This is a genomic window from Actinotalea alkalitolerans, assembly GCF_023369855.1.
Taxonomy (GTDB): domain Bacteria; phylum Actinomycetota; class Actinomycetes; order Actinomycetales; family Cellulomonadaceae; genus Actinotalea.
Map to the genome: position 1 here is coordinate 339,386 of NZ_JAMBPP010000001.1, position 45,380 is coordinate 384,765.

The 45,380-nt window shown below is 72.9% G+C and carries 38 protein-coding genes and 1 tRNA gene (1 of these 39 cut by a window edge); 12 read left to right on the forward strand and 27 right to left on the reverse strand.

Annotated elements, in window-relative coordinates; genetic code table 11:
- Positions 1-549, reverse strand: the 5' end (the start) of a protein-coding gene (locus M1R94_RS20635; protein WP_249379913.1) for a cytochrome P450. It extends 837 nt beyond the left edge of the window; 549 of the gene's 1,386 nt are visible here — the first part of the coding sequence; the start codon lies at positions 547-549; its stop codon lies beyond the left edge, outside the window.
- A gap of 126 nt (positions 550-675) precedes the next feature.
- On the opposite strand from M1R94_RS20635, the gene M1R94_RS01625 reads away from it, so the two are divergent.
- Positions 676-1,215 (forward strand): pyridoxamine 5'-phosphate oxidase family protein, encoded by a 540-nt coding sequence (locus M1R94_RS01625; protein ID WP_249379914.1) that lies wholly within the window; start codon positions 676-678, stop codon positions 1,213-1,215.
- On the opposite strand, the gene M1R94_RS01630 is transcribed toward M1R94_RS01625, so the two are convergent.
- The gene (locus M1R94_RS01630) at positions 1,178-1,789 is read right to left on the reverse strand and encodes a DinB family protein (protein WP_249379915.1); all 612 of its coding nucleotides are present in this window, start codon (positions 1,787-1,789) and stop codon (positions 1,178-1,180) included. The genes M1R94_RS01625 and M1R94_RS01630 overlap by 38 nt on opposite strands.
- Positions 1,790-1,864: 75 nt before the next feature.
- Here M1R94_RS01630 and M1R94_RS01635 point away from each other — a divergent pair, with 75 nt between their 5' ends.
- Positions 1,865-2,695: an aldo/keto reductase gene (locus M1R94_RS01635; RefSeq protein ID WP_249379916.1), complete on the forward strand. Its 831-nt coding sequence runs from the start codon at positions 1,865-1,867 to the stop codon at positions 2,693-2,695.
- Between the two features lie 24 nt (positions 2,696-2,719).
- Here the strand turns inward: M1R94_RS01635 and M1R94_RS01640 are convergent, their stop codons facing one another.
- From M1R94_RS01640 to M1R94_RS01690, 11 genes are all read right to left on the reverse strand, one after another.
- Positions 2,720-3,211 carry a YbjN domain-containing protein gene (locus M1R94_RS01640; RefSeq protein WP_249379917.1) on the reverse strand — a complete coding sequence of 164 codons (492 nt, stop codon included), beginning with the start codon at positions 3,209-3,211 and terminating at the stop codon, positions 2,720-2,722.
- A complete protein-coding gene (locus M1R94_RS01645) occupies positions 3,208-6,357 on the reverse strand; it encodes an eCIS core domain-containing protein (RefSeq protein WP_249379918.1) in 3,150 nt (1,049 codons plus the stop codon). The genes M1R94_RS01640 and M1R94_RS01645 overlap by 4 nt, the downstream gene beginning before the upstream one ends.
- A gap of 92 nt (positions 6,358-6,449) precedes the next feature.
- The gene (locus M1R94_RS01650; RefSeq protein WP_249379919.1) at positions 6,450-8,381 is read right to left on the reverse strand and encodes an ATP-binding protein; all 1,932 of its coding nucleotides are present in this window, start codon (positions 8,379-8,381) and stop codon (positions 6,450-6,452) included.
- 133 nt (positions 8,382-8,514) lie between these two features.
- A complete protein-coding gene (locus M1R94_RS01655; RefSeq protein WP_249379920.1) occupies positions 8,515-9,219 on the reverse strand; it encodes a response regulator in 705 nt (234 codons plus the stop codon).
- Positions 9,216-10,622, reverse strand: coding sequence for a sensor histidine kinase (locus M1R94_RS20640; protein WP_249379921.1), 1,407 nt, complete (start codon positions 10,620-10,622; stop codon positions 9,216-9,218). The genes M1R94_RS01655 and M1R94_RS20640 overlap by 4 nt, the downstream gene beginning before the upstream one ends.
- Before the next feature lie 82 nt (positions 10,623-10,704).
- Positions 10,705-11,547: a hypothetical protein gene (locus tag M1R94_RS01665; protein WP_249379922.1), complete on the reverse strand. Its 843-nt coding sequence runs from the start codon at positions 11,545-11,547 to the stop codon at positions 10,705-10,707.
- Complete coding sequence (locus M1R94_RS01670; RefSeq protein WP_249379923.1) at positions 11,544-12,431, reverse strand: hypothetical protein; 888 nt, start codon at positions 12,429-12,431, stop codon at positions 11,544-11,546. Before M1R94_RS01670 ends, M1R94_RS01665 begins: the two co-directional genes overlap by 4 nt.
- Positions 12,428-13,354 carry an ABC transporter ATP-binding protein gene (locus tag M1R94_RS01675; protein ID WP_249379924.1) on the reverse strand — a complete coding sequence of 309 codons (927 nt, stop codon included), beginning with the start codon at positions 13,352-13,354 and terminating at the stop codon, positions 12,428-12,430. Before M1R94_RS01675 ends, M1R94_RS01670 begins: the two co-directional genes overlap by 4 nt.
- A 253-nt stretch (positions 13,355-13,607) precedes the next feature.
- A tRNA-Ser gene (locus M1R94_RS01680) sits at positions 13,608-13,697 on the reverse strand.
- Positions 13,693-14,124: a DUF4345 domain-containing protein gene (locus M1R94_RS01685; RefSeq protein ID WP_249379925.1), complete on the reverse strand. Its 432-nt coding sequence runs from the start codon at positions 14,122-14,124 to the stop codon at positions 13,693-13,695. The genes M1R94_RS01680 and M1R94_RS01685 overlap by 5 nt, the downstream gene beginning before the upstream one ends.
- On the reverse strand, positions 14,115-14,975 hold the full coding sequence (locus tag M1R94_RS01690) for an NmrA family NAD(P)-binding protein (RefSeq protein ID WP_249379926.1): 861 nt from the start codon (positions 14,973-14,975) through the stop codon (positions 14,115-14,117). The genes M1R94_RS01685 and M1R94_RS01690 overlap by 10 nt, the downstream gene beginning before the upstream one ends.
- Positions 14,976-15,111: 136 nt before the next feature.
- Between M1R94_RS01690 and M1R94_RS01695 the strand changes: the two genes are divergently transcribed.
- Positions 15,112-16,161 carry an AraC family transcriptional regulator gene (locus M1R94_RS01695; RefSeq protein WP_249379927.1) on the forward strand — a complete coding sequence of 350 codons (1,050 nt, stop codon included), beginning with the start codon at positions 15,112-15,114 and terminating at the stop codon, positions 16,159-16,161.
- Positions 16,162-16,255: 94 nt separating this feature from the next.
- Positions 16,256-17,065 carry an NAD-dependent protein deacetylase gene (locus M1R94_RS01700; RefSeq protein WP_374109418.1) on the forward strand — a complete coding sequence of 270 codons (810 nt, stop codon included), beginning with the start codon at positions 16,256-16,258 and terminating at the stop codon, positions 17,063-17,065.
- On the opposite strand, the gene tadA is transcribed toward M1R94_RS01700, so the two are convergent.
- On the reverse strand, positions 17,021-17,548 hold the full coding sequence (gene tadA, locus M1R94_RS01705) for a tRNA adenosine(34) deaminase TadA (RefSeq protein ID WP_249379928.1): 528 nt from the start codon (positions 17,546-17,548) through the stop codon (positions 17,021-17,023). The two genes, M1R94_RS01700 and tadA, sit on opposite strands and share 45 nt — an antisense overlap.
- Positions 17,549-17,668: 120 nt before the next feature.
- On the opposite strand from tadA, the gene upp reads away from it, so the two are divergent.
- The 5 genes from upp (at position 17,669) to ddaH (ending at position 24,438) form a co-directional block, all read left to right on the forward strand.
- Entirely contained in the window at positions 17,669-18,304 is a 636-nt protein-coding gene (upp, locus tag M1R94_RS01710) for a uracil phosphoribosyltransferase (protein ID WP_249379929.1), read from the forward strand.
- Positions 18,305-18,546: 242 nt separating this feature from the next.
- Positions 18,547-19,173: a winged helix-turn-helix domain-containing protein gene (locus tag M1R94_RS01715; RefSeq protein ID WP_249379930.1), complete on the forward strand. Its 627-nt coding sequence runs from the start codon at positions 18,547-18,549 to the stop codon at positions 19,171-19,173.
- A 496-nt stretch (positions 19,174-19,669) separates the two neighbouring features.
- Positions 19,670-22,630 carry a ribonucleoside-diphosphate reductase subunit alpha gene (locus M1R94_RS01720; protein ID WP_374109419.1) on the forward strand — a complete coding sequence of 987 codons (2,961 nt, stop codon included), beginning with the start codon at positions 19,670-19,672 and terminating at the stop codon, positions 22,628-22,630.
- Positions 22,631-22,678: 48 nt separating this feature from the next.
- Complete coding sequence (locus M1R94_RS01725; RefSeq protein WP_249379931.1) at positions 22,679-23,674, forward strand: ribonucleotide-diphosphate reductase subunit beta; 996 nt, start codon at positions 22,679-22,681, stop codon at positions 23,672-23,674.
- On the forward strand, positions 23,674-24,438 hold the full coding sequence (gene ddaH, locus M1R94_RS01730; protein ID WP_249379932.1) for a dimethylargininase: 765 nt from the start codon (positions 23,674-23,676) through the stop codon (positions 24,436-24,438). Before M1R94_RS01725 ends, ddaH begins: the two co-directional genes overlap by 1 nt.
- A gap of 60 nt (positions 24,439-24,498) precedes the next feature.
- Here the strand turns inward: ddaH and M1R94_RS01735 are convergent, their stop codons facing one another.
- From M1R94_RS01735 to idi, 7 genes are all read right to left on the reverse strand, one after another.
- A complete protein-coding gene (locus tag M1R94_RS01735) occupies positions 24,499-25,380 on the reverse strand; it encodes a prenyltransferase (RefSeq protein WP_249379933.1) in 882 nt (293 codons plus the stop codon).
- Positions 25,377-25,751 (reverse strand): lycopene cyclase domain-containing protein, encoded by a 375-nt coding sequence (locus tag M1R94_RS01740; protein ID WP_249379934.1) that lies wholly within the window; start codon positions 25,749-25,751, stop codon positions 25,377-25,379. Before M1R94_RS01740 ends, M1R94_RS01735 begins: the two co-directional genes overlap by 4 nt.
- A complete protein-coding gene (locus M1R94_RS01745) occupies positions 25,748-26,074 on the reverse strand; it encodes a lycopene cyclase domain-containing protein (RefSeq protein ID WP_249379935.1) in 327 nt (108 codons plus the stop codon). Before M1R94_RS01745 ends, M1R94_RS01740 begins: the two co-directional genes overlap by 4 nt.
- Complete coding sequence (crtI, locus tag M1R94_RS01750; RefSeq protein ID WP_249379936.1) at positions 26,071-27,729, reverse strand: phytoene desaturase family protein; 1,659 nt, start codon at positions 27,727-27,729, stop codon at positions 26,071-26,073. Before crtI ends, M1R94_RS01745 begins: the two co-directional genes overlap by 4 nt.
- 83 nt (positions 27,730-27,812) lie before the next feature.
- Complete coding sequence (locus tag M1R94_RS01755; RefSeq protein WP_249379937.1) at positions 27,813-28,703, reverse strand: phytoene/squalene synthase family protein; 891 nt, start codon at positions 28,701-28,703, stop codon at positions 27,813-27,815.
- Entirely contained in the window at positions 28,688-29,815 is a 1,128-nt protein-coding gene (locus M1R94_RS01760) for a polyprenyl synthetase family protein (RefSeq protein WP_249379938.1), read from the reverse strand. Before M1R94_RS01760 ends, M1R94_RS01755 begins: the two co-directional genes overlap by 16 nt.
- Entirely contained in the window at positions 29,812-30,366 is a 555-nt protein-coding gene (idi, locus tag M1R94_RS01765) for an isopentenyl-diphosphate Delta-isomerase (RefSeq protein ID WP_249379939.1), read from the reverse strand. The genes M1R94_RS01760 and idi overlap by 4 nt, the downstream gene beginning before the upstream one ends.
- Before the next feature lie 154 nt (positions 30,367-30,520).
- Between idi and M1R94_RS01770 the strand changes: the two genes are divergently transcribed.
- Positions 30,521-31,288 (forward strand): glycosyltransferase family A protein, encoded by a 768-nt coding sequence (locus M1R94_RS01770; protein WP_249379940.1) that lies wholly within the window; start codon positions 30,521-30,523, stop codon positions 31,286-31,288.
- A complete protein-coding gene (locus tag M1R94_RS01775; protein WP_249379941.1) occupies positions 31,288-31,983 on the forward strand; it encodes an SDR family oxidoreductase in 696 nt (231 codons plus the stop codon). Before M1R94_RS01770 ends, M1R94_RS01775 begins: the two co-directional genes overlap by 1 nt.
- Before the next feature lie 46 nt (positions 31,984-32,029).
- Here the strand turns inward: M1R94_RS01775 and M1R94_RS20230 are convergent, their stop codons facing one another.
- Positions 32,030-38,479, reverse strand: coding sequence for a sigma-70 family RNA polymerase sigma factor (locus tag M1R94_RS20230; protein WP_308199857.1), 6,450 nt, complete (start codon positions 38,477-38,479; stop codon positions 32,030-32,032).
- A gap of 247 nt (positions 38,480-38,726) precedes the next feature.
- Between M1R94_RS20230 and M1R94_RS01790 the strand changes: the two genes are divergently transcribed.
- Complete coding sequence (locus M1R94_RS01790; protein ID WP_249379942.1) at positions 38,727-39,494, forward strand: hypothetical protein; 768 nt, start codon at positions 38,727-38,729, stop codon at positions 39,492-39,494.
- Positions 39,495-39,658: 164 nt separating this feature from the next.
- Here M1R94_RS01790 and M1R94_RS01795 read toward each other — a convergent pair whose 3' ends face one another.
- The 5 genes from M1R94_RS01795 to M1R94_RS01815 form a co-directional block, all read right to left on the reverse strand.
- Entirely contained in the window at positions 39,659-40,066 is a 408-nt protein-coding gene (locus M1R94_RS01795; protein ID WP_249379943.1) for a heat shock protein transcriptional repressor HspR, read from the reverse strand.
- A gap of 1 nt (position 40,067) precedes the next feature.
- Positions 40,068-41,096, reverse strand: coding sequence for a DnaJ C-terminal domain-containing protein (locus M1R94_RS01800; RefSeq protein ID WP_249379944.1), 1,029 nt, complete (start codon positions 41,094-41,096; stop codon positions 40,068-40,070).
- Between the two features lie 110 nt (positions 41,097-41,206).
- Positions 41,207-41,815: a nucleotide exchange factor GrpE gene (gene grpE / locus M1R94_RS01805; RefSeq protein ID WP_249379945.1), complete on the reverse strand. Its 609-nt coding sequence runs from the start codon at positions 41,813-41,815 to the stop codon at positions 41,207-41,209.
- Complete coding sequence (dnaK, locus tag M1R94_RS01810) at positions 41,812-43,686, reverse strand: molecular chaperone DnaK (protein WP_249379946.1); 1,875 nt, start codon at positions 43,684-43,686, stop codon at positions 41,812-41,814. Before dnaK ends, grpE begins: the two co-directional genes overlap by 4 nt.
- Positions 43,687-43,997: 311 nt before the next feature.
- Positions 43,998-45,020: a protein kinase family protein gene (locus tag M1R94_RS01815; protein WP_249379947.1), complete on the reverse strand. Its 1,023-nt coding sequence runs from the start codon at positions 45,018-45,020 to the stop codon at positions 43,998-44,000.
- Positions 45,021-45,380 lie beyond the last annotated feature (360 nt).

Sequence of the window (45,380 nt, forward strand, 5' to 3'; positions counted from 1 at the left end):
GGTCAGCAGGTGGCGGGTGGACGCCGTGGTGAGGAGGTCCTGCAGCTCCTGACTGATCGCCCCGACCATGACGTCGGCGCTGCGGTGCACCGCGTGCGGCGAGTCGAGCACCTCCTCGTTGAACCGGCGCCGGTCGGCGCGCTCGGCCCCCTGGGAGATGAGCACGCCGTGCGGCTGGAAGTGCGAGAGCGCCGCGACCTTCTCCTGGGTCGCCGGGGTGAACGGGTCAGGGGACTCGGCGAGCACCCGGTGCACGTGGTCCGGGTCGAGGAGCACGACCATCCTGCGTACCGGCAGGCGCAACCGCAGGGGCCCGTGCCCGTACTTGATCCGCATGCGCTGCAGCAGCTTCACCGCCCGCTTGTCGGCGTCGACGACCTCGGCCAGCCGGGTCATCGGCGGGCGGCGGACGATCACGCCGCGCGCGAGCATCGGCGCGATGACCCAACCGGCGATGCGCACCGTGTCCAGGAGGTTGGCCTGCGGCAGCTCGGTGGTCGGTGCGAGGGCTGCGGTGGGGCTCTGGGCCGGGGGGCCTGTGGTGCGCACGGGCGTCCTCCTGCGTCGGGGTGCGGCGGGCGTCCCTCCCAGCATGCGGCCCCGGTGTGGCCGGCGCATCTGCGCAGACCCGGCCCTCCCCGATGACTTGTTCCCCTCGCACAGGTCACCACCTGCATGACCACGACCACTGAGCCTGCCGAACCGTCGACCGAGCTGGACCCGCAGTACTCCTCGCCCGGCGCGACCGCCACACCCTGGGCGACGGCGCGCGACCGGCTGCGGTCCGCCGGGACCTACGTGCTGGGCACGGTGCGCCCGGACGGCCGACCGCACGCGACGACGGTCATCGCGGTCTGGCACGACGACGCCCTGTGGTTCTGCACCGGCCCGCACGAGCGCAAGGCCCGCAACCTCGCGGACAACCCGCACTGCGTGCTGAGCACCGGGACCGGCAACGACCTGCACGAGGGGCTGGACCTGGTCGTCGAAGGTGGTGCCGAGCAGGTGCGGGACGGGTCGGTGCTGCGACACGTGGTCGACGCGTACGTCGAGAAGTACGGCGAGCAGTGGCGTTTCGTCGTCGACGACGGCGAGCTCCGGCACGGTGAGGGGCATCGCGGCCTCGTGTTCCGCGTCGCACCCCGCACGGTGTTCGGCTTCGCCAAGGGCGAGCCGTTCAGCCAGACCCGCTGGAGGTTCCCGGCCGGACGGTGAGCCCGGCGGCCCGGCGTGCCTCGGCGTCGATCCGCGCGCAGTGCGCGGCCCACTCCTGCTCGGTCCGGGACGTCAGGTTCGCGTCGTCCGCGCCGTTGCCCGCGGACCGGTCGATGAGCTCCCTCACGATGTCCGCGTGACCCGCGTGCCGGGCCGTCTCGACGCACACGTGCACGAGGACCTGGTGCAGCGTGACGTGCCGACGCTCTCCCCACCAGGGCACGTCACCGGGGGCGTCGAGGCCCAGTGCCTCGATCGTCGCGTCGCTGTGCTCGGCGCTGAGCCGGTGCAGGGCGACCACCCGCTCACGTGTCTCCGCCGCGGGGACCCACAGGTCGGCATCGGGCTCGGCGTCGCCGGCGAACCAGGGCAGGTCCACGGCGGCGGGCCGCCCGAAGACCTCGCCCAGGTACCCGATCTCGACGCTCGCCACGTGCTTGACCAGCCCGAGCAGGTTGGTGCCCGTAGGGGTCATGGGGCGGCGCACGTCGTACTCGTCGAGCCCGTCGAGCTTGGCCAGCAGATCGGCGCGCAGACGGCGCAGGTAGCGGTGCAGGGTGGCCTTGTCGTCCATGCGACCGAGCCTCCCACCGCCGTCCGACACCCCGGTCAACAGGCGCGTACGGCGGCGACGCGGTCGAATGGGGACATGACCACCGTCCCGAACATCACCCTGAACCACGGCGTCGAGATCCCCCAGCTGGGGTTCGGCGTCTTCCAGATCGACCCGGCGCAGACCAAGGACGCCGTCCTGCAGGCCTTCGAGGTCGGCTACCGCCACATCGACACGGCCCAGATGTACGGCAACGAGCAGGGCGTGGGCGAGGCCTTCGCCGAGTCCGGCCTGGACCGCGGCGACGTCTTCATCACCAGCAAGCTCAACAACAACGCCCACGACCCGGAGGTCGCGGCCGAGGCCTTCGACCGGACGCTGGAGACCCTCGGGCTCGAGCACGTCGACCTGTTCCTCATCCACTGGCCGCTCCCCACGGTGGGCAGCTTCGTGGAGACCTGGGCGGCGATGGAGGACTTCTACCGGTCCGGTCGCGCCAAGTCGATCGGCGTCTCCAACTTCCAGCCCCACCACCTGCGTCGCCTGTTCGCGGAGTCCTCGATCCGGCCCGCGGTCAACCAGGTCGAGGTGCACCCCTACCTCACGCAGGACGAGGTCCGCGCCTTCGACACCGAGCACCAGATCGCCACCGAGGCGTGGAGCCCGCTGGCCAAGGGCCTGGTCCTGGAGGACCCGACGATCGTGCGGATCGCCGAGTCCCTGGACCGCACCCCCGCCCAGGTCACCCTGCGCTGGCACCTGCAGCGCGGCGACATCGTCTTCCCCAAGTCGGTGACCCGCTCCCGGATGGAGGAGAACTTCGACATCTTCGACTTCGAGCTGAGCGGCGCGAACCTGACGGACATCACCGCCCTGAACCGGGACGAGCGCACCGGGCCCGACCCGGACACCTTCGACCGCGTCTGACCCGGCGCGGGGTGCGGTGCGCGGTCAGCGGGCGTCGATCTCGTCCGACAGCTCCTGCAGGGGCGCTGTCCGCGCCGCCACCGCACCGGTCCGGGCGTCAAGCGTCCCGGAGACCACGTCGTGGATCACCGTGACGTACCGGGACCCGGCCCGCTCGACGGTCTCGAGCGCCGCTCGCAGCAGCTCGGCCAGGTCCTCGCTGCCGGGCTCGTGCTCGCCGAGCACGACGCCGAACCGGGCAGCCACCGACCCGGTGGCCAGGTCGAGCTCGAGGGACGCGTCGAGCAGGTCCGCGGTGGCGCGCACCACGAGCTCCGAGACCGCGGCGAGCCGGTCCGCGGGAACCGCGTGCGGGTGCACCACGTAGAAGGTCACCGCGCGCGCCGTCGGCCGCACGACGGCCAGCACCTTCTCGACGCTCGCCGAGGAGACGTCGATCGTGGACAGGTCGGGGTCGAGCCGGACGCTGCGGCCGGCGGCCACCAGGGCCCGCGCGACGTCGTCGAGGAAGGTCATGCACCCACCCCTGCCGACATCGCCGAGGCCGTCAGCTTCTCCCGGAGCGCCTCACGGAGGAACTCGGTCCACTCGGGGGAGTTGCGGCGCGGGGTGCGCCTGAGCTCGACCTCGATGGCCTCGACCGTCAGGGCGGTGACGAACTCCCTGATCGCCGGAGGTCCCGCCTGGTCCTTGAGGTGGGAGTCGCCGACCGCGCACACGACACCCACCGGGAGGGTCTCGGCGGCACCGAGAGCGGCCGTCTTCTCAGCGAGCCTGCCGCGCTTCTTCGACGAGAGCATCTGCCCGATGCTCCACACCAGCCCACGGTCGGCCGTCGTGTTGTCGCCGAGCTTGCCCGCCTTGGCCTGCGCGTTGCGCTGGTCCGCGAGCGTCGTGGACTCGGTCCAGGCCTTCTTCAAGCCGCCGAGCAGACCGAGCGCCGGGGCGGCCTTGGACGTGAAGTCGTCGTAGACCGTCTGCGGGTCGGCGCTCGTGCCCATCCCCGCCAGGACGACCTCGCGGATCGTCGCCAGCAGGCCGTCGTTGCTGGTCTGCTCCATCTCGTCACCGAGCCCCTTCGGGTCGGACCTCATCGCCGTGGGGTCGAAGGCCTTGACCGGCTTCGGCCGGATCTGCTTGACGTAGTCCGGGGTGATGGGCTTGCCGTTGATCCGGTAGCCGGCGAGGAACATGAGCGCGGTCTTGTCGCCCGCCGCGCCCTTGAGGATGATCCCGTCGACCGCCATCTTCGGGTGACGGCGCAGCTCGTCCTCCGCGCCCCCCTCGACGTGCAGGACGGCGGACTCCTTCTCGGCCTTCTTGGCCATGGTGACCAGGACCTTGTCGGCGATGTAGTGCGCGATCGAGTGGAGGTTGTCCACGACGGCGGTCGCCGCCTTGATCGCTGCCGGGATCCCGAACCCACCCGCGGAGGCGACCTGGGCCACCGAGGTGCTGAAGCCGAGGACGCTCACACCGAGCGACCAGCACGCCTGCTCGAGGTGCTTGGTGTACACCTGCGACACCTTCATCAGCGGGTACACCATGACGTCGACCTTCTTGGCCGACTCGGTACGGGCCTCGAACAACGTCAGGTCGGTCTCACGCTGGCGCATGCCCGCGGTCGCGACGTCCACGACACCACGCACCATGGCGAGGGCAGAGGAGGCGATGTCGAGACCGGGGACCACGGACTTGACCCCGGCGGTGACGCTGCCGTCGATGAGCTTGGCCAGGTCGGCGGCACTCTTGGCCGACGCCACCAGCCCGTCGAGCCCCGCCGCACCCGACTTGGCGGCCTCGAGACCCTTGTAGGGGTCCTTGGTCTCCCACGAGGCCTTCGCGGACCTGACCATCTGGAACGCCGACGCCACCGCGTCCTTGAGCCCTCCGAGGATGCCCGTCACCTGGCCGATGCCCTGCTTGGCCAGGGTGGCGTCCGACTCGGGCAGCTCCTGGTCCGTCCAGTCCCGCTGGCCGGTTGTCCGCTGCTTGTGGGCCCGCGACCCTGCGGTGATCGTCGCGCCCACTCCCTGGTCGACGACGTCGGGGAGGCCCGAGCCGGGCTCCTTGTCCTTGACCACGCCCTTCTGCTCGCGCAGCGTCTTGTCCTGGGAGCCGCCCACGAAGCCCGCGAGACCACCCCCGACCACGTTGGCACCTGCCGACCCCTTGTCGAGGTAGCCCCCGACCTTCGTGACGGTGGCCTCCGCCGTGGACGGGCTGCTCTTCTCCTGGGGGGCGCCCCGCTGGTCCTCGGGCAGCAGCGCGAGCGACGCCGTGATCGACTCCTCGTCGCGGGCCTTCTGCGTGTTGCGGGCGAGGACCCTGCCCTCCGCCTTGCCCCAGGCCGCGAGGTCGACCGGACCGTCCTTGGGCGGGAACCCGGCGAGCACCTTGGGTGCCATGGCCTTGCGGACGGCCGTCCAGGCCTCCTCCTGCGCGAGGGCCGGCGACGCCTTCGGGCTCTTCGCGAGGATGTCGTCACGGTGGGTGACCATCCGCTCGTAGGCGCTCTCGACGGCGCTCGGCAGCATCGACACCGCGAGGGTCGCCGCGTCCACCTCGGCCGCGGTCGTGCCGGCCGCGGCGCCCGAGCGGGTGTGCCGGACCTGGCTGACGAGGCGGTCGGCGACGGTCTTGCGGGCCGGGGCGACCGAGGTCAGGTCCGCGTACTCGGTCTCCCAGACCTGGGCGTACGCCTTCTCGGCGCGTTCCTCGTCGGTCCTGCTCGTCGGGTCCTTGGCGGACTCGTCGAAGACCTCCTGCTCCCGCAGGAGCGCCATCTCGAACCGCTTGGTGAGATCGGTGGTCTTCTTCCCCACCTCGGGCGACGGGACCTCGCCGCCCGCGCCGTAGAGCTGCGCCGTCAGGCCGGCCCGGCCCGCATCTCCCGCGATGCGGGCGTCCTTGCGCTCGGCCAGCTGGGTCTGCACGGTGACCTTGCCCTGCTTGGCCCGGGCGGCGCGCTCGTCCTCCTCGCGCTTCTTCCTCGCCTTCTCGGTCTTCTCCTCGGGCGTGCTCGTCGACCACGGCCAGCGCCGGACGCCACCGGGCTCGGTGAGCACGTGGGCGATCTCGTGCGCGAGCACCTTCTCCCCCTGCGGGGTGTCCGGTGCGAAGCGGCCGGCACCGAAGAAGATGTCGCTGCCGGTCGCGAAGGCCTCGGCACCCATCGCGGCGCTCAGCCGTGCGGCGTCCGGCCCGGCGTGCACCCGGACGTGCCCCAGGCCGCGACCGAACCCGGTCTCCATCCGCTGACGCACGGCGCCGGGCAGGGGCGTCCCCGCGCTGCGGGCTCCCTCGACCTGGCCGGCGGTCGACGCGTCGAGGACCCCGCCGGCAGCGCCGATGGTCGCGGCCGGCGCGGGTGCGGACGCCACGGATCGACGCAGGTGCCCGCAGCCGGGGTCGTGCGCGTGCTTGTCGGCGCCGTCCGTCGAGTCGTCAGCGGTGGACCGGCGCAGCCGCTCGAGCGCGACGTCGGCCATGAGGTCCGCAGCCTGCTCGGCCGGGTCGTGGGCCGAACCCACCGTGAGGCCGGCCACGACCGCGGGTGACGCGGGTCCGCCGGTGACGGAGGTCGCTGCCACCGGGGCTGCGCCCTCCGGGGCGGCGTGCGCGGTCGCGGGGACGGGGACACGGGCGTCGTGACTGCTCACACTGACCTCCGGAGAACCGGCTACGGGTCCGGGCACAGCGCCCTGGCCACCTTCAGCGTGCCGTGGACCTCGGTGCGGGGCATCGGTAGCCGCTACGCAGGTTCGTCGGCGGTCCAGCGTGCGTCACCCGTCCGGCGGCCGAGCTTGGCCATCTCCCGGACGGTCGCGGCCCGCGCGTCACGCATGCCCACCAGGCGCCGTTCGGCGACGGCGTCGTACGCGGCCGCGAGGACGATGTTGCGGATGTCACCTCCGGCGACCTCGAGCGACCCGGCCAGGAAGTCCACGTCCATGGGGTCGTCCGGGTCGGTGCCCGGGAGCTGGTCGAGGTGGTGCTGCCACAGCTTGCGGCGGGTCGCCTCGTCGGGGTCGGGGAAGTGCACCATGAAGTGCAGCCGACGGGCGAAGGCCGGGTCGAGGTTGCCCCGCAGGTTGGTCGCCAGCACGGTGATGCCCTCCGAGGCCTCCATGCGCTGGAGCAGGTAGGAGACCTCCTGGTTGGCGTAGCGGTCGCGGGAGTCGCTCACCGACGAACGGCTGCCGAACAACGCGTCGGCCTCGTCGAAGAACAGCACCGCGTTGAGCGCCTCGGCCTGGGTGAAGATCCGTTCGAGGTTCTTCTCGGTCTCGCCGATGTACTTGTCCACGACGCTCGACAGGTCCACCTGGAACAGGTCCATGCCCAGCGCGTCCGCCACCACGTGCGCCGCGAGCGTCTTGCCGGTGCCCGGGCTCCCCGAGAACAGGGCGGCGATGCCCGTGCCCTTGCCGCCCTTGCCCTGCAGCTCACCGAGCGCCATCACCTCGTCACGGTCCCGCGCCCAGCCGATCAGCCGCTCGACCTCCCGCCGGGTGCGCACCGGGAGCACGAGGTCGTCGAGGCTCGCGGGAGCGCCCGAGGTCCGCACGCGCTGGCTGCTGGTGCCGCCCATCCGGCGGGCCGCGAGCCGCACGTCGTCGGAGGTCGCCTCCCGTCCGGCCCGTCGGGCGTCCGCCACGGCCCGGCGGCCCACCGTCGTGATCTCCTCGGGAGTGAGGCGCAGGGTCAGCACGTCCCGGGTGGTGGCCTGCTCGCCGACCACCCGGCGCCACTGGGCGGCACGCTCGTCCTGCCGCGGACGGGCGGCCACCACGGCGGGCGGCAGCCGGACCGCCCAGTGCGGGTCCCACGCCGACCGCCCCACGGCCACGACCGGGACGGCCGCGTCGAGCCCACCCAGGTGGTCGGCCGCGAGGTGCGCCCCGGCGAGCACGAGCACCGCACCGCTGAGCCCCGCCTCGAGCACCAGCGCCCGCACGGTCCGCCGGACCAGTGCCGGGTCCGGGCCGAGCCCGGGCTGGACGGGCAGCCGCTCCAGGTCCCCGACGACGCACGTCACCTCGACCTCCCGGCAGGCCGCGACCGCGAGCGCGGTGCCCGCGGTGCCCACCGGTGAGTGGACCCAGACCAGGGGTTCACCGGCGGTCAGCGCGGAGGCGACCTCGCGGAAGCCGTCGAGGTCCAGCGGCTCGGCCTCGCGCAGCACGCCGACGACGTCCCGCGAGGCCACCGACGAGCCGAGCAGCCGACTGACGACCCTGTCCGGCAGCCGCAGCCGACGCGCGAGGAGCACGTCGTCCCCCTCGAGGGTCAGCAGTCCGCGCCCGACCAGCGGACCGTCCGACCCGACGCCCTCGCGCACGGCGGGGTCCACCACGGACGCCCCGGCCAGCTCGAGGGCCAGGGCCACCGTCGGCCGGGCAGGGGCCTGGTCACCCGAGAGCAGGCCGCACAGCAGGTGCCCTGCCGGGTGCAGCTCGGCGAGCAGCGCGACCAGCAGCACCCGCTCGTCGACCGGGGTGAGTCCGAACAGCCCGCCGACGGTGGCGAGGTGCTCGAGCACCGGTGCGGTCGGGTCGTCGGTCACGATCACGTCGAGCGCGGCGACGGCCCGGTCGCGGGCGTCCCAGCCCGTGCGACGGTCCACCGCGGCTCTCAGGGCCTCGACCAGGTCCGCTGGCGGCCGGCCGGGAGGCTGCGTCATGCCCGTACCCTCGCGCCTCGATCAGGTGCCCGTCGAGGGTGCGGGGGGAAGTCCGGTAGCGATTACCGAGGAGGCCGAGAGGCTGGCACCACGGCTGGCGGCCATCGACCGGACGAACACCGGTCCGTTCGCTTCAGACCTGGGTCCTGCGAGTCCGTGGCGGAGGGTTGCCGCTCCCCGCCAGCCCGAGCTCGTAGGCCATGATCACGACCTGCACGCGGTCCCGCGCCCCGAGCTTGGCGAACACGTTGCCCACGTGGGTCTTGACCGTGGTCTCCGAGACCCCCAGCTCGGCCGCGATCTCGGAGTTCGACCCACCACCCGCGATGAGGCGCAGGACGTCGAGCTCGCGCGGCGTGAGCGTGCTCAGGCGGGGGTCAGCGCCGTCGTCGGCCACGCCGTCACCGGTGGTCGGCAGGTGGGGCGCGAAGAGGTCGAGCATGCGGCGCAGCACCCGTGGCGCGACGACCGCAGTGCCCCCGGCGACGGTGCGGATCGCGTCCAGGAGCTCGTCGGGGCGGGCCGACTTCAGCAGGAAGCCGCTCGCTCCGGCGCGCAGCGCGGCGAACGCGAGGTCGTCGACGTCGAACGTCGTGAGCACCAGCACGCGCGAGTTGGGATGGGTCGCGACGATGCGACGGGTCGCCTCGATGCCGTCCATGCCGGGCATGCGGATGTCCATGAGGACGACGTCGGGTGCGAGCGCGGTCACCTGGTCGAGCGCGACCCGACCGTCGGCGGCCTCGCCCACCACCTCGAGGTCCGGCTCGGACTCGATCACCAGCCGGAAGCCGACACGCAGCAGCGCCTGGTCGTCCACGAGGAGCACCGTGGTCATGGTCGTCCTCCGTGCTCGTCGGTCCACGGCAACACAGCGTGGACGCGCCATCCACCGCCCGGGTGGGGACCGGCCTCGACGTGCCCGCCCAGCAGCGCGGCGCGCTCACGCATGCCGACGATCCCACGCCCGGTCCCGGGCCCTTCGCCGGCTCGGGTGCCGCCGCCGTCGACCACCTCGACCTCGAGCGTCGTCGGCGTGCGACGAACCGCGACCTGCACCGAGGGCGTCCCGGGTGCGTGCCGCAGCACGTTGGTCAGCGCCTCGCCCAGGATGCGCAGCACCGCCAGGCGAAGCGAGGTGTCGTCCGGGAGCGCGGTGTCCAGGCCCGTGACCGTCAGGGGCAGCCCGGCGGCGCCGAAGGGCTCGACCAGGGTCGGCAGGTCGACCTCCGTGGGCTCCCCGCGGCGGCCCGTGCCGTCGTCGTCCGCAGGGCCGAGGGCACCCAGGACGCGCTGCATGTCGATCAGCGCCGACCGACCCGTGCGTGCCACCTGCCGCACCGCGTCCCGCGAGCGGTCCGGCGCTCGCTCGAACGCGGCGTCGGCCCCGTCGGCAAGCGTGACCATGACGGACACGTTGTGGGCGACGACGTCGTGCATCTCGCGGGCGATGTGCGCGCGCTCGGCGGCGCGGGCGAGCGCGGCGCTCTGGTCCCGCTCGCGCTCCAGGGCGCGGTAGCGCTCGACGAGGTCGTGGGCGTGCAGGCGGCGGGCGCGCGCCGCCGACCCCACGGCCACCCCCAGCAGCAGGACGGCGTAGAGCACCAGGAGGGACCCGGTGCGGCGCGCTGCGGCGAACGGCGGCTCCGGGAGGTGCTGCGCGGGCGCCCAGGGCTCCGGGCTGGGCGTGACACCGGACCACGCGATCATCTCGACGAAGGCGATCTGCTCCCACCTCCATGTCGCCGCCGTCAGGACGACCAGCACGACGGCGACCACCGACCAGGTGACGCGCGGTCCGTGCGCCACCGCCACGCTGTACAGCGCGCAGGCCACGCACGCCCCGAGCACACCCTGCACCCCGGCCGCGAGCAGGGACAGCACGAACCCGGCTGTGAGCAGCGCGGTCACCGTCAGCGGCCGCACCCGCCGCAGCAACAGCAGCGCCCCGCCACCGAGCATCCCGGCCAGCCAGGTCCAGATGACCGTGTGCTCGACGCGCGAGTCCTGGGGGTACAGGCCGAGGAACCGGGCGCCGGCCGCTGCCTCCCACGCGAAGATCGACCCGGCCAGACCGACCAGCACGATCAGGACGGCGACGGTGGCGTCCATGATCCAGGGTTGCGCGTTGACCAGTCGTGCGACCGGGCTGCCGCCGCTGACCTGGTCCTCGGTGAGCGAGGGACCGTCCGGTGCGGCAGGCACGCCGCCCGGTGCGGAGGTCGAGCGTCGGATCACCACCGGCCCACTGTCCCATCCCGGTCCGTCGGGGTGTAGCGCCTGGCGGGCTGTCGGTCTCCCGACCGCCCGCGGGTCGACGTCGTCAGCGGACGTCATGCCGGCTCAGCCGGTAGACCGCTGCAGTCAGCACCACGAGCACCCACGCGAGGACGACGACCCCGCCGCCCCACACCCCGAGTCGTGGTCCGAGCGTCATCGCGTCCAGGGCCGCAACCGCCGCGTCGTCCTGTGTGAGCCGGGAGCCCGACGACGGCAGGAACGCGCGGATCGTGTCGGTGACCCTGCCGGGGTTGGCCGCGAGCAGCTGGTCTGCCACGAGGGTGAGCACCACCCCGCCGACGACGGCGGACGCGGGGTGACGCAGCACCGCACCCAGGCCCACCCCGAGCAGGGCCACCGCGACCGAGACCAGCACGAAGCCCAGCAGGGCCCGGGACGTCCCCGGGACGGCGAGGTCCAGCGCGGGTGCCCCACCGGCGCGGGCCCCGGTCGTGACGAGGTACGAGGCACCCAGTGCGACGACCGCCGTGGTGAGCGCTGCCACGGACGTGACCTGCACCTGGGCGGCGAGGACCGGGAGCCTGCGAGGCACGGCGGTGAACGTGCTCCGGGCCGTCCCGGTCACGTACTCGGACGTCCCCACCAGCCCGCCCAGGACGAGGAACCCCACCTGGGCGAGGACGAAGCCCGAGGTCACGACCCACGAGCCGGACCGGCCGTCGTCGGGCCCCACGAACATGCCCAGCCCGAACGCGGTCGCTGCTGTGACGGCCACGATGCCCAGCGCGAGCCAGGCGTTCGACCGCACGCTGGTGAGCTTGGTCCACTCCGCGCGGAGCACCCGGGCCCCGGTGGGAGCCGTGCGGCCCGGGGTCCGGTGCGCCGCCTGCTCGGTCCCACGGGCTCGGTGCACGACGGTCGTCACCGGACGTCCCTGGTGCGCAGGCGCACGGCCGTGGTCGCGAGCAGCACGAGGACCCACCCGCCCAGGACGAGCCCGCCGCCCAGAGGGCTCAGGTCGGGACTGCCCGCCACCGGCCCGTAGGAGGCGGGGATCGTCATCTCCTGAGCTGCGCCGCCGGGGGAGAACGTCAGGAGCGCGCCGGTGACCGTGATCGGCTCGGTCTGCTCGGCGAGGGTGCCGGCGGGTGAGGGTGCCGGTGGACCGCTCGCGAGCTCGGAGGCGATCACCAGCATGACGGGCAGGACCAGCATCACCACCAGCGTGGTCACCATGGCCGGGACCGTCCGGCGCAGGAGTGCACCCAGCGTGAACCCGAGGAGCGTCAGCCCGACGACGAACAGGGTCGTGCCGACCAGGAGAGCGGGCGTCTCGCCCACCCTCAGGTCGACCTCGATGTCGCGCGACGCCGCCGCGGGCAGCACCCCCAGGACGCAGGCTGCAGTCGTCAGGATCCCCAGCCCGAGCGCGAAGGCCGCCACGGCAAGCACCTGCGCGCCGAGCACCGGCAACCGGCGGGGGACCACCGCGAACGTCGTCCGGAACGCACCCGTGCGGAACTCGCCCGCACCGACCAGGACGCCCAGCACGAGCGGGCCCACCTGGGCCAGCAGCAGCCCGGAGGTCAGGGAGCCGATCGGCCAGAACCCGGGGTCGCTCGCGGAGGCCTGGGCGCTGAGGTACGTGATCGTGAAGGCCACCGCCACCGTCACGGCGGCCGTCCACCACGGCGAGCGCAGCGAGGTGATCTTCGTCCACTCGCCGGCGACGATCCGTGCGAACGTCGGGCCCGACCGGGTGGCCGATGCTGCCCGGACGCCGAGCGCCGGGGTGGTCGCGGCGCTCACCGGGCACCGCCCCGGGTGTCGGCCGAGCGGTACTCGACGGCGTCCCCGGTCAGCTCCAGGTACGCCTCCTCGAGCGACCCCGACTCGGTGCCGAGCTCGAGGACGGTCACCCCGCACCGGCGTGCGGCGGTGCCGACGTCGTCGACCGACGCGCCGCGCACGTGCAGCACCCCGCCGTCCTGCGGCGCGACCTGGACGCCCGCGGCGAGGAGCTCGCGGGCGAGCGGCTCGGGGTCGGTGGTGCGCACCACCACGACACCGGCACGCTCGGAACGGGCCACGACCTCCTGGACCGGCGCGTCGGCGAGCAGCCGCCCACGGCCGATGATGACGACCCTGTCGGCGCACAGCGCGAGCTCGTGCATGAGGTGCGAGGAGAGGAGCACCGTGCGGCCCTCTGCCGCGAGCTCGCGCACCAGGCGCCGCACCCACAGCACGCCGTCGGGGTCCAGGCCGTTGACCGGCTCGTCGAGGACGAGCGTCGCGGGATCGCCCAGCAGCGCCCCGGCGATGCCGAGGCGCTGGCCCATGCCCAGCGAGAACGTACCGGCGCGGCGGTTCGCGGCCGGCTCCAGACCGGTCTGCGCGATGACCTCCCGGACCCGGGCCTTGCCGATGCCATGGGTCTGCGCCATCGCCAGCAGGTGCTTGTACGCGGTGCGGCCCGGGTGCACCGAGCGGGCGTCGAGCATCACGCCGACCTCGTGCAGCGGTGCGGGCAGGTCGGCGTACCGCCGACCGTTCACCGTCGACGTCCCGGACGACGCGCGCTCGAGCCCCACCACGACGCGCATGGTCGTCGACTTGCCTGCCCCGTTGGGCCCGAGGAACCCCGTGACCATCCCTGGCCGGGCGGCGAACGTCAGCCCGTCCACCGCGACCGTGCTGCCGTAGCGCTTGGTCAGTGCCTCTACCTCGATCATCACGTCTCCTCGTCGTCGGGTCGGCGCACCGTGGTGCGCCCACCGGCGACGCTACGGAGACGGACGGGACACCCAGCACCTGCTGGTGGAGGAGACGCGGCACGCCGTGCTCTCCTCCCGCGGGAGGAGGAAGGGCCACCGCGGGACGACGAGAGGCGCGTCCCCGAGACGACGAAACCCCCCGCTCGAGACCCTTCCGGGCCCCACGCGGGGGGTTCTGTCACTTCTCGGGCCTGAGTCCGTCAGGACCCCGTGGCGGTAGCGGTGGGATTTGAACCCACGGTGGACTTTCACCCACACACGCTTTCGAGGCGTGCTCCTTAGGCCGCTCGGACACGCTACCTCGCCGGTGAGGATACCCGGTCGGGAGCGTGCGCTCCCAATCGTGCCTCCCGCGCCGACCACGCGGCTGCCGTACCGAGCACGAGCTCGACCGCCCCGGCGGTCACCAGACCGGGCCCGGGGGCGCCGTCGGCCAGCCACGAGACGGCCCGCCCGAGGGCGAACGCCAGGAGGACGGTGGCCGCGAGGAGTGCGGCCTGAGAGCGCCACGCTGCCCGTCGCACGCCGACCAGGACCAGCCCTCCCACGGCTGCCAGCGCGGCACCGACCCCCCGGACCTCGTTGCGCATCGCCGGGTGGTCGGCGGGCGGGATGCCGTTGGCCTCGTGCAGCACGTCGGGGACCACCAGGCCGAGCCCCCCGACGGCGACGAGCACGAGCCCCGCCAGGACGGTCGCGGCGAGTGCGAGCCGGTTCCTCACCGCCATGCCCCGGCGGCCGCCTCGGCGCGCACGAACCCCTCGAGGCTGCGCGGCGGCCGACCGAGGGCCGCCTGCACTCCCGCGACCGGGTGGACGTTGCGCCCGTCGAAGACCTCGACGCACAGGTCGGTGAGCATCTGCGCGTAGTCGGCACCGGCCTGCGCCGCGACCGCCTCCCGGAAGTCCTCGGGGTCCATCGCCAGGTAGGTGACCTCCCGACCGGTCACCGCGGCGATCTCGGCGACCGCCTGCGCGAACGTCAGCGACGCGGGCCCGGTCACCTCGTGGACACGGCCACGCAGCGCCGGGTCGGTCAGCGCCGCCACGACGACGTCCGCGACGTCCTCGAGGTCGACGAACGGCTCGGGGACGTCCCCGGCGGGCAGCGCGACCAGGCCGGACAGCACCCCCTCGAGCAGGGCGCCCTCGCTGAGGTTCTGCATGAACCACGAGGCCCGGACCACGGTCCACGCGAGCCCTGAGGCCTCGACCACGAGCTCGGCCCGACGGGCGTTGGCCTCACCGCGGCCCGAGAGCAGCACCACGTGCTCGACCCCGGCCGCCCGGGCCAGGGCGACGAGGTCGGCGACGTCCTCGGGAGCCCCGTCGACGGCGAGGTCGGGGACGTAGGTCAGGTAGAGGGCCGACGCACCCTCGATCGCGGGTGCCCAGGTGCTGCGGTCCTGCCAGTCGAAGGGAGGCTGCGAACGCCGCGAGCGACCCTCGACGGGGATGCCCGCCCGCTCGAGCCGGTCGACCACGCGCCGGCCCGTCTTGCCGGTCGCGCCGATCACGTGGACGGTGCCGGGGCCGATGCTGGTGCCGGCTGCGGCGGTGCTGGTGCTGGTGCTGGACATGTCGCGCTCCTTCGTCTCGGTGGTGATCCCACCCTCGGGCCCGGTGGCTGCACGATCCATGCCCGGGCGTCCGGGGTCCTGTGCCGTTCGTCCACAGGTGCTGGACGCGCCTGGGCGACGCTGCGAGGCTCGCCGGGTGACCAGGTCCCTCCCCTCCCTGCCGGTACGCCCGCACCCGTCCCCGGCAGCGCGCCTCTTCCCCGCGCCACGCGTTGACCCCGTGGGGGAGGCGCTGCACCTGCTGCGCCTCGACGGCGCGCTGTACTGCCGGTCCGAGCTGACCGCCCCCTCGGGGATCGACCTGCCGCCCTTCGACGACCTGCTCTTCCTGCACGTGGTGACGTCGGGCCGCGCCTGGCTCACGGTCGGCGGGCAGCCCCCGCGCGCCCTCGACCAGGGTTCGGTCGCCCTGGTCGCGCCGGGGGTCGCGCACCGCCTGACCAGCGGCCCGTCCCAGCGGGCGACGCCGCTCTTCGACATCCCGGTCGAGACCCTGAGCGAGCGCTACGAGGTGCTGCGCCACGGCGGTGGGGGTGAGACCACTCTCGCGACCTGCAGCGTGCTGCGCCTGGACCACGCGGCGTCCGCGCGGATCCTCGCCGAGCTCCCGCCCGCCCTCGTGGTGGACGTCTGGTCGGGGGACGACCTGGGCTGGGTGCACAGCACGATGCGCCTCATCGCACGCGAGGCTGCGGCCGACCGCCCCGGTGGGGAGACCGTCCTGACGCGGCTCGCCGACGTGCTGGCCGTCCAGGTGCTGCGGGCCTGGCTCGACGAGGGGGCGAGCTCGACCCAGGGGTGGCTCGCGGCTCTGCACGACGAGCACGTCGGCGCGGCCCTCGCCGCGGTGCACCGCGCCCCCGCGCACCCGTGGACCCTCGACGGGCTCGCGGCCGTGGCCCACCTGTCCCGGTCGGCCTTCGCGGCGCGCTTCACGGCGCTCGTCGGCGAGCCGGCCATGCGCTATGTCACCTGGTGGCGGCTGCGGCTGGCCCACGACCGCCTCGTCGCCGGTGACCTGTCGGTCGCGTCCGTCGCCCACGGGGTCGGCTACGTCTCCGAGGCGGCCTTCTCACGGGCCTTCCGGCGTGAGCTCGGGGTCGCGCCGGGCGAGGTCCGACGGCGGCGACCGGCACCGCTGCCGCGCTCCCCGGAGGTCGTCCGGGACCCCGCCGTCGTACCGTGAACCGGTGAGCAGCACTCCCCTGAGCGTGAGCCCCGTGGACGTCGCGGGCGCCCCGGCCCGTCCGCCGACGTCGGCCGCACCGGACCTGTCCGACGTGGTCGCGCTGCTCGCCGGGCGTCGCGTGGCGGTGCTCACCGGGGCGGGCATCTCGACCGACTCGGGGATCCCGGACTACCGCGGCCCCGACTCTCCGCCGCGCACCCCCATGACCTACCAGCAGTTCGTCTCGGACGCGGCGTTCCGGCGCACCTACTGGGCACGCAACCACGTCGGGTGGCGGCACGTGCACCGCACCCGGCCCAACCCGGGGCACGAGGCGGTCGCGCGGCTCGAGGAGCGGGGTGTGGCGGTCGGGGTGATCACCCAGAACGTGGACCGGCTGCACCACCTGGCCGGCAGCCGCACGGTGATCGACCTGCACGGGACGTACGCGGAGATCCTCTGCCTGGGCTGCGGCGACCGCACCTCGCGGGACCACCTGGCCCAGCGGCTCGTGCTGCTCAACCCGGGGTTCGAGGAGGCCGTGGGGGCCGTGGCGGACGTCGAGATCGCGCCTGACGCCGACGCGGTGATCGAGTCGACCCAGGGCTTCGTGGTCGCGGACTGCGAGTGCTGCGGCGGCATGCTCAAGCCCGACATCGTCTACTTCGGGGAGAACGTGCCCAAGGAGCGGGTGGCCCGGGCGTTCGCCCTGGTCGACGCGGCGCAGGCGCTGCTGGTGGCGGGGACGTCGCTGACGGTCATGTCGGGTCTGCGGTTCGTGCGGCACGCGGCCCGTGCGGGGATGCCCGTGGTGGTGGTCAACCGGGGGGCGACCCGGGGCGACCCGTTGGCGACGCTGCGCGTGGACGCGGGGACCTCACCGACCCTCACGGCCCTCGCCGACCTGCTCCCCGCGGTCTAGGGGCCTGCCGTCCGGGGCCCCGCCGCCCGACGCACGCTGGGTGTGGAAGAAGTCCCGCAGCAGCTGCCCGCACTCGGTCTCGAGCACACCGCCGACGACCTCGACGGCGTGGTTGAGCCGTCGGTCGCGAACGAGGTCGTGCACCGACCCGGCCGCTCCGGCCTTGGGGTCCCACGCCCCCAGCACCAGCCGTGGCACGCGGGCCAGCACGATCGCCCCCGCGCACATCGCGCACGGCTCGAGGGTCACCACCAGGGTGCAGTCGTCCAGGCGCCACCGACCCAGGGTGCGCGCGGCCTCACGCAGGGCGAGCACCTCGGCATGGGCGGTGGGGTCGGCCGTGGCCTCCCGCTCGTTGCGGCCTCGCCCGACGACGTCCCCGTCGGGTCCCAGGACGACCGCACCCACCGGGACGTCACCCGTGGCCAGGGCCAGCCGAGCCTGCGCGAGCGCGTCCCGCATGGGCTCGTCGTGGCTGTGCATCGTCCCCACCTCGTCACCTCCGTGGTCGGCCGTCCCGCGGCCGGGCGCCATCGGGAGCGGGTGGTCCGGGCACCCTGGCGCGGGCCCTGCTCGTGGACGGTAGCCGGTACGGTTCACCTCATGCGCCTGCACGTCGCCGACCACCCGCTGGTCGCCCACAAGCTCACCGTCCTGCGTGACAAGGACACCGCCTCGCCGATCTTCCGCCAGCTGGTCGAGGAGCTGGTGACGCTGCTGGCCTACGAGGCCACCCGCGAGGTCCGCACCGAGCAGATCGAGGTGACCACCCCCGTCGCGACCACGACCGGGACGCACCTGGCCGACCCTCGCCCGCTCGTCGTCCCGATCCTGCGCGCGGGGCTGGGGATGCTCGAGGGGATGACCCGGCTGCTGCCCACGGCCGAGGTCGGGTTCCTGGGTCTGCAGCGCGACGAGGAGACCCTTCAGGCGATCACCTACGCCAACCGGCTCCCCGACGACCTCTCGGGCCGCCAGTGCTTCGTGCTCGACCCGATGCTCGCCACGGGCGGCACCCTCATCGCGAGCATCGACTACCTGTTCGAGCGGGGCGCGCGGGACGTGACGTGCATCTGCATCCTCGCGGCCCCCGAGGGCCTGGCCGTGGTCGAGAAGCACGTCGGTGACCGGGCGGACGTGACGGTGGTCGTGGCCGCCGTCGACGAGCGGCTCAACGAGAAGGCGTACATCGTCCCCGGTCTCGGGGATGCGGGCGACCGCCTGTACGGCCTGGTCTGACCGCCTCTCCCGGCGGCCACCACCCCAGTCACAGGCCCCGAGCGGACTGTGACTGGGATCACCCTGGCGCACCCGGCGTCAGCACCGACCTCTCGCTGATCTGCACCGGGACCACGCACCGCTCGGGGGGCCTGGGCGTTTCGTCCCTCTTGTCACGCCCGGACGGGTGACCCTCGTCCCAAGATGTGAGATGGTCGCCGAGAGAGGTTGGTGCTCCGGCCCGCGCCGGTCACACTCGACCTATGACTGCTGTCTCGCTCGCACTGACTGACGCACCCGCGTCAGGCATCGAGCGAGCCCCGGACGAGTCCCGCCCGGGCTTCGCCCTCTACGTCGGTGTCGACGAGTCGATGGGCGCAGCCGGCACGACGATGCTCGCCGACCTCGCCCAGGCCGTGCTGCAGCTCGTCTCCGAGCTCGGACCGGAGATGGACGCCCACGCGTCCCTGTCGCTGACCGCCCGGCCCGGCACGTCCCTGATCGACAACCTGCGCACCGAGCTCGCCCGTGAGGGCACCGCATCGGCGGCGCAGCGCGCCCGGGCGGCCTGGTCGCGCACGACCGTCATCGACCTGGGGGCGCGCAGCGTCACGGTGCGCGGCGCCCCCGTCGCCCTGACCTTCAAGGAGTTCGCACTCCTCGAGTACCTCGTCCACGCGCCCCACCGAGCCGTCACCCGTGACGAGCTGATGAGGTCCGTGTGGGGCAAGGGCGTGCCCGCCTCGGGCACGCGCACCATCGACGTCCATGTGCGGCGGCTGCGGGACAAGCTGGGGGGCCTCCTGCAGATCGCCACCGTCCGGGGTGTGGGGTATCGATTCGACCCCACACCCGAGATCGTCCTCGTCGGCTCGGGGGATGCTGGCTGAGGACCGTGCACTGCCGGGTCGCGCGAACCAGGGGGCTCTACCGCGGCCCGGCAGTGCCATCTCCGTGCCGTCCCTGACGGCCACCCGTACCGGGCCCGGAGATCTGCGCAGCACGTCTGCGCAGGTCCCCGGGCTTTCCCGTGTTTTATCCACAGCCACCCCTCGTTGCACACAGGCCGTCCACAGACCCGTCCACAGGAATGCGCACATGTAGGGGTCGGCACCCTCTACCACCACAACATCTTGCGTGTCACCGTTGCCCTTCGGTCCGAGCCGATATAGCGTCGCCCACGTCGGCCTGACGCCGGGGGCACCACCACCACCCCCTCCGGCAGGTCGTCGGCCGAGCCCCACCGACGTGGCTCACCTGACCCGCAGCCGCCGCGCTGCCCGCACCGATCTGCCGCGAGGACCCGCCGTGACCATCACCGACCCATCGACCGACCAGCGGCCCGCAGCCCCCGACGCCACCCCGAGCGCACCGGCAGCCGGACGCATCCACGTCACCAAGCGTGACGGGACCCGCGAGCCCTACAACGCAGACATGATCAACAAGGCGATCGAGCGTGCCGCCGTCGGCCTCGAGGACCAGATCTCCAAGACGACGCAGGTCGCGACCGAGCTCGCGATCACGCTCTTCGACGGGATCACCACCGAGCAGCTCGACGAGGCCGCGATCAGCGTCGCCGTCCAGAACGTCAAGGACGACCCCGACTTCGACATCATCGCGGCGCGCCTGCTGCGCAAGGTCATCTACAAGCGGGTGCTCGGCAACTACGAGACCGACCTCGAGCTCGCCCTGCTGCACCAGGCGCGCTTCCCGGGCTACGTCCGCGAGGCCGTCGAGCTGGGCCTGCTCGACGAGCGCCTGGTCACCCACTTCGACCTCGACGCGATCGCCGCGGCCCTCGACCACCACCACGACGAGCAGCTGCGCTACATCGGCACCGTCACCATGCGGAACCGGTACATGATCACCGATCGGCACGGCAAGGCCCTCGAGGTCCCCCAGTACTTCTGGATGCGGGTGTCGATGGGCCTGTCGCTCAACGAGGCGAACCCCACCCAGAAGGCGATCGAGTTCTACGACAAGATCGCCCGCCTGGACTACCTGCCCGCGGGCTCCACGCTGGTCAACGCCGGCACCTCCTACCCCCAGCTCTCCAACTGCTTCGTGATGCAGATGGAGGACGACATCGAGCACATCGCCAAGTCCGTGCGCGACGTCATGTGGCTGACCAAGGGCACCGGCGGCATCGGCCTGTCCGTGACGAAGCTGCGGTCCGAGGGGTCGCAGATCAAGTCGAACAACACCACGTCGACCGGCCCGATCCCCTTCATGCACACGATCGACTCGACCCTGCGAGCGGTGTCCCGCGGCGGCAAGAAGTTCGGTGCGCTGTGCTTCTACATGGAGAACTGGCACCTGGACTTCCCGCAGTTCCTGGACCTGCGGCAGAACTCGGGCGACCCCTACCGCCGCACCCGCACCGCCAACACCGCGGTCTGGATCTCCGACGAGTTCATGAAGCGCGTCGCGGACGACGCCGACTGGTACCTCTTCGACCCGGCAGACACCCCCGACCTCGTCGAGCTGGTGGGCCGCGCGTTCTCCGAGCGCTACGCCCACTACGTCGCGCAGGCCGAGGCCGGACGCCTCACGCGCTTCCGCCGGATCAAGGCCCGTGAGCAGTACACGCAGATCCTCATCACCCTGCAGAGCACGTCCCACCCGTGGCTCACGTGGAAGGACACCATCAACTCCCGTGCGCTGAACAACAACACCGGGACCATCCACCTGTCCAACCTGTGCACCGAGATCACGCTGCCCCAGGACCGCGAGAACATCGCCGTCTGCAACCTGGCGTCGATCAACCTCTCGACCCACCTGGTCGACGGCGAGATCGACTGGGACCGCCTCAAGGCCAGCGCGCAGCTCGCCGTGCGCCAGCTCGACAACCTGGTGGACATCACGCTCTCCTCGGTGGCCGAGTCCGAGCACGCGAACAACGCCAACCGCGCGATCGGCCTGGGGGTCATGGGCTTCACCGACCTCACCGAGCGGCTCGGCTTCGCCTACGAGTCGGAGGAGTCGTACGAGCTCATCGACCGGATCGTGGAGTTCGTCAGCTACCACGCGATCGACGCGAGCGCCGACCTGGCCCGTGAGCGCGGCTCGTACGACAACTTCGAGGGCTCGGGCTGGTCGCAGGGCATGGTCCCGATCGACACCATCGCGCGCCTCGAGGCCGACCGCGGGATCCCCGTGGCGGTCGACCGCACCACGCGCCTGGACTGGGACGCGCTGCGCGCCAAGGTCAAGGGCGGCATCCGCAACGCGACCCTGATGGCCATCGCGCCGACGGCGTCGATCGGCCTGGTCGCCGGCACCACGCCCGGCCTGGACCCGCAGTTCTCGCAGATCTTCTCGCGCGCGACCAGCTCGGGGAAGTTCCTCGAGGTCAACCGCAACCTGGTGCACGACCTGCAGCAGCTCGGCCTGTGGGAGCAGGTCCGCGACGACCTGCTCGCCGCGCAGGGCGACCTGTCGCAGGTCCCCGGCGTGCCCGAGCACATCAAGGCGATCTACCAGACCTCCTTCCAGCTCTCGCCGTACGCCTTCATCGAGGTCGCGGCCCGGGCCCAGAAGTGGATCGACCAGGCGATCAGCCGCAACATCTACCTCCAGACGCGTGACGTCTCCGAGATGGCCAAGCTGTACTCGGCCGCCTGGGAGCGTGGGGTCAAGACGACCTACTACCTGCACGTCAAGCCGCGCCACACCGCCGAGCAGTCCACCGTGCGGGTCAACAAGTCCGAGAACCGTCCGGCCCCCACCGGCCAGGCCCCGGCAGCTGCGGGCAGCAGCGCACCGCGTCGTGGGTTCGGCTTCGGCAAGAGCTCGGGCAGCCCGGCGGCGGCCCCCGTCGCCGTCGTGCCCGTCCAGACCCCCGCAGCCGAGCCGGTCGCACCGCAGGTCGTCGAGCCGGTCGCGGCGCCGGCACGGTCCGGCTTCTCGATCGTCACCGCACCAGCGGCCGTCCTGGCTGAGGTCGCCGCCTCCGGACGTCGGGCCGCACCCGCGGCACCCGCGGCACCTGCGGCTCCGGTCCAGGAGGCGCCTGCGCCCGCACCGGCTCCGGAGGCACCCTCCGCCGTCGCGGAACCCGTCCGGGCCCCCGCCGCCTGGGTGCGTGCCACCACGGCCACGTCGCCGGTCGCCGCACCGCCGGCTCCCGTCGCGCAGCCTGCCCCGGCCACGCCGTCGGTCCCGGCCCAGGAGACCACCGGTGCCCCGCAGGAGACGTACAGCGCCCCGCAGGACGCGTACAGCCCTCCGCAGGACGCCTTCGGCGAGATCGTCAGCGACTTCGCCTCGGAGGACCTCGACGTCGTCGACGGGGTGGCCTGCCCGATCGACCCGATGGAGCGGCTCCAGTGCGAGTCCTGCCAGTGACGACCGCCCCGCACATCCCCACCGCCCTCACTGCCGCAAGGAGCTGACATGAACGCCCCCCAGATGCTGGGAACCGGGATCTCCGAAGGACTGCTGCTCAAGCCGGTCCGCTACCAGTGGGCGATGGACCTGTACGACCAGGCCGTCGCGAACACGTGGTTCCCCAACGAGATCCAGCTCGGTGAGGACCTCGCGGACTTCAAGAAGATGACCGAGGAGGAGAAGCACGCCGTCACGTTCCTGATGTCGTACTTCAACCCCAACGAGCTGCTGGTCAACAAGGCGCTGGCCTTCGGCGTCTACCCCTACATCAACGCCCCCGAGGCGCACCTCTACCTCGCGAAGCAGATGTGGGAGGAGGCCAACCACTGCATGAGCTTCGAGTACGTCCTGGAGACGTTCCCGATCGACCGCGAGCAGGCCTACGGCTCGCACGTGAACGTCCCCTCCATGGCCGCCAAGGAGGAGTTCCAGGTCCACTACATCCGCCGGATGACCGAGCAGACCCTGGACATCACCACCACCGAGGGCAAGCAGGACTTCGTCCGCAACCTCGTGGCGTACAACGTCATCCTCGAGGGCATCTGGTTCTACAGCGGCTTCATGGTCGCGCTGAGCTTCCGCCAGCGGAACCTGCTGCGCAACTTCGGGTCGCTCATGGACTGGGTGATCCGCGACGAGTCGCTGCACCTGAAGTTCGGCATCAACCTCATCCTCACGGTGCTCGAGGAGAACGAGGACCTGCAGACCGCGGAGTTCGCCGAGGAGATCCGCCAGATGATCCTCGACGCCGTGGAGATGGAGGAGCAGTACAACCGTGACCTGCTGCCCACGGGCATCCTCGGGCTCAACGCCGACTACGTGAACCAGTACGTCAAGTACCTGGCCGACCGGCGCCTCGAGGAGCTCGGCTTCGAGCCGCACTACAAGGTGTCCAACCCCGCCAAGTGGATGGCCACGGCCAACGACACCCTGCAGCTGGTCAACTTTTTCGAGGCCACCAACACCTCCTACGAGGTCAACTCGGGCGCCGGCTCGCGCTGATGGCGACCCCCCGGCTGCTCGTCCGACGTCCCTCGCCGCGTCTGCAGGACGGTGAGCTGACCCACCTCGAGCGGCAGAGCGTCGACGCAGGGGCCGCGCTGGCCGGCTGGACCGCCTACGTCGAGGCCTTCGAGACGCGCGGCTGGGAGGTCCACCAGGTCGACCCGGCGGACGAGCACCCCGACGGTGTCTTCGTCGAGGACACCGTGGTGGTGTTCGGGGACGTCGCGGTGCTGACCTCACCCGGCGCCGCGACCCGGCGTGGCGAGGTCAGCACCATGGAGGCCGCGCTGCGCGACCTCGGGGTGACCGTGCACCGCATCGAGCAGCCCGGCACGCTCGAGGGCGGGGACGTGCTCAAGGTCGGCACCACGGTGTACGTGGGCCGCAGCGACCGCACGGACATGGACGGGATCGCCCAGGTCGCCAGGATCGTCGAGCCCCTCGGGTACCGGGTGGTCGTGGTCCCGGTCACCAAGGTGCTGCACCTGAAGTCCGCGCTCACGGCCCTGCCCGACGGCACCGTCATCGGCTACGAGCCGCTGGTCGACGACCCGACCCTGTTCCCCGACTTCCTGGCCGTGCCCGAGGAGACGGGCTGCGCCGTCGTCGTCCTGGACGACACGACCGTGCTGCTCTCCGAGAACGCGCCCCGCACCGCCGAGCTGCTGCGCGACCGCGGGCTCACCGTGGTGACCGCACCGGTCGGGGAGTTCGAGAAGCTCGAGGGCTGCGTCACGTGCCTGTCGGTGCGGGTGCGCTGAGCGGTGCAGCTGCGCTGAGCCGGTCCGGGCGCACTGAGGCGGGCCGGGCGCGCCGACCCGTCAGCGCAACGCGACCCAGATGAGCAGCATCGTCACCAGGAAGCCGACCAGGTAGTTGGCCGCGAGGAACTGCCGCCAGCCCCGGTTGGAGGACGCCGCGTCGTCGTCCGTGACCGAGCGGTACGGCCAGACGATGCCGACGTACGGCAGCACGAGCGCCGCGGCCAGCGGTCCCGGCCAGGCGGTGAGCAGCATCAGGGCCCCCGCGGCGAGGTACGCACCCAGGCTGAGCCGCACGGTCGCCCGAGCGCCCAGCACCGTGGCGATCGAGGAGATGCCGCCCTCCCGGTCGGCCTGGATGTCCTGCACGGCGCCGAAGGCCTGGCTCGCCGCGCCCCACAGGAAGAAGGCCGCGAGCAGCAGCCATACGTCCCGGGTGAACGACGCCCCCGCGAGCACCAGGCCGTACACCGCGGGGGACACGAAGTGGGTGCTCGAGGTCAACGAGTCCAGGACCGGGCGCTCCTTGAAGCGCAGCCGGGGCGCGGAGTACGCGACCACCGCGAACAGCGACACCGCGAGCACGGCCCACGACGAGGGCGACCCGACCGCGACCAGGTAGGCCACGAAGGGCACCGGCAGCAGCACCGCGCTGAGCAGGGTGACCCGGTGCCACCGCTCGTCGAGCAGCGCCCCCTCGACCCCGCCCTTGCGGGGGTTGTTGCGGTCCGACTCGTAGTCGAAGACGTCGTTGACCCCGTACATCAGCAGGTTGTAGGGGATCAGGAAGAACAGCGTGCCGAGCACGAGCCGCAGGTCGACCTCGCGGGTGGTCATCACGTATGCCGCCCCGAAGGGGTACGCGGTGTTGACCCAGCTCAGCGGGCGGGAGGCGAGGGTCAGCCGGCGCAGGACGGCGCCCGTGGTCAGGGTGGTGCTCATGGGTCCAGTCTCCCGCTCCCGGCGCCCGTCCCGTGCGCGGACGACTCACCCGCGCGACGGCGGCGGGCCCCGAGCAGGTGCCACACCGCGGGCAGCAGCAGGGCCGCGGCCACCGAGTACGCGAAGTCCTCGATCGGCGCGACGCCGATGCTCAGACCGACCCGCTGCGCGTCGTCGTAGGCCACCAGGCCCGCGCTGATCATGAGGTTGTCGAAGACGGCCGTCATCACCAGCAGCACCAGCAGGCTCAGCCCGACGGCAGCCAGCGACCTGCTCATCGGGACCCCGCGACGACGGGCCGCCCGCACCCCCGCCACGAGGACCACCACCACGACGGTCAGGAAGACCGCGTTGAGCGCCAGGTAGGTCACGCGGCCTCACCCGCGCGCGCCAGGGCCCGGCTGAACCCGCCGTGCAGGTTCATGGTCAGGTAGCACAGCAGGGTCAGGAAGCCGACCTCCTCGACCGGCAGCTCGGGGGCCACCAGCAGACCGGTCATGTACGGCGTCTCGCCGCGGAAGAAGATCCCCAGGGCGATCCCCGCGACGTCCCAGAGCAGGAAGAAGACCACCCCGACCGCGAGGACCACCGCGGCGCGTCGCGCATCGGCGAAGAAGAAGAGCCGGAACCGGTGGTCGAGCACAACCATCCCGGTGATCGAGACCAGCAGGAGCGCGCCGTACAGCAGGCTCATCGTGCGGCAGCCCGCACACGGGGTTCGGCGCCCTCGTCCAGCGGGCCGGTCGAGGTGTCACCGCGCAACCGCTTGATCAGGATCTCCGCGCTGATCAGGCACATCGGGAGCCCGATGCCCGGGATCACCGAGCCGCCCGCGTGGTAGAGCCCGGAGACCCGGCGCGAGACGTTGCCCGAACGGAACATCGCGCTCTGGGCCAGCGTGTGGGCCGGGCCCAGCGCGGTGCCCTGCCAGGTCCGCAGCTCCTCGGCGAAGTCCGCCGGACCCACGGTACGGCGCACGACGACGCGCTCGGCGAGGTCGGGCACCCCGGCCCACCGCGCGACCTGGGCGATCGCGGCGTCGGCCACCTGCTCGACCCACGGGTCACCCTCGCCGTCCAGACCGCCGCGCCCGAGCCGGGGGTCGGGGGGCACGGGCACCAGCACGAAGACGTTCTCCGCACCGGCCGGGGCCACCGACGGGTCGGTCGCGCTGGGCTTGCACACGTACAGCGACGCCGGGTCGGGGAAGGCGGTGTCGGCGGCCGGGTGCCCGCGCCGCGGGAAGATCCGGTCGAAGCCCTGCTGCCAGTCCTCGGTGAAGAACAGCGAGTGATGGCCCAGGGTCGGCAGCTCCCCGCTCACGCCGAGGTAGAGCAGCACGGCGCTGGGACCGGGCACGCTGCGACGCCACCACCACTCGGACCGCGAGCGCAGCCGGGCGGGCAGCAGCACGGTCTCGGTCTGGTGCAGGTCCACCGTGGAGACCACGACGTCGGCGCTCACGTGCTGCCGGGTGCCGTCGGCGTCGCGGTAGTCGACCCCGGTGGCACGGGCCCGCACCGGGCCCGGGACGGTGCGCCCGGCGACGGTGCGACCACCCTCGTACGGCTGCGTGGTGATCGCCAGGGCCTGGGCCCCGAGGCGGATGTCAACACCGCGCTGCTCGGCCAGCCCGCGGATCGCCCCGATCAGCCGGCTGAACCCACCCTGCGGGTAGAGCACGCCGTCGGCCATGTCGAGGTGGCTCATCAGGTGGTACATGCTCGGTGTCAGCCGGGGCGCCGAGCCCAGGAAGACCGCCGGGTAGCCGAGCACCTGGCGCAGGCGCGGGTCGGTGAACTCGCGGGCGGCGCGCGTCTCGAGGGACTCGGTGAGCAGCCGGACCAGGCGCGGCAGCCGGGTCAGCACGTCCCGGTTCGCCAGGGGCAGCAACGAGGCGTAGGTCGTGTAGAGGAAGTGCCGGGTGGCCATCGTGTACGTGTCGCGCGCCGACCCGAGGTACGCCCGCAGCCGCTCCCCGGCACCCGGTTCGATCCCCTCGAAGGTCGCCACGTTGGTCTCGAGGTCGCCCGCGACCTCCATCGACGGCCGGTTCTCGAAGAACACCCGGTAGCCCGGGTCGAGCCGGACCAGCTCGAGCTGCTCGTCGGCGCTGGTGCCCAGCAGACCGAAGAAGTGGTCGAAGACCTCGGGCATCAGGTACCACGAGGGGCCGGTGTCGAACGAGAACCCCTCGTGCTCCCACAGCCCGGCCCGACCGCCGACGACGTCACGCGCCTCCAGCAGGGTCACCTGGTACCCCTCACGGGCCAGCAGGGCCGCACTGGCCAGCCCCGAGATCCCCCCGCCGACGACGACGGCACTGCGCGGCTCACGGGTCCGGGTCACGTCCACTCCACTCCAGGTTCCGACCGCGCTGCTGGGTCCAGCCGCACGGGCACCACCGAGGCTGTCACATCGGTCACGGCGCCTCAGCCCGCCACGACCGCGCGGGGTGCGCGCCGCGGTCGCAGAGCCTGGGCGGCGACCCGGACCTTGACCGGCCCGGGCACCCGGACACGGGTACGGGCGATGTCGGCGGCCGGGGTCACGGCGAGCCGGGCGGTGAGCTCGGTGAACAGCGCGCTGGCGACCTGGACGGCCCGCCGGGCACCCGGGGGGAGCTCGGCCATGGCTGCCCTGGCGACCCGCAGGTCCTCGCGGATGTCGGCGAGGATCACCGCCTTCTGCTCCTCGGAGAGGTGGTCGGGGTCGACGTCCACGAAGTAGCTGCGGCCCAGCCGCTCGTGGTCGTCCGCGAGGTCCCGCAAGAAGTTGATCTTCTGGAAGGCCGCACCCAGCGCGCACGCCCCCGGGGCGAGCTCGTCGTACCGGGCGCTGCGTCGGGCCGCCGGCTCGTCGAGCAGGAACACCCGCAGGCACATCAGCCCGACGACCTCGGCCGAGCCGTGCACGTAGGCCACGAAGCTCTCGGCGTCGTGCACCGCCCGCTGCAGGTCCATCCGCATCGAGGTGAAGAACGGTGTGGTCAGCTCGGTACCGAACCCGGCCCGCCGTGCGGTGCCCGCGAAGGCGTGGACCAGCACGTTGGTGCTGTACCCGGTGGCGATCGCCTCGGTGGTCTCGGCCTCGAGCCGGGTCAGCAACCTGTCGGCGGTCTCGAGGTCTCCCCCGGACTCCTCGGTGGCGCCGTCGACGACCTCGTCGGCCAGGCGGACCAGGGCGTAGATGTTGCGGATCTCGACGCGGCTCGCAGCGGGCAGCAGTCGCGTGGCCAGGCCGAAGCTCGTCGAGTACTCGCGGACCACCAGGTCGGCGGCCCCCTCGGCGACCCGGTCGTACAGGTTCAGCCGGCCTGACATCGGGCCTCCTCGACGTGGCCGACGACGTCGTCCAGGGCGTCGCGCACCTGGGAGACCAACGCCTCGACCACTGCGGCCATCTCGGGCGGGAGGGGCCGGCGGGTCAGCCGGGCGATCACGTCGTCGAGGTCCTCACGGACCTGCTCCTCGACGCGGACGGGGGCCGCGGAGTGCGCCAGCGCCCACCGCATCCGGGCCGCCGTCACCTGGTCCAGGTCCTCGCGACCGAGGTTCGACTCGAGCTCGTCCCAGACGGGCAGGGTCCGGGCGTGCAGGATCAGGGCGGTGTGCTTGCCCTCCCGCAGGTCGCTCACGTTGCTCTTGCCGATCTTCTCCTCGGGGGCGAACACCCCGAGGAGGTCGTCGACCAGCTGGAACGCCCGCCCCAGCAGGCGACCGATGTCGTCGAGCTCGACCAGGACGTCGTCGCCCGCACCGGCGAGCACCGCCCCGGCACGCAGGGGCGCACGGAAGGAGTACATGGCGGTCTTGGACTCGCACACCAGGATCGCCTCGTCGAGGGTCGGCAGGTGCAGCCCGAGCCCGAAGGCGGTGTCGGCGAGCTCACCGCCGGCAGAGACGAGCAGGGTCTCGTCGAGCAGGTCCAGCAGCTGCATGCGCTGCCTGCCAGGGATGTCGACCGAGGCGATGAGGCGGTGCGCCCGGCTCAGGGCGAGGTCACCGGCGAGCACGGCCGAGGCGTCCGACCAGCGTCGGGCCCGGTCCTCGTCGGCCCCCAGGGCCAGCGAGACGTTGCGCAGCGTCGCGGCGAGGTTCGGTGCGCCACGCCGCACGGTGTCCCGGTCGATCAGGTCGTCGTGGATGAGGAAGGCCGTGTGCAGCAGCTCGAATCCCGCGGCGACCAGCACGGCCGCCTCGAGGCACCGGCCCCCGAGGGCGTCGTGGGTGCGCAGCACGATCGAGGAGCGGAACCTCTTGCCCCCGCGCACGCTGCGGTCGATCTCGGACCAGATCAGCGCGTACTCCGGTCCGAAGGCCTCGGCCCGGCGGCGCGCGGTCTCGAGCTCGTCCCGCAGGAGCACATCGACCAGCTGGGGCGGGTCGGGCCAGGTGGTCGACGCAGGTTCCAGGCGGGTCGAGGTGTCCGTCATGGCTGGTCCCCCGGTCCGGGCGGGTACTGCTCGGGCAGGCGCAGCGCGGGGGCGTGCTCGACGAGCCACGGGCTCAGCGCCCAGGGAGCCGCGGCGACCGCCCGGTGCAGGTCGTCCGGGGCGACCCACGCGTGGTCCATCACCTCGTCCGGGTGCGGCACGGGCTCGCTCGTGGTCCTCGCGGTGAAGACCGGGCAGACCTCGTTCTCGACGATGCCCGAGGCGTCGACCGCGCGGTACCGGAAGTCCGGCACCGCCGGCGCGATGTCGGTGACCTCGATGCCCAGCTCGTCCCGCGAGCGGCGGCGGATGGCGTCCTCGAAGGACTCCCCAGGGGCCGGGTGCCCGCACACCGAGTTGGTCCACACCCCGGGCCAGGTCTTCTTGCCGAGCGACCGACGGGTCATCAGCACCTGCCCGGCGGCGTTCAGCACATGGCACGAGAACGCCAGGTGCAGGGGGGTCTGGTGGGTGTGCACGTCGGCCTTCGGCGCGGTGCCGATGCGTTCGCCGTCCTCGTCCAGCAGGATGACGGTCTCGGGTGTGCCCACTGCCCCTGCCTTCCGCGTCGGTATGTCGAGCGTAATGCTCAGCGTGCTGAGCATATCTGAGAACATTCTTCCGGTCCTGAGACCCGACCACGACTCGAACGGCAGGCAGATCGCCGAAGACCGGCTCCCGACGACGTCTCCCGAGAGGTGTGGTGTGGCACTGTCACTCGTGGTGGTCATCCCCGTCAAGGACGACGCCACTGCCCTGCGTCGTTGCCTCGAGCTGCTCGACGCCCAGACCCGACGCGCCACCGAGGTGGTGATCGTCGACAACGGCTCGACCGACGACAGCGCCGCGGTGGCCCGCGCCCACGGCGCACGCGTCGTGGCCGAACCCCGACCCGGGATCCCCGCAGCAGCCTCGACCGGGTACGACGCCGCCCTGACCGGCACCCACGGCATGGACGTCATCGTCCGGTGCGACGCCGACAGCGAGCCCCCCGCCGACTGGCTCGAACGCATCCACACCGCGTTCGTCGACGACCCGGCCCTGCAGGCCCTGACCGGGCAGGGGGACTTCACCGACATCCCCCGGTGGCGCGCGGCGACCATCGGGCGGCTCTACCTGCACTCGTACTACTTGACCATGGGAGCCGCCCTGGCCAACCACCCCCTGTGGGGATCCAACATGGCGATGCGTGCCGGCGCCTGGGCCCGGGTCCAGCACCACGTCCACCGTGAGGACCCCGAGCTGCACGACGACGTCGACCTGTCGTTCTGCCTCGGACCGACCGCGCGCATCCGCTACGACCGCACCCTGCGGGTGGGAGTCTCGGGCAGGTCGCTGCGCGGGGGGAGCCTGCTGCGGCGCCGGTTCGTGCGTGCCTTCCGCACCCTGGCCGTGAACTGGCGTGACATGCCCCCCTGGCGGCGCTGGGAGACCCGTGTGCGGGACGGGGCCCGAGCCCCTAACGTGAGGTGATGCGCATCGTCATCGCAGGTGGCCACGGCAAGATCGCCCTCCGACTCACCGAGATCCTCGCCCGGCGTGGTGACCAGGCCGTCGGACTCGTCCGCAACCCGGACCACACCGGCGACGTGACCGGTGCCGGCGGAGAGGCCGCCGTGGTCGACCTCGAGCACACCACCCCGCTCGAGCTCGCCCCGCTGCTTCAGGGGGCCGACGCCGTCGTCTTCGCCGCCGGCGCCGGACCCGGCTCGGGGATCAGGCGCAAGGACACCGTCGACCGTGGGGCCGCCGTGCTCCTGGCGGACGCCGCCGAGCGTGCGGGCGTGCGCCGGCTGGTGCTGCTGTCCTCGATGGGTGTCGACTCGGCGCACGTCGTGACCGACGAGGTCTTCGCGGCCTACCTGCGCGCCAAGGCCGCCGCCGAGGAGGACCTGCGCGGCCGCGACCTGGACTGGACGATCCTGCGCCCCGGAGGACTCACCGACGACCCCGGGACGGGCCGTGTGCGCCTCGAGCCCTCGGTCGAGCCCGGGCAGGTCACCCGCGACGACGTCGCCGCGGTGCTGGCCGGCCTCCTCGACGAGTCGGCCACCTCCGGTCTCGTCCTCGAGCTGGTCCAGGGGGACGACCTGGTGGACGCCGCCGTCCAGGCCGCGGCGCGCGAGGAGCCGGGTGACGGCTCGGCGACGGCCCTGACCGAGGGCTGAGGCGCGGCTCGAGAGCTGCGCGACTCCGCTCAGGTGCTGTGGCTGCTCAGCGCGGTGTCGTCATGACCGTGACCGCACCGATCAGGTACTGGTCGCTCGCGGTCGACGCGGTCAGCCGGTTGATCCCGTCGAGCACCGGGCGGGGGGAGAACCCCTTGGCGTCGACCCCCAGGGTGTTGGCGAACTCCGAGCCGTTCGCCGTGGAGTCGAAGGCGTCGTTCGCCAGCCCCGGCGTACCGTTCCAGCGCACCGGCACCAGCGGCGAGTCGTTGAGGCTCAGCCGGTCCTGACCCGAGGTCCCGTTGCGGTCGCCCTCCCAGGCCACCACCCCGATCCGGGCGTCGCGCGACCCCCCCGCCGCGAAGGCGAACGTCGTCGAGGCGTTCGTGGCCACCCACGACCCGCCGTCGTACACCGTGACGTTGCTGCTGCTCCCCGGCGTCGCGTAGACGACCACGAGCGACCAGCCGGCGTAGTAGCTGCGGACCGGGTCGTTCGCGGTGGCGGCGATCGCAGCGCCGCGTGCGGCCCAGTCGCCGGTCCCACCGGACCGCACCAGGTCGGTGACGTCGGCGAACGCCTGGTAGTAGCTGCGGCTGCCGCTGTCGACCTGCTCGACGAGCAGCTGCGCGCCACCCACGGTGACGAAGTCCTGCCCCGGCGCGCGCAGCTCGATCGAGGTCAGGGGACCTGACCACGCGTCCGCGGCGTGACGGTTGGCCGACCAGTAGAGACCCGCGAACTCGACCGTGCTGCCGGCCGGGATCGCGAGCGTCGACACCGAGTCGCGCGGGTCACCGGTCGCTGTGCGCAGCGTGGTCATCGTCTGGCCGTTGTTGGTGGCCGTGCCCACGGGGTTGCTCATCACCGAGCGGCAGGCCGAGGTCATCAGGTCGCAACCCAGCAGCGGGGCACCGATCTCGGTCACGGCGTACCCGCCGGTCGCACGGAAGCGCGGGCTGAGGCCGGAGGAGGCGACCTGGACCTGCACCGAGGAGGTGATCACGCCGGCACTCGCCCCCGCACCGTCCCAGACCTCCACGACCACCGGGCCGGCCACCGCTGCCTGCGCGGTGGCGAAGAGGACGAGCGGCGCGACCTCGCCGCGGGGCAGTCGGCTCAGGTCACAGGTCGCCGCCCGCGGGCTGTCGAGCGCGCAGGACCACTCCTCGCCCTCACCGTCCTCGGGGATCTCCGCAAGAGCGTCGAACACCACACCGGACGGCAGCCGGACGGAGGCGCGCACGTCGCGCGCATCGGCCGTGCCGGTGTTCTGCACGGCGAAGGCGACGGGCCCCGAGCTGCCGAGCACGAGGTCCTCGGTGACGGTATCCGCGAACCCGAGGACCGGCTGGACGAGCTGCACCCGGGTGCTCGCGGTGACCGGTGCGGTTCCCTCACCGGTGATCGCGACCGTGATGTCCCGGCCGGATGCCCCGCCGCCCGTCGCGCGGACCGCGACCTCGAGGGTGCTCGTCTGACCCGGCGCGAGCTCGGCGAGGGTGCACGGGATGGTCGTGTTGGCACCGCTGCCGGTCCCGCACGCCCAGTCGCTCAGGGTGAGCAAGGAGTCCTGCTGGACCGCCGCAGGCAGGCTGACCGAGGCGGCGAGGCCGCGGGCGGTCACCTGCCCGGTGTTCTGCACGGTGAGGCTGACGATCCGCGGCTCACCTCGCTCGAGGGTGGTGACCGCCGCGAGGTCCAGCGTCAGCCGCGCAGGCTCGACGACGGGAGTTGCCACCAGTCGCACCGGGTGGTCCTCGGCACGCGGCGGTGCGGACGGGTGCTGCGCGACCACACGCACGACCCCGGTGCTCTCGTCCTGCTCGACGGTGCTGCGCAGCGTCAGCGCCACCTGCGCCGTGGCACCGGGCCCGACCGTCACGGCCTGCTGGCAGAGCCCCAGCACGTCGGAGGTGCACCCGGACCACCCCTCAGCGGCCGGGTCGAGGGGTGCGGCACCCTCAGGTACCGACACGCTCACGAGCACCTCGGCAGTGGTGCCGCCCGTGTTGGTGATCGCGGTGACCACCTGGTCCGGCGACCCACCGACCAGCTCGGTGAACGAGGTCGAGGACCAGCTCACGTCGGCCGGTGCGGACGAGAGGCGGACCTCGTGCTGCTCGTCCAGCACGGCCTGCCCGTCGTGCTCGACCACGACCCGCACCGCACCGTCCAGCGACCCGTCGACCACGACGCTGCGCAGGGTCAGCCCCAGCTCCACGGTGACACCGGGCCCGACCGTCACGACCTGCTCGCACAGGGCCGCACCGTCCTCCCCGAGCACGCACCCGCCCCAGCCCTGCCCCGCGGGATCGGTCGCCTCGGCCCCGGCCGGGACGGTCACCGCGACACGCACGTCGGCCGAGGTACCGCCGGAGTTGGTGGTCTCGACCGTCATCGTCGCAGGTGCGTCACCGACGAGGTCGGTGACGGGAAGGGTCGTCGCCGTGATCGACGCAGGGTCGGGGGCGACCCGCACCCTGAGCTCGGCGGTGGCAGGCGCAGCCACCGAATCCAGGTCGCGCACCGTGACCATGACGGTCACGTTCTCACCGGCGGTCTGGCCCGGAGGGGCCAGCAAGGTCAGCGGGACGACCGTCCCGCTGTCGACCGGCGCCGAGGACTCGAGGCAGATGCGCTGGGAGTCGCCCGCTGCGCCGCACGGCGTCCACACGGCCCCCACCGATCCGACCCAGCCGATACCGGCCGGGACCACGACCTCGACCCTGACCCGCTCGACGTCCGTCCCACCGGCGTTGCCGATACGCACCGAGGCGTTCTGCGGTGCCCCCGGACGCACCGTCCCGTCAAGGTCGGCCGAGACCGTCAGCGCCCCAGGCGCCGAGCGCACCGTGACAGGAGCGGTCGCGGTGACGGTGTCGTCCGCAGCAGACACCTCGACCTCGAAGACGACTGCGAGGTCCACGTTCCGCAACCCCGTCCCCGCTCGCACATCGAGCTCGAGCGGCACCGTGGTGGGAGAACCGCCCACCGCCGGAGACAGCGCGCCCAGACGGCAGTCCAGCCCGCCCGGCGACTCGGCACACGCCCACGCACCGACCGGGTCGACGGACACACCGGCGGGCAGCGAGGGGATCCGGACGAAGGCCTCGACGGGCACCGAGGTCCCCCCGGTGTTGCTCACCGGGACGCTGACCGTGCCGGTGACGGGGCGCCGGGTGTCCCCGACGACCACGACAGCCGCAGCATCCTCCGCACCGACGACTGCCGGTGCGGACGCGAGGCGGACCTGGTGCTGCTCGGCGATGCTCCCCGCGTCGTGCTCGACCAGGACCCGCACCACACCGTCCATCGCCCCGTCGACCACGACGCTGCGCAGGGTCAGGTCGACCTGCTCGGTGGCACCCGGCCCGACCGTCACGACCTGCTCGCACAGGACCAGACCGTCCTGGCCGACTGCGCACGCACCCCAGCCCTGCCCGGCGGGGTCGGTCGCCTCGGCCCCGGCCGGCACGCTGACCGCGACACGGACCTCGCCCGAGGTGCCGCCGGAGTTGGTGGTCTCGACCGTCACGGTCGCAGGGGCGTCGCCGATGAGGTCGCCGACGGGCAGGCTCGTCGCCGTGATCGACGCGGGGTCAGGAGCGACGTCGACCCCCAGCTCGGCGATGGCGAGCGCGGCACCCGAGGTGAGGTCGCGCAGCGTGACCGTGACGGTCACGCTGCGACCGGCGACCTGACCCGGAGGGGCCAGCAGGGTCAGCGGCACGACGGTCTCGCCGTCGACCGGTGCTGAGGACTCGAGGCAGATCAGCCGGGCGGCCCCCACCGAGCCGCAGGGCGTCCACGTGGACCCCGGCGAGCTGCGCCAACCCATCGCGGCAGGGACCAGGACCTCGACCCCCACTGGATCGACGTCGGTGCCTCCGAGGTTGCCGATGCGCACCCGGGTGTTCTGCGGCGCACCCGGGCGCACCGTCTCGACCGGGTCGGCGGCGACCGTCGCCACCCCGGGCGCCGAGCGCACCGTGAACGGCGCTCCCACCGGGGCGGTGCCGGCAGCCGGGACCACGACGCTCAGCTCGGCGGTGAGGTCGGCGTTCCGCAACCCGGGGTCGACCACCAGATCGAGCTCGAGCGGCACCGTCGTGGGTACCCCTGCGACGGCCTTGGGCAACGTCGCCAACCGGCAGGTGAGGTCGGCGCCGGACGGCTCCTCACAGAACCAGGGACCGGCAGACCTCACCGACACCTCCTCCGGGAGCGTAGGGAGTCGAACGACCGCGTCGACCGGCACCGAGGTCCCGCCCGCGTTGGTCACCGGGATGCTGATCCGGCGCGAGACGGCCTCCCGGACGTCTCCGACGAGCGTGACGAGCGCGGCGTCCTGCACGCGGACCACGGCCGGCGCGGAGGAGAACGCCACCCGGTGGATGCGCGGGTCCGGGGCAGGGGCCCCTCCGCCGGGGATCCAGGTCCGCAGCCGCAGCTCGAGCGGCTCAGCCGCCGGACCGTCGAGCGAGTCGTCGATGATCGTGACGTTGACGCGCAGCGTGCTCCTGGCCCCAGGGGGCAGGACGTCGAGGCTGCAGGCCGCGACGGTCGGGGTGCTCGCTGCACAGGTCCACGCCGAGGGGACCGCGACGGCCGCGGCGAGGCGTCCACCGATCATGCCTCCGGCGACGGCAGGCGAGCCCAGGGCCTCGACCGTCCAGGTGGTCCCGGCCGGGAACTCCAGCTCGGTGCGGATGCCCGTGGCGTCCTGCTCGCCGGTGTTGGCGACCTCGAGGGAGATCAGCTGAGGCTGACCGGCGACGATCTCCCCGATCTGCGGCTCGGTGAGCACCTCGACCCTCGCCGGCGCGGGGGCCGGGGGAGGGGGGTCGACCGGTTCCTCGGGCGCGCCCGGGTCGGTCGGTTCCTCGGGCGCGCCCGGGTCGGTCGGCGACGGGTCGGACGTGCCCGGGTCGGTCGGCGACGGGTCGGACGTGCCGCCCGGCACCTCGTCGGAGCCGGGAGCGGACGGGTCCTGCGGGGTGGCCTCCCCGGTGGGTGCGGCTGGGTCGGTGAGTCCGTCTCCGGGGATGTCCGTGGGCGACGTGCCACCGGTGTCGTCGACCGCGTCGCCGTCTGAAGGAGCGTCGTCGGAGGACGAGCCGTCACCACCGGGACCGGTGCCGGGCGCCGGCTCCTCCTCGGCCATCGGTGAGGACAGGGGGTCGGCGTCACCGCCCGGGGAGAAGACCCCGAGCAGACCGGCGGTCGCGATCGAGGCCGCCACCACGACCCCTGCCACGGCGATGCCGATCGCACCCACCGGGAGCGCACCGACCAGGCCGGCGAGCCCACCTGCCGAAGCGGCCGCACCGGCGCCGCCCGCACCCGCCCCGACACCCGCGCCCGTGCTGGCTCCGACGGCGCTCCCCGGCGCGCCCGCCGCACCGGTCGGGGCCCCGGCAGCGCCCGCCGGGAACGCGCCCTGCACTGCGCCCGCGGCCACCAGCGCACCCGCACCAGCGCCGACGAGCCCGGTCGAGGCGGCGCTGCCGGCCGCACCGGCTCCGACGAGCGAGCCACCGCCTGCACCAGCTCCACCGGCACCTGCGCCTCCAGCACCAGCGCCGCCCACACCCGTACCCGTACCGCTCGTCATCGAGCCCGAGGCACCCACACCCGTGGCCGCACCACCCGTCGCAGCGGCAGCCCCCAGCACCCCGGCCGCGCCGCCGAACCCGATGCCCTGGACCGCGGCGACCGCCACACCACCCAGCACGAGCGGGGCGATGACCACCCGCATGCCGTGGTTGACGTCGCTGAGCTCGAGCACCAGGGCACGGCACTCGCCGCAGTCCCCGAGGTGGGCATCGACCTGGGCGGTCTCCCGCTTGGCCAGACCGCCCCGCACGTACGAGCCGAGCTTGGCGTTGACCTCACGACACTCGTCCTCGATCGGTGCGGCGAGGTGCTGCTGCAGGTAGGCCTGCCGAAGCCCTTCGCGCGCGCGATAGGCCAGGGCCGCCACACCGTTGGCCGTCAGGCCCAGCACGGGGGCGATCTCCGCGGGGCTGAGCTGCTCGACCTCGGTGTACCAGAGCACGGCCTGCCACCGCTCGGGCAGCGACTTGTACGCCTCGGAGACCACCCCGCGCTCGAAGCCCGCGATGGCCGGCTCCTCGGTGGACTCCCCCGCGCCGAAAGCCGCCTCGAAGGTGCCGAGGTCGTCGGTGGGCTGGGTGCGGCGTGCGCTCTCGACGCGGGCCAGACCCACCCGGCGGACCACGGTGAAGAGGTAGGCGCGGAAGGCGACGTCGGGCCCGCCACCGTCCCGCAGAGCCACGAAGACCCGGGAGAACGCGTCGGAGACGGCGTCCTCGGCGTCGGCAGCGGAGTTCGTGTACTGACGCGCCACCGCACGGGCGGCGCTGGCGTGCCGCTCGTAGAGGGCACCGAAGGCGGCGGACTCCCCGCCACGGACGGCAGTGATCAGCTCAGCATCGCTGGACAGCTCCCAGTCGCTGCTGACGCTCGTCACCCCGCCTCCTCCCCGTGCTCGACACGTGCTCGACGACCCGGCGGATCAGCGCAGCGCCGACCCGGTGGCAGACCCTGCCGGTCATCATGGTCCCATAGCAGGTGCACGCACAGACTCCGCCTCCTGGGGAGTAGATCGGCGCGTCGGGCAGACTTCTCAAGGTTCTCGCCACGCATCGGGTGAGATCCGCTCGAAATGATCGCCCGAAGTCGCGTCATAGACCTACCGGAAGGCCCTCTCACCCTCCATGAGCAATGCCTCGTCGGTCCAGGCCACGCCGGCCGCGACGCTGCGCGAGCAGTGGCAGGCCGCGACGACGGTCGCCGTCTGGCTGCGCCCCAACGACTGGTACCACCCGGCGGTCGACGCACTCACCGAGGCGCTGTGCGCAGGCACCTGCCCACGGGCCGCCGGCTACCGGCTGGGTGAGGTCCGTGGCGCCTCGGGGGTCGGGATCGCCGAGACCATCGACGACGTGACCGTTCTCTACGACCTGGTCGCGGCGGAGCCCGGCCTGGACCTCGTCCGTTCGCTGTGCGAGGGCTGGGCGGACGCCGCGCACGCCGCACCGGTCCAGGCGACCTGCATGGACCCCGAGTCCGGCCTGCCGACCCTGGAGTACCTGTCGGTGCGCCTGGGCGAGACCTACGGCGCGGCACGGCGTCACGGTCTCCCGGTCCACGAGACCCACTGCCTGGTGATGGTCGACGTCGCCGTCGCAGACCTCGCACCATGGCGTCGCATGGCACGGTCCGCCGCGATGGGCCGTGCCCTGACCTCGGCCCTGCTGCCCGGCCACCCGATGGCCGCCCTGGGCGGCGGCGCCTTCGCCCTGCTCCTCGAGCGCGACGGCGACCTCGGCGAACGTGTGCGCCGCCTGCGCGACGAGGTCAACTCCCACGCCACGCTGCTCCAGCTCATGGACCTGCTGCGCCAGCCGCCGCGGATCTGGATCGAACCTCTGCCCGAGACCCACGAACGCGCCGCCGAGATGCTCACGCACCTGCGCCGCTGACCACAGACCCCAGCATCCCCCCACGACGAGAAGGGGCCTGGGCGACCGAGTCCCACCGACCCGGCCGCCCAGGCCCCTTCTCGTTGCCGGTCGTTGGGTCACGACCTGTCGGTCGAGGCTGGGTCGTCTGCTGACGGCCCCTGGCCCGAGCTGCCGCTCCCCGGTCAGGGGGAGGGCCGCCACACGACGAGCGCCCCGCTGCTCGTGACCCGCGCCGGACGGTGACCCCGGGGGACCGCGACGACCTCGCCCTGCGGACCGGCGGCGAAGACGCGTCGACCCGGCTCGGCGCGGGAGAGCAGGATCTCGACCTGCGCCTCGAGCCGCTCGACCTGCGCCTCGAGGTGGAGGATCCGCTTGATCCCGGCGAGGTTGATGCCCTCGTCCTGGGAGAGCCGCTGGATCTCGCGCAGCGTCGCGATGTCCTTGAGGGAGTATCGACGGCCCCGGCCACGCGTGCGGCCGGGCGACACCAGGCCCAGACGGTCGTACTGACGCAGGGTCTGCGGGTGCATCCCGGCGAGCTCGGCAGCGATCGAGATCACGAACACCGGTGCGTCGTGGGCTGCCATGTCACTGCGCCGCCCGGGCCCGGAGGTCGCTGCGCGGGTCGGCGTCACCGGTAGCCTGCGCGAAGGCCTCGACCGCGGCGCGCGCCTCGTCCGAGAGCCGCTGCGGCACGATGACCTGCACCGACGCCAGCAGATCGCCCTTGCCCTTGGGGCCCGACACCCCGTGGCCCTTGACCCGCAGCGTCCGGCCCGACGGCGTGCCCTCGGGCACCTTCACGCGGACGGTCCCGCCGTCCAGGGTGGGCACCTCGACCTGCGCACCCAGCGCGGCCTCGGCGAAGGTCACCGGCACGACCACGCGCAGGTCCCGACCGTCCAGGGTGAACACCGGGTGCGGCTCGACGTGGACCAGCACGACCAGGTCCCCGGCCGGGGCACCCGCGGCGCCAGGTCGACCCTTGCCACGCAGCCGGATCTTCTGCCCGTCACGCACCCCGGCGGGGATGCGCGCGGTGACCCGGCGCCCCTCGACCCCGAGGGTGACCGTCGACCCCTCGACCGCCTGACGGAAGGGCAACGTCGTGCTCGCCTCGAGGTCCTGACCGCGCTGCGGCCCGCGAGGAGCACGGAAACCGGCCGGGCTGCCCCCCGCCCCGCCGAACAGGCCCCCGAGGATGTCCTCGAAGCCGGCGGCCCCTCCCGCGCCCGCACCGGGCGTGGAGTAGCGGACGCGCTCGCCACCGGCAGCGCCGTGCCCCGCACCCGCACCGAACAGGCCGCCGAAGAGGTCCTCGAAGCCCGCGGCACCCGCGCCTCCGGGACCGCCCGCACCCGCGGAGAAGCGCGCGCCGCCGCCCGCCATGGCACGGATCGCGTCGTACTGCTGGCGCTGCTCGGGGTCCGAGAGCACCGCGTAGGCCTCACCGACGTCCTTGAAGCGCGACTCGGCCCCCGCGTCCCCCGGGTTGTGGTCGGGGTGCAGGGTGCGCGCCTTCTTGCGGTAGGCCTTCTTGATGGCCGCGGCGTCGGCGTTCTTGGGCACGCCGAGGGTCGCGTAGAAGTCCTTCTCGAACCAGTCCTGACCGGTCATCGCCTACCCCGTCTCGCGCTGTCTGCCCTGTCACTCACAGGGTCTGGGCCCTCTGCCACGGTGCTGCGCACCCGGGGTGCCGACCGCAGCCGACACCCCGGGTGCACCGTTCAGGAGCCGCCCGGCTCGGCGACGGCCACCCGGGCCGCACGCACCACCCGGTCGCCCACGCGGTGACCCGGCTGGAGCACCTGCACCACGGTCGGCTCGGTCACCTCGTCGGAGTGCGCGTGCATGAGCGCCTCGTGCACGGTCGGGTCGAAGGGCTCCCCCGCGGCGCCGTACCGCTCCCAGCCGAACCGGGACAGGCTCGTCTCGAGCTTCTCGGCGATCGAGCTGAACGGCCCCTCGGTGAGCTCGCCGTGCTGGCGGGCCAGCTCGACGTCGTCGAGCACCCCGAGCAGGGACTCGATCACCCCGGTCACCGCCTGGTCACGCGCGACCAGGCGGTCACGGTCGACCCGCTTGCGGTAGTTGACGTACTCGGCCTGGAGCCGCTGGAGGTCGGCGAGCCGCTCGGCGGCCAGCGCTTCGCCGGCGCTCTCCGGGGAGAGCTCGGGCTCCGCCGCGGGGACGTCGTCCGCGGAGGCCGACTCCTGGGCGGGAGCCGACTCGCGGACGGCGCCCGTCTCGGGGTCGATCTTCCGCCTGTCGTTGACCCGGGGCAGGGTGGCGTCGAAGTCCTCGTCCCCTGGCGCCGGGCTGTGGTGGTCCGTCACTTGGCCTCTTCCTCGTCCACGATCTCGGCGTCGACGACGTCCTCGTCCGAGGAACCGGCCGACGCGCCGTCGGTCGCCCCGTCGGTCGCCCCGTCACCCGCGGCGGCCGCGGACTCGGCATCGGCCGCGTAGAGCGCCTCGCCGATCTTCTGGCTGACGGTCGCGAGTGCCGCCTGCTTGGACTTCACGGCCTCGAGGTCGGTGCCCTCGAGGGCGGTCTTGAGCTCGCCGACCGCCGCGGTGACCTCGTCCTTGACCTCGTCGGGCAGCTTGTCGGCGTTGTCGGCGAGGACCTTCTCGGTCGAGTACACGAGGCCCTCGGCCTGGTTGCGGGCCTCGGCCTCCTCGCGACGCTGCTTGTCCTCGGCGGCGTGGACCTCGGCCTCCTTGATCATGCGGTCGATCTCGTCCTTGTCCAGGGCCGAGCCGCCGGTGATCGTCATCGACTGCTCCTTGTTCGTGCCACGGTCCTTGGCGGACACGTGGACGATGCCGTTGGCGTCGATGTCGAAGGTGACCTCGATCTGCGGCATGCCGCGGGGGGCCGGGGCGATGCCGGTCAGCTCGAAGGTGCCGAGCGGCTTGTTGTCCCGGGCGAACTCGCGCTCGCCCTGGAACACCTGGATCAGCACCGAGGGCTGGTTGTCGTCGGCGGTCGAGAAGATCTCGCTGCGCTTGGTCGGGATGGCCGTGTTGCGCTCGATCAGCTTGGTCATCACCCCGCCCTTGGTCTCGATGCCCAGGGACAGCGGCGTGACGTCGATCAGCAGGACGTCCTTGCGCTCACCCTTGATGACACCGGCCTGCAGGGCGGCGCCCACGGCGACGACCTCGTCGGGGTTGACGCCCTTGTTGGGCTCCTTGCCCCCGGTGAGCTCACGCACGACGTCGGCCACGGCCGGCATACGGGTCGAGCCACCGACCATGACGACGTGGTGGATGTCGTCCACGGTGATCCCGGCGTCGGCGATGACCTGCTTGAACGGCGCCTTGGTGCGCTCGAGGAGGTCGGCCGTCATCTGCTGGAACTGCGCCCGCGTGAGCTTGGAGTCCAGGTGGATGGGGCCGTTCTCGCTCATCGACAGGTACTGCATCGAGATGTTCGTGCTGGTCGAGGAGGACAGCTCCTTCTTGGCCTGCTCGGCCGCCTCACGCAGACGCTGGAGCGCGATCTTGTCCTTGGAGAGGTCCACGCCGGAGGTGTTCTTGACCTCCTTGATGAGGTGCTCGACGATGCGCTGGTCCCAGTCGTCGCCGCCGAGGCGGTTGTCACCGTGGGTGGCGCGCACCTGGATGGTCGAGAACTCGTCCTCGTCCTTGCCGACCTCGAGGAGGGACACGTCGAAGGTGCCACCGCCCAGGTCGAAGACGAGGATGAGCTCGTCCTCCTTGCCGCGCTCGAGGCCGTAGGCCAGGGCGGCAGCGGTGGGCTCGTTGACGATGCGCAGCACGTTGAGACCCGCGACCTGGCCGGCGTCCTTGGTGGCCTGACGCTCGGCGTCGTTGAAGTACGCCGGGACGGTGATGACCGCGTCGGTCACGGGCTCGCCCAGGTACTCCTCGGCGTCGCGCTTGAGCTTGCCCAGGACGCGTGCGGAGATCTCCTGCGCGCCGTAGGTCTTGTCGTCGATGTCGACGTTCCAGTCGGTGCCCATGTGGCGCTTGACCGAGCTGATGGTCCGGTCGACGTTGGTCACGGCCTGGCGCTTGGCGACCTCACCGACGAGGACCTCGCCGGTCTTGGAGAACGCGACGACGGACGGCGTGGTGCGCGACCCCTCTGCGTTCGCGATGACGGTGGGCTCGCCGCCCTCCAGGACGGCGACCACGGAGTTGGTGGTGCCGAGGTCGATTCCGACCGCACGTGCCATGGGAGATGCCTCTTTCTTCGTCTGGTCGCGGCGCATGGCCACGCTGTTGAGCCTGCTGGGCTCAAGTCTGCGTCGGCGACCCGCGCGATGCAAGTCAGCGCCGCCATTGTTGAGCCTATGAGACTCAACCTCACCCCGCCGCCCCTTGTTCCCACCCCCCCAGCCCGACTCCCCTACCCGACTCCCCGAGGTCGCACATCCGCACCGAGGACGCACCTGCGGACGGGCGTCCTCGGTGCGGATGTGCGTCGTCGGGCGCCCACCGGTGCCAGGCGCCGCTCGCGGTGCCGCCGCCGCAGGCGCAGGTACGACTACGGCGTGGATCGGTGGCCGGCGTACTGGGCGTGGATGTCGCCGTCGACCAGGCGCCAGCAGAAGTCGTTCATCCGCGCCGCAGCGGGAGCGTGCCGCGCGAGCACGCCCGCCACGGGGGCGGGCACCTCGTGCGGGATGTCGCCGCCCGCACATCGACGCACGTACGCGTTGCGTGCGGCCGGCCCACCGCTGATCGGCACCGGCACCCCGCACACGGTCGTGACGAGCCAGTTCACCAGTCGCATCGCCGCGTAGTCGGCGTCGTGGTCGACGTTGCGCGCGACGAACTCGCGCTCGACGTCGGACAGGTCGAACCGGGGCGACGTCGCCAGCCCGAAGTCGACGAGGTAGATCCGGTCGTCGTCGGCCCGCATGTTCGCGAGGTGTCCGTCCATGTGCAGCACCTCACGACGACGCAGGAACGCGACGATGTCGAGGAGCTGCCGCTCGAACGTCTCGGCGATGCCCGCTGGGTCGTCCAGCCGGTCGAGGAGCGCATCGGGGACGTGCTCGAGGAACAGGACGAGGCTCGAGTCGGCGCGGGCCAGCTCCTCGAGACGGGTCCGGACCGCCGGGTCGCCTCCGAACTGGGCCACGACGGCCTCGACGTCCCGGTGCTCGGACGCGATGGGCGCCCGCCCCGGGAGAACCCGCCAGTGGTGCAGCAGCGCGAAGAGCTCGGACTCACCGCCGAGGACTCCCTCGGTGACGGTCAGGTTCGCTGCGAGCTCGCGCCACGCACCGAAGCCCGGGCCGGCAAGGCGGTGCATGCCGTACTGGCAGGCGATCGGCAGGTCGAACAGGTTCGCCGTGCTGTGCGGGTGCGCCAGCTCCCGGTCGGTGATCGGGATCCGCTTGGCGAACACCGCGACACCGTCGACGTCGAGCACCGCCGCGCCGCCGCCCACTCCCGCAGCACCGGCCGGCGCACCCCGCAGGAACTCCACCAGCTCGTCGTCGTCGCAGGCGGCGAGCGAGGCCGACACGTGCTCGTGACGGGCCCGTCGGATGATGTCCATCGCGCCATCCTGCCCGCACCCCCGCGACCCCTCCGCCCCTCTGGCTCCCACGAGGTCGCACATCCGCACCGAGGACGTCCGCCTGCACGTGCGTCCTCGGTGCGGACGTGCGTCCTCGGCGGGCCTGGTCGGGCGGGGGTGCCGGGCGGGGTGTTGCGGGGGGGGGGGGGGGGGGGGGGGGGGGGGGGGGGGGGGGGGGGGGGGGGGGGGGGGGGGGCCGCGCGGGGTCCGCCCGGCCCCCCCACCCCCCCCGCCGTGCCCCTCAGGCCTGGGGGCGCCGGCCCCCCCCCCCCCCCCCCCGCCTCGCCCCCGCCCACGCGGGGGCCGCAGGTCCCCCCGCGGCAGGTCCGGCTCGACGAG

Bases quoted from the DNA above. Each gene is read 5' to 3' on its own strand.
- M1R94_RS01735 (WP_249379933.1), bottom strand. From the start codon at position 25,380: ATGAGCACCACCCTGACCACGGGCGCCGTCCTGCGCCGGCTGACCCTC.
- M1R94_RS01790 (WP_249379942.1), top strand. From the start codon at position 38,727: ATGAGCAATGCCTCGTCGGTCCAGGCCACGCCGGCCGCGACGCTGCGC.
- M1R94_RS01625 (WP_249379914.1), top strand. From the start codon at position 676: ATGACCACGACCACTGAGCCTGCCGAACCGTCGACCGAGCTGGACCCG.
- M1R94_RS01715 (WP_249379930.1), top strand. From the start codon at position 18,547: ATGACTGCTGTCTCGCTCGCACTGACTGACGCACCCGCGTCAGGCATC.
- M1R94_RS01675 (WP_249379924.1), bottom strand. From the start codon at position 13,354: ATGATCGAGGTAGAGGCACTGACCAAGCGCTACGGCAGCACGGTCGCG.
- M1R94_RS01635 (WP_249379916.1), top strand. From the start codon at position 1,865: ATGACCACCGTCCCGAACATCACCCTGAACCACGGCGTCGAGATCCCC.
- tadA (WP_249379928.1), bottom strand. From the start codon at position 17,548: ATGCACAGCCACGACGAGCCCATGCGGGACGCGCTCGCGCAGGCTCGG.
- ddaH (WP_249379932.1), top strand. From the start codon at position 23,674: ATGGCGACCCCCCGGCTGCTCGTCCGACGTCCCTCGCCGCGTCTGCAG.
- M1R94_RS01815 (WP_249379947.1), bottom strand. From the start codon at position 45,020: ATGGACATCATCCGACGGGCCCGTCACGAGCACGTGTCGGCCTCGCTC.
- M1R94_RS01640 (WP_249379917.1), bottom strand. From the start codon at position 3,211: ATGACCTTCCTCGACGACGTCGCGCGGGCCCTGGTGGCCGCCGGCCGC.
- M1R94_RS01630 (WP_249379915.1), bottom strand. From the start codon at position 1,789: ATGGACGACAAGGCCACCCTGCACCGCTACCTGCGCCGTCTGCGCGCC.
- M1R94_RS01745 (WP_249379935.1), bottom strand. From the start codon at position 26,074: ATGAGCCTGCTGTACGGCGCGCTCCTGCTGGTCTCGATCACCGGGATG.
- M1R94_RS01800 (WP_249379944.1), bottom strand. From the start codon at position 41,096: ATGACCGGTCAGGACTGGTTCGAGAAGGACTTCTACGCGACCCTCGGC.
- M1R94_RS01725 (WP_249379931.1), top strand. From the start codon at position 22,679: ATGAACGCCCCCCAGATGCTGGGAACCGGGATCTCCGAAGGACTGCTG.
- M1R94_RS01690 (WP_249379926.1), bottom strand. From the start codon at position 14,975: ATGTCCAGCACCAGCACCAGCACCGCCGCAGCCGGCACCAGCATCGGC.
- dnaK (WP_249379946.1), bottom strand. From the start codon at position 43,686: ATGGCACGTGCGGTCGGAATCGACCTCGGCACCACCAACTCCGTGGTC.
- M1R94_RS01685 (WP_249379925.1), bottom strand. From the start codon at position 14,124: ATGGCGGTGAGGAACCGGCTCGCACTCGCCGCGACCGTCCTGGCGGGG.
- M1R94_RS01655 (WP_249379920.1), bottom strand. From the start codon at position 9,219: ATGACCACGGTGCTCCTCGTGGACGACCAGGCGCTGCTGCGTGTCGGC.
- M1R94_RS01775 (WP_249379941.1), top strand. From the start codon at position 31,288: ATGCGCATCGTCATCGCAGGTGGCCACGGCAAGATCGCCCTCCGACTC.
- M1R94_RS01760 (WP_249379938.1), bottom strand. From the start codon at position 29,815: ATGACGGACACCTCGACCCGCCTGGAACCTGCGTCGACCACCTGGCCC.
- M1R94_RS01650 (WP_249379919.1), bottom strand. From the start codon at position 8,381: ATGACGCAGCCTCCCGGCCGGCCGCCAGCGGACCTGGTCGAGGCCCTG.
- M1R94_RS01795 (WP_249379943.1), bottom strand. From the start codon at position 40,066: ATGGCAGCCCACGACGCACCGGTGTTCGTGATCTCGATCGCTGCCGAG.
- upp (WP_249379929.1), top strand. From the start codon at position 17,669: ATGCGCCTGCACGTCGCCGACCACCCGCTGGTCGCCCACAAGCTCACC.
- M1R94_RS01755 (WP_249379937.1), bottom strand. From the start codon at position 28,703: ATGTCAGGCCGGCTGAACCTGTACGACCGGGTCGCCGAGGGGGCCGCC.